Annotated in this window: 49 protein-coding genes and 1 pseudogene; 29 read left to right on the top strand and 21 right to left on the bottom strand. The window is 62.9% G+C overall.

Features of this window, described 5'->3' with window-relative positions:
- Positions 1-177: 177 nt before the first annotated feature.
- Positions 178-1338 carry a glutathione S-transferase family protein gene (locus ABL914_RS08180; RefSeq protein ID WP_391562686.1) on the bottom strand — a complete coding sequence of 387 codons (1161 nt, stop codon included), beginning with the start codon at positions 1336-1338 and terminating at the stop codon, positions 178-180.
- 5 nt (positions 1339-1343) lie between these two features.
- Positions 1344-2033 carry a DJ-1/PfpI family protein gene (locus ABL914_RS08175; protein WP_391562685.1) on the bottom strand — a complete coding sequence of 230 codons (690 nt, stop codon included), beginning with the start codon at positions 2031-2033 and terminating at the stop codon, positions 1344-1346.
- A gap of 88 nt (positions 2034-2121) precedes the next feature.
- Here ABL914_RS08175 and glpK point away from each other — a divergent pair, with 88 nt between their 5' ends.
- Together glpK and ABL914_RS08165 are read left to right on the top strand one after the other, a co-directional pair.
- Positions 2122-3603 carry a glycerol kinase GlpK gene (glpK, locus tag ABL914_RS08170; protein WP_391562684.1) on the top strand — a complete coding sequence of 494 codons (1482 nt, stop codon included), beginning with the start codon at positions 2122-2124 and terminating at the stop codon, positions 3601-3603.
- Positions 3604-3625: 22 nt separating this feature from the next.
- Positions 3626-4150 (top strand): hypothetical protein, encoded by a 525-nt coding sequence (locus tag ABL914_RS08165; protein WP_391562683.1) that lies wholly within the window; start codon positions 3626-3628, stop codon positions 4148-4150.
- Here the strand turns inward: ABL914_RS08165 and ABL914_RS08160 are convergent, their stop codons facing one another.
- Genes ABL914_RS08160 through flgB form a run of 13 tightly spaced genes read right to left on the bottom strand, consistent with a single transcriptional unit; the run spans position 4151 to position 13699 of the window.
- Positions 4151-5002, bottom strand: coding sequence for a flagellar motor protein MotB (locus ABL914_RS08160; RefSeq protein ID WP_391562682.1), 852 nt, complete (start codon positions 5000-5002; stop codon positions 4151-4153). It abuts the gene before it with no gap.
- A 3-nt stretch (positions 5003-5005) separates the two neighbouring features.
- Positions 5006-5869, bottom strand: a complete 864-nt coding sequence (gene motA / locus ABL914_RS08155) for a flagellar motor stator protein MotA (RefSeq protein ID WP_391562681.1) — start codon at positions 5867-5869, stop codon at positions 5006-5008.
- A gap of 30 nt (positions 5870-5899) precedes the next feature.
- Positions 5900-6811 carry a flagellar biosynthesis protein FlgL gene (locus ABL914_RS08150; protein WP_391562680.1) on the bottom strand — a complete coding sequence of 304 codons (912 nt, stop codon included), beginning with the start codon at positions 6809-6811 and terminating at the stop codon, positions 5900-5902.
- Positions 6812-6828: 17 nt separating this feature from the next.
- Positions 6829-8169 carry a flagellar hook-associated protein FlgK gene (flgK, locus tag ABL914_RS08145; RefSeq protein WP_391562679.1) on the bottom strand — a complete coding sequence of 447 codons (1341 nt, stop codon included), beginning with the start codon at positions 8167-8169 and terminating at the stop codon, positions 6829-6831.
- Positions 8169-8492 carry a rod-binding protein gene (locus ABL914_RS08140; RefSeq protein WP_391562678.1) on the bottom strand — a complete coding sequence of 108 codons (324 nt, stop codon included), beginning with the start codon at positions 8490-8492 and terminating at the stop codon, positions 8169-8171. Before ABL914_RS08140 ends, flgK begins: the two co-directional genes overlap by 1 nt.
- On the bottom strand, positions 8489-9586 hold the full coding sequence (locus ABL914_RS08135) for a flagellar basal body P-ring protein FlgI (RefSeq protein ID WP_391562677.1): 1098 nt from the start codon (positions 9584-9586) through the stop codon (positions 8489-8491). Before ABL914_RS08135 ends, ABL914_RS08140 begins: the two co-directional genes overlap by 4 nt.
- Before the next feature lie 13 nt (positions 9587-9599).
- Positions 9600-10259 carry a flagellar basal body L-ring protein FlgH gene (locus ABL914_RS08130; RefSeq protein ID WP_391562676.1) on the bottom strand — a complete coding sequence of 220 codons (660 nt, stop codon included), beginning with the start codon at positions 10257-10259 and terminating at the stop codon, positions 9600-9602.
- 8 nt (positions 10260-10267) lie between these two features.
- The gene (flgG, locus tag ABL914_RS08125; RefSeq protein WP_391562675.1) at positions 10268-11056 is read right to left on the bottom strand and encodes a flagellar basal-body rod protein FlgG; all 789 of its coding nucleotides are present in this window, start codon (positions 11054-11056) and stop codon (positions 10268-10270) included.
- An 18-nt stretch (positions 11057-11074) separates the two neighbouring features.
- A complete protein-coding gene (locus tag ABL914_RS08120) occupies positions 11075-11818 on the bottom strand; it encodes a flagellar basal body rod protein FlgF (RefSeq protein ID WP_391562674.1) in 744 nt (247 codons plus the stop codon).
- A 10-nt stretch (positions 11819-11828) separates the two neighbouring features.
- Positions 11829-12641, bottom strand: coding sequence for a flagellar hook-basal body protein (locus ABL914_RS08115; protein WP_391562673.1), 813 nt, complete (start codon positions 12639-12641; stop codon positions 11829-11831).
- Positions 12642-12651: 10 nt separating this feature from the next.
- The gene (locus tag ABL914_RS08110) at positions 12652-12933 is read right to left on the bottom strand and encodes a flagellar hook assembly protein FlgD (RefSeq protein ID WP_391562672.1); all 282 of its coding nucleotides are present in this window, start codon (positions 12931-12933) and stop codon (positions 12652-12654) included.
- Complete coding sequence (gene flgC / locus ABL914_RS08105) at positions 12933-13349, bottom strand: flagellar basal body rod protein FlgC (RefSeq protein ID WP_391562671.1); 417 nt, start codon at positions 13347-13349, stop codon at positions 12933-12935. Before flgC ends, ABL914_RS08110 begins: the two co-directional genes overlap by 1 nt.
- Before the next feature lie 2 nt (positions 13350-13351).
- Positions 13352-13699 carry a flagellar basal body rod protein FlgB gene (gene flgB, locus ABL914_RS08100; protein WP_391562670.1) on the bottom strand — a complete coding sequence of 116 codons (348 nt, stop codon included), beginning with the start codon at positions 13697-13699 and terminating at the stop codon, positions 13352-13354.
- 205 nt (positions 13700-13904) lie between these two features.
- Here flgB and ABL914_RS08095 point away from each other — a divergent pair, with 205 nt between their 5' ends.
- The 9 genes from ABL914_RS08095 (at position 13905) to ABL914_RS08055 (ending at position 20751) form a co-directional block, all read left to right on the top strand.
- Positions 13905-14573 carry a MotA/TolQ/ExbB proton channel family protein gene (locus tag ABL914_RS08095; RefSeq protein WP_391562669.1) on the top strand — a complete coding sequence of 223 codons (669 nt, stop codon included), beginning with the start codon at positions 13905-13907 and terminating at the stop codon, positions 14571-14573.
- Entirely contained in the window at positions 14570-15010 is a 441-nt protein-coding gene (locus tag ABL914_RS08090; RefSeq protein WP_391562668.1) for a hypothetical protein, read from the top strand. The genes ABL914_RS08095 and ABL914_RS08090 overlap by 4 nt, the downstream gene beginning before the upstream one ends.
- Positions 15007-15501: a flagella basal body P-ring formation protein FlgA gene (locus ABL914_RS08085; RefSeq protein WP_391562667.1), complete on the top strand. Its 495-nt coding sequence runs from the start codon at positions 15007-15009 to the stop codon at positions 15499-15501. Before ABL914_RS08090 ends, ABL914_RS08085 begins: the two co-directional genes overlap by 4 nt.
- Before the next feature lie 84 nt (positions 15502-15585).
- Positions 15586-15879, top strand: a complete 294-nt coding sequence (locus ABL914_RS08080) for a flagellar biosynthesis anti-sigma factor FlgM (RefSeq protein ID WP_391562666.1) — start codon at positions 15586-15588, stop codon at positions 15877-15879.
- Positions 15876-16235: a flagellar protein FlgN gene (locus ABL914_RS08075; protein ID WP_391562665.1), complete on the top strand. Its 360-nt coding sequence runs from the start codon at positions 15876-15878 to the stop codon at positions 16233-16235. Before ABL914_RS08080 ends, ABL914_RS08075 begins: the two co-directional genes overlap by 4 nt.
- Before the next feature lie 56 nt (positions 16236-16291).
- Positions 16292-17140, top strand: a complete 849-nt coding sequence (locus ABL914_RS08070) for a transglycosylase SLT domain-containing protein (RefSeq protein ID WP_391562664.1) — start codon at positions 16292-16294, stop codon at positions 17138-17140.
- Between the two features lie 38 nt (positions 17141-17178).
- Complete coding sequence (locus ABL914_RS08065; protein WP_391562689.1) at positions 17179-19272, top strand: flagellar biosynthesis protein FlhA; 2094 nt, start codon at positions 17179-17181, stop codon at positions 19270-19272.
- Positions 19269-20015: a sigma-70 family RNA polymerase sigma factor gene (locus ABL914_RS08060; RefSeq protein ID WP_391562663.1), complete on the top strand. Its 747-nt coding sequence runs from the start codon at positions 19269-19271 to the stop codon at positions 20013-20015. The genes ABL914_RS08065 and ABL914_RS08060 overlap by 4 nt, the downstream gene beginning before the upstream one ends.
- A 37-nt stretch (positions 20016-20052) precedes the next feature.
- Positions 20053-20751 (top strand): Crp/Fnr family transcriptional regulator, encoded by a 699-nt coding sequence (locus ABL914_RS08055; RefSeq protein ID WP_391562662.1) that lies wholly within the window; start codon positions 20053-20055, stop codon positions 20749-20751.
- Between the two features lie 47 nt (positions 20752-20798).
- On the opposite strand, the gene ABL914_RS08050 is transcribed toward ABL914_RS08055, so the two are convergent.
- Positions 20799-21479: an OmpW family protein gene (locus ABL914_RS08050; RefSeq protein ID WP_391562661.1), complete on the bottom strand. Its 681-nt coding sequence runs from the start codon at positions 21477-21479 to the stop codon at positions 20799-20801.
- 46 nt (positions 21480-21525) lie between these two features.
- Entirely contained in the window at positions 21526-21681 is a 156-nt protein-coding gene (locus tag ABL914_RS08045) for a hypothetical protein (RefSeq protein WP_391562660.1), read from the bottom strand.
- Positions 21682-21733: 52 nt separating this feature from the next.
- Between ABL914_RS08045 and ccoN the strand changes: the two genes are divergently transcribed.
- From ccoN to ABL914_RS07985, 12 genes are all read left to right on the top strand, one after another.
- The gene (gene ccoN / locus ABL914_RS08040; protein ID WP_391562659.1) at positions 21734-23392 is read left to right on the top strand and encodes a cytochrome-c oxidase, cbb3-type subunit I; all 1659 of its coding nucleotides are present in this window, start codon (positions 21734-21736) and stop codon (positions 23390-23392) included.
- 12 nt (positions 23393-23404) lie between these two features.
- Positions 23405-24184: a cytochrome-c oxidase, cbb3-type subunit II gene (gene ccoO, locus ABL914_RS08035; RefSeq protein WP_391562658.1), complete on the top strand. Its 780-nt coding sequence runs from the start codon at positions 23405-23407 to the stop codon at positions 24182-24184.
- Complete coding sequence (locus tag ABL914_RS08030) at positions 24181-24369, top strand: cbb3-type cytochrome c oxidase subunit 3 (protein WP_391562657.1); 189 nt, start codon at positions 24181-24183, stop codon at positions 24367-24369. The genes ccoO and ABL914_RS08030 overlap by 4 nt, the downstream gene beginning before the upstream one ends.
- Entirely contained in the window at positions 24359-25285 is a 927-nt protein-coding gene (ccoP, locus tag ABL914_RS08025) for a cytochrome-c oxidase, cbb3-type subunit III (protein ID WP_391562656.1), read from the top strand. The genes ABL914_RS08030 and ccoP overlap by 11 nt, the downstream gene beginning before the upstream one ends.
- Entirely contained in the window at positions 25272-26729 is a 1458-nt protein-coding gene (gene ccoG, locus ABL914_RS08020; RefSeq protein WP_391562655.1) for a cytochrome c oxidase accessory protein CcoG, read from the top strand. Before ccoP ends, ccoG begins: the two co-directional genes overlap by 14 nt.
- Complete coding sequence (locus ABL914_RS08015; RefSeq protein ID WP_391562654.1) at positions 26726-27190, top strand: FixH family protein; 465 nt, start codon at positions 26726-26728, stop codon at positions 27188-27190. The genes ccoG and ABL914_RS08015 overlap by 4 nt, the downstream gene beginning before the upstream one ends.
- A 62-nt stretch (positions 27191-27252) precedes the next feature.
- A complete protein-coding gene (locus tag ABL914_RS08010; RefSeq protein ID WP_391562688.1) occupies positions 27253-29310 on the top strand; it encodes a heavy metal translocating P-type ATPase in 2058 nt (685 codons plus the stop codon).
- The gene (gene ccoS / locus ABL914_RS08005; RefSeq protein ID WP_391562653.1) at positions 29307-29462 is read left to right on the top strand and encodes a cbb3-type cytochrome oxidase assembly protein CcoS; all 156 of its coding nucleotides are present in this window, start codon (positions 29307-29309) and stop codon (positions 29460-29462) included. Before ABL914_RS08010 ends, ccoS begins: the two co-directional genes overlap by 4 nt.
- The gene (locus tag ABL914_RS08000; protein ID WP_391562652.1) at positions 29459-29698 is read left to right on the top strand and encodes a hypothetical protein; all 240 of its coding nucleotides are present in this window, start codon (positions 29459-29461) and stop codon (positions 29696-29698) included. Before ccoS ends, ABL914_RS08000 begins: the two co-directional genes overlap by 4 nt.
- 32 nt (positions 29699-29730) lie before the next feature.
- Positions 29731-31044 (top strand): oxygen-independent coproporphyrinogen III oxidase, encoded by a 1314-nt coding sequence (hemN, locus tag ABL914_RS07995; RefSeq protein WP_391562687.1) that lies wholly within the window; start codon positions 29731-29733, stop codon positions 31042-31044.
- Positions 31045-31325: 281 nt separating this feature from the next.
- A complete protein-coding gene (locus ABL914_RS07990) occupies positions 31326-32069 on the top strand; it encodes an SDR family oxidoreductase (protein WP_391562651.1) in 744 nt (247 codons plus the stop codon).
- Positions 32069-33580: an acetyl-CoA acetyltransferase gene (locus ABL914_RS07985; protein WP_391562650.1), complete on the top strand. Its 1512-nt coding sequence runs from the start codon at positions 32069-32071 to the stop codon at positions 33578-33580. Before ABL914_RS07990 ends, ABL914_RS07985 begins: the two co-directional genes overlap by 1 nt.
- On the opposite strand, the gene ABL914_RS07980 is transcribed toward ABL914_RS07985, so the two are convergent.
- Positions 33558-35639 (bottom strand): protein-disulfide reductase DsbD family protein, encoded by a 2082-nt coding sequence (locus ABL914_RS07980; RefSeq protein ID WP_391562649.1) that lies wholly within the window; start codon positions 35637-35639, stop codon positions 33558-33560. The genes ABL914_RS07985 and ABL914_RS07980 overlap by 23 nt on opposite strands.
- A 101-nt stretch (positions 35640-35740) precedes the next feature.
- Here ABL914_RS07980 and ABL914_RS07975 point away from each other — a divergent pair, with 101 nt between their 5' ends.
- Positions 35741-37399, top strand: a complete 1659-nt coding sequence (locus tag ABL914_RS07975) for an alkaline phosphatase family protein (protein ID WP_391562648.1) — start codon at positions 35741-35743, stop codon at positions 37397-37399.
- Positions 37400-37408: 9 nt separating this feature from the next.
- Positions 37409-38623, top strand: a complete 1215-nt coding sequence (locus tag ABL914_RS07970; protein ID WP_391562647.1) for an FAD-dependent monooxygenase — start codon at positions 37409-37411, stop codon at positions 38621-38623.
- Positions 38624-38626: 3 nt separating this feature from the next.
- Here the strand turns inward: ABL914_RS07970 and ABL914_RS07965 are convergent, their stop codons facing one another.
- From ABL914_RS07965 to hemC, 3 genes are read right to left on the bottom strand one after another with little or no spacing between them, the layout of a single operon-like run.
- A complete protein-coding gene (locus ABL914_RS07965; RefSeq protein WP_391562646.1) occupies positions 38627-39502 on the bottom strand; it encodes a hypothetical protein in 876 nt (291 codons plus the stop codon).
- Positions 39503-39521: 19 nt separating this feature from the next.
- The gene (locus tag ABL914_RS07960) at positions 39522-40226 is read right to left on the bottom strand and encodes a uroporphyrinogen-III synthase (RefSeq protein WP_391562645.1); all 705 of its coding nucleotides are present in this window, start codon (positions 40224-40226) and stop codon (positions 39522-39524) included.
- A gap of 4 nt (positions 40227-40230) precedes the next feature.
- Positions 40231-41157 (bottom strand): hydroxymethylbilane synthase, encoded by a 927-nt coding sequence (gene hemC, locus ABL914_RS07955; RefSeq protein WP_391562644.1) that lies wholly within the window; start codon positions 41155-41157, stop codon positions 40231-40233.
- A 43-nt stretch (positions 41158-41200) separates the two neighbouring features.
- Here hemC and tsaD point away from each other — a divergent pair, with 43 nt between their 5' ends.
- The 4 genes and pseudogenes from tsaD to ABL914_RS07935 all read left to right on the top strand — a co-directional run.
- Positions 41201-42229, top strand: coding sequence for a tRNA (adenosine(37)-N6)-threonylcarbamoyltransferase complex transferase subunit TsaD (tsaD, locus tag ABL914_RS07950; protein WP_391562643.1), 1029 nt, complete (start codon positions 41201-41203; stop codon positions 42227-42229).
- Positions 42226-43221, top strand: coding sequence for an NAD(P)H-dependent glycerol-3-phosphate dehydrogenase (locus ABL914_RS07945; protein WP_391562642.1), 996 nt, complete (start codon positions 42226-42228; stop codon positions 43219-43221). The genes tsaD and ABL914_RS07945 overlap by 4 nt, the downstream gene beginning before the upstream one ends.
- Positions 43218-44693: a lipopolysaccharide biosynthesis protein gene (locus tag ABL914_RS07940; RefSeq protein WP_391562641.1), complete on the top strand. Its 1476-nt coding sequence runs from the start codon at positions 43218-43220 to the stop codon at positions 44691-44693. The genes ABL914_RS07945 and ABL914_RS07940 overlap by 4 nt, the downstream gene beginning before the upstream one ends.
- A 15-nt stretch (positions 44694-44708) precedes the next feature.
- A pseudogene (locus ABL914_RS07935) lies at positions 44709-45016 on the top strand (hypothetical protein); the annotation flags it as partial.

The following is a 45016-nucleotide window of genomic DNA, read 5'->3' as shown; positions in this document are numbered from 1 at the left end:
GGCCTGCGGCGCGGGGCTGGCCTGCGGCGCGGGGCTGGCCGGTTGGGCGCCAAGCTGTGGAGCAATCAGGCCGGCCGCGGCAAGCGCCGAAGCCAGCAGGGCTATTTTGATGAATCGCAAAGCCATAAGTGGCATGTGATGTCAGAACCGGACCGACTTGAAAAGGCGGCTGTTCGTTCAGCGCTGGCCCAGCACCAACACGTTGTTCTCGCGGATGATCGGCCGCGCGGTGCGCCTTGCCATCAGCGCGGTGCCACCGGTGGATTCAAGCAGCGCTGCAAGCCGGGCTGCGGCATCGCCCTGAAGCGTATCGGCGGCGGCCTGCGCGCGGGCCAGATGCCACAGCGAATGAACATGGCTGGCCCGGCGCATGGTCACCCCGCGCCAGTCATAGGCCACCATGCCGACATGCGGATGAACTTGCCGCGCGCCATCATGGGAAACCAGGGTGCCCGCAGCAGGATCGGTCAAGCCGGCCAGCCAGGCATCAAATTGCGCGGCGTCGGCGGTGAGCCCCGGGTTCCACAGCGCAAAGGCTAATTTCAGCACCGCAACCAGCGTTTCGGGGATCGCATCATCTGCCGGGAACGCGCCGCCTGGATCGGCATAATCATGATCTTCGATCGCAGCCACATTCATCCGCTCGGTCCAGCGCGCCACATTGGGAGCGCGGGTGCGTATCAGCATCGCTGGCACCGGATCGCGCGCCAGATGCGCATACAGCGGCGCCATCATCCCGAAATCAGCCACGCTGGGCCGCCCGCCCAGCAAATAGGGATATGCCTGGAAATGCAATTCCAGCACATCAAGCAGGTCAACATAGGCTTGCTCGATCGCCGCGAAAAATTCTGGCTGAACCCCAAGGTTGGGGAGGAACCCGGCGAATTTGTCCATCAGTTGCCCGGCAGTCTGCAATCGCTGCTCGTAAGGCAGCGAAGTGGGGATTGCGCGGGCAAATTCGGTTCGCAGGAACAGCTCCTGCTCAGCCCGAAAACTCCAGCGATAATGCATGGCGGCCGGCAGCAGATAGTTCGATCCGAATGCATCAAAAAACTGGGCGATCACTTGCTGGACCGGCCCGGCCGGGGTTAGCGCAACTTCGGCATGGCGCGCCTCAACATGATCGATGATAGCGGTGCAATCCTGGATCAGTTTTCCTTCGGGGCTTTGAACCACTGGCGCCACCCAATGGCCGACTTTGGGCACTACTTCGTTGGAAAAGTAAGGGTCGGAAACCGTCAGTTCGACAAACGCGATCTGCTTCTTGATCAGATAGCTGCGGGCCTTGCCAGTGTAGAGCGAATGCGGGGTTCCCCATAGCGTATAGTGGCCGGTCATGTTTCCTATCCTTCGCTTTGAAAGCCAAGCCGCCGGGCCGAAGCCTCAAGCCGCTCCATCCGGCCGGGCGCAAGCCGTGCGGCGCGGGCCTGATAGATGCCAACCAGATCGGCCCCGGCCTTGTCCGGACTGCCGCAATCAAACGGCGGAGCGGGATCGTATTCCAGTGCAAGTTGCACCGCGCGGGCGTGATCTTCGCCAGCAATCCGGGCCATAAGCGCCAGGGCAAAATCGATCCCGGCAGTTACCCCGCCGCCGGTTGCGCGGTTGCGATCAATCACATGGCGGGCCTTGACCGGCTCGGCGCCAAACAGCGCCAGCTTGTCATGCCAGGCCCAATGCGTGGTCGCTTTATAGCCTTCAAGCAGCCCCGCCGCGCCCAGGATCAGCGCGCCTGTGCAAACGCTGGTCACCCACTGGGCCTGGGCGCCCACCTGCCGCACCCAATCAAGCGCTGCGCTGTGATCGATCACATCGGCAATGCCCATTCCGCCCGGCACGCACAGCAGATCGGCGCGCGGCACATCGGCGAAGGTTGCGGTGGGCATGATCGCAAAGCCGGCATCGGTTGGCACCGGGGCTATTGCATTCCAGACCAGATCGACCCTGGCATCGGGCAGCCGTGAAAGAAACTGGGCCGGGCCGGTCAGATCCAGCTGGGTGACGCCGGGGAACAGCAGGAAGGCAATGTGCATAACGCGCACTCTATGCGCAAATCAGTTGAACCTACAACCTTGCCGCCGCGCCCTGGCTGAAATAGCGAGAGCGCAAGAGGGAGAGAGCATGGCACACTATATCGGCGCAATCGATCAGGGCACCACCAGCACCCGCTTCATCGTGTTCGATGCTGGCGGCAATACCGTGGCGGTGGACCAGATCGAGCATGCCCAGATCATGCCGCAACCCGGCTGGGTAGAGCACGATGCCGTTGAAATCTGGGCCAATACCCAAAAAGTGATTGCCGGCGCACTGGCCAAGGGCGGATTGGCCGCAGCCGATCTGGCGGCGGTGGGGATCACCAACCAGCGCGAAACCACATTGCTGTGGGACAAAGCCAGTGGCCAGCCGGTCCACAATGCGCTGGTCTGGATGGATACCCGCACCGCCGATCTGGTCGGGCAGTTGACGGCGACCGGCGGCCAGGACCGGCTGCGCGCCAAAACCGGGCTGCCGCTGGCAACCTATTTTTCGGGGCTGAAACTGCGCTGGCTGCTGGATAGCGTGCCCGGCGCCCAGGCCCGGGCAGAGGCCGGTGAGCTGTTGTTCGGCAATATCGATACCTGGCTGGCCTGGCAGCTGACCGGACTGCACATCACCGATGTTACCAATGCATCACGCACCCAGCTGATGAACCTTGAAACGCTCGATTGGGATCTGGAAATCCTGGCGCTGCTGAATATCCCGCGCGGCTGCTTGCCCGAAGTGCGATCTTCCAGCGAGGTTTATGGCACCTGCAGCGGGGTGCTGGATGGCGTGCCGCTGGCGGGCATTCTGGGCGATCAGCAGGCCGCGCTGTTCGGGCAGGCCTGCCTTGCCCCGGGCGAGGCCAAGAACACCTATGGCACCGGCTGCTTCATGCTGATGAATACGGGGGAGCAGCCGTTTGCCTCAAGCAACGGCTTGCTGACCACGCTGGGCTACAAGCTGGGCGATGCACCGGCTGTCTATGCACTGGAAGGATCGATCTCGATCGCGGGCGCGCTGGTTCAATGGCTGCGCGATAATCTCGGCCTGATCAACGATGCCGCTGAGATCGAGGCGCTGGCTCGCAGCGTGGAAGACAACGGCGATGTCTATATCGTTCCGGCGTTTTCCGGGCTCTATGCTCCCCACTGGGATGATAGCGCGCGCGGTGTGATCGCGGGGCTGACCCGGTTCGCCAGCAAGGGCCATTTCGCCCGCGCCGCCCTGGAAGCTGTGGCATTTCAGACCGGCGAAGTAATCAGCGCGATGACGGCGGATTCTGGCGTGGCGATTACAGAGCTTAGAACCGATGGCGGGATGGTGGTCAACGAACTGCTGATGCAGTTCCAGTCCGATATTCTGGGCGTGCCGGTGGTGCGCCCCAAAGTGATTGAAACCACCGCACTTGGCGCGGCCTATGCCGCCGGGCTGGCGGTGGGATACTGGCAAAGCACCGCCGATATCAGCGCCAACTGGGGCGTGGACAAGCGCTGGGTTCCTGCGATGCCCGAAGATCGCCGCGCCGCGCTGTTTGAAAAATGGAACAAGGCCGTGGCGATGAGCCGCGGATGGGTGGGTTAGGCCAATGGCAAAAGGCTTCTCGATGTCTGCGACCAACCGCACCCGCACAGATATTCTGATGCGGCTGGAACCTTATTGGAAGATGGAAGCCGCCAATGCGATTTTGATGCCGGTGATGATCCTCTTTTTAAGCAAGGGACAAGTCAGCTGGATCAGTCTGGTACCTATGGCAGCGATGGTCCTACTGCTGGTGATCGGTGCGCTCTATTGGCGGGGCAAGGTTCGTCAGCTCAAGGGGCAGACCAAGGGCTGGTCTTGCCTGCTGATGGCGATTGCGCGGTTGAAGTTGCCGGCATTGGTTTTGGTTTTGGCGGGTTGCATGACCGCGCTGGCAGGCTGGATCGGAGCGGATCTGCCCATTGGTACGGCAGACCGGTGGGCGGCCACCGGCAGCGCCGCGCTCGCTGTGCTGGAATACGTCAACTATTATCATCGCCAGGTTCAGCATTTTGATAACAAGGCCGATTTCAAGCGGATGATGGCTGGCAAGGGCTTTCGTCCATCGTGGATGGCGCGTGACCTGGCTGATCTGCGCCGCAAAGGCTGATCACCGCATCAGCAAAATCGAAATCCGCCGGTTCCTTGGGTCGCCGGGATTGTCGCGCACCAGAGGCTCGCGGTCGGCGACGCCTTCGATCTTGCGGAAGCGGCTTTCAGCAATGCCTTTGGCCATCAGTGCCTGACGGGTCGCTTCGGCGCGGCCAGCCGATAGGGACCAGTTGTTTGCGCCCAAACCTGCTCCATCGGGTCCGCCGTTCCACGGCAAGCTATCGGTATGGCCGCGGATAGAAAGCCCGCCCAGTTCCTGGCCCAGCATATCGCCGATCGCGCTCAGCAGATCGGCTGCTTCAGGGGTCAGCACTGTGGTGCCAAGCTGGAACATCGAGAAATCAGCGTCATCGACCAGATCGATCCTGATCCCTTCAGCGGTATCGATCATCCGCACCTGCTTGGCCAAACGGGCCAGGCGCGGATTGCCCGCAAGTTTGCTGGCCAGCCGCTGCTGCATCGATTGCATCTTCTTGATCTTGTCTGCACCTTCCTTGGGCCCGCCGGTGGTATCGCGCGGGATTGTCATCGATTTGGTCCCGGTTTGTCCGGCGCGGTTAGGATAGTTATCGACATCGGTAATCGAGCTGCCGCCCAGCATACCGTTGGATCCCGCGCTTTCCTGCCGCAGCTTGACCAGCGTGGGCGTGAAATAATCGGCAATCCCCTTGCGCTGCTTTTCGGTGGTGGCGCCCAGCAGCCACAGCAGCAGGAAGAAGGCCATCATCGCGGTGACGAAGTCTGCATAGGCCACTTTCCAGGCGCCGCCGTGGTGGCCGCCAGCGACAATGGTGATTTTCTTGACGATGACTGGGGGCAGATCAACCTTGCCCTTTTTGGCGGCGGCCATGGCTTAGCGGCCACGCAAGGCGTCGAGCAGTTCACTCAATCCCGGACGGAAGGCATGTCCTAGCCCCGAACGCGCGCCTTCGACGACCAGCGGCTGCGGCCAGCCGTGCAGACTGGCGATCACCACCTGCTTGACCGCGTGAAAGATCTGCACGTCGGCGTCGATGATCTGTTTCAGCCGCCCGGCCATCGGCGCGACTAGGCCATAGGCGAGCAACACGCCAAGAAAGGTGCCGACCAGCGCCGAGCCGATCATCCCGCCCAGCACACTCGGCGGCTTGTCGATCGAACCCATGGTCTTGACGATGCCCAGCACAGCGGCGACGATGCCAAGCGCAGGCAGGCCGTCCGCCAGCGTGGTCAGGGCGTGTTGCGGCTCGTGGAATTCGTGAAAGATCTGCTTCATCGCATTGTCCATCACCTCTTCCACGGCATGAACTTCAAGCGTGCCCGATGATACCACGATCAACGTCAGCGTATCGCAGATCAGTGCGGTCAGTGCCTTGTTGGCCAGCAGCCGCGGAAATTCTGCGAAAATTGCCGAATTCTGCGGCTCGGTCACGTGGCTTTCCAGTGCCACCGGGCCTTCGGCGCGCAGCAGCTTCATCAATTTGGTGGTCAGGATGATCGCGTCGATGTGATCCTGCTTGTTGTGTTTGGGGCCCTTGAACACTTTGACGAAGCCGCCGCCGATGGCTTTCAGCTCGTGCATCGAATTGCCGATCACGGTTGCGCCCACCGCCGCCCCGCCGATGATCAGCATTTCGTGCGGCAGCGCGTGCATAACCGGGCCCAGCGCCCCGCCGGTGATGGCAAAACCGCCAAACACCATGACGATAAGAACAACGATACCTATCGCGACGAACATTTTAACCCCCTGAAATAACTTAAACTTCTATCAACGCAGCACATCGAACAGCGAAAGCGATGCAAGCCGGGCAAAACTGGCCTGGCTGGCTTCAAGCACGGTCATGGTCTGCTGCAATTGCGATACCGCCAGTGACAGATCGGTTCCGCCGACGCTGGCTTCCTCCTCGGCGCGCAGCTGCCCGGTCTGGATCCGGCGTTCGGTGTTTAGATCGATCCAGTTGAGCCTTGCGCCCACCACGGTTTGCTGGGTGGTGATGTTTTCAAGACCGGCATCAAGCACACCAAGCGCGTCGCGTGCGGCCTGGGCCGGATCGGCAACAGCGCCTTTCAGCGCGTCGCTAAGCGATTTGACTGCCGCAAACAGATCGGTCGCGCCGGCTGGGCCGGTGAAGTTGAAAATCTCGGGCCCGGTCAGGCCGCGGGTCACGCTTTGGCCATCACCCAGCGGCAGATCACTGGCGCTTGCTGTGCCGACATAGCCCGGAACGCCAGCGGCAACGATATAGGCTGCTCCTGGTGTATCGCCGCCAAACAGCGCATGCCCGGCGCTGTCCTGGGTATTGGCCAGGCGGACCAGTTCATCGCGGATCTGATCAAGTTCGGTTGCGATCCCGGCCCGCTGGCCGGGGCTGAGCACCCCGTTGGCGGCCTGCGTTGCCAATTCCTGGACCCGGATGACCGAGCCTGCGACGAATGACAGCGCATTGTCGGTCAGCGTCAGATCGCTGCTGGCGCGGGCCGCCACCGAAGTATCGATCGCCGCCACGCTGTCTGATCGCAGCAACGTGCGCAGCCGCGATGCCGCGACCGGATCGTCAGACGACCGGGTCAGCCGCTGCCCGCTGCCGATCGAGGCCTGCAACGCATCGGCGCGGGCCCGCAAGGCAGACAGACTCTGGTTCGAACGGTCATAAAAGGCACTGGTTGAGATGCTGGTCATGGTCGTGTTCCTTGGGCTCAGCGGATCGCAAGCAGGGTGTCGAACAGATCAGAGGCAATCTGGATCGCCTTGCTGCTGGCCTGGAAGGCCTGCTGAAAGCGCACCAGATTGACGGCTTCCTCATCCAGATTGACCCCGGCCTGGCTATCGAAGGCAAGCTTTGCCGCGGCTGCGATTGTATCCAGCGCATCGCTGGTGGTGCGCCGGCCCTGGGCCGCATTGGATACGGTGAACAGCAGGCCGCTGAGCTGGCCCGAAATGTCGGCACCGGCCATCGCATTGCGGAAGACGGAAAGGTTTGCCGGATCCCGGCTGCCCGCCGGTGCACCGGCCGGGGCAGTGGCGATGCCCGCACCGGAAGCCAGCGCCAGCGCAATGCCGGCCGCGCCGCTACCCGAGAACAGCGGTTGGCCAGGCGTGCCATCAAGCGCGACGCCCGATCCCTGGGCTGCATTTGCGGTGGCGATCAGATTGTTGGCCACCGCATCCAGTCCAGCCTTGCTATCGCGTACCATGACCAGCCCTTGCGCGGCCCCGGCCAGCGATCCTGCCGCCAGTGTTACCGCGCCGCCCGCTGCCAGGGCGAATGAAACCGTGCCATCGCCGGCTGTGGTCATCGCCAGCGTATCGGCGGCCACGCCGCTGACCAGCTGCGGGCCGGTGCTGCCGCCGATCCGCACGGTCACGGTCTGATCGGCGGCAAAATCGGTATCGATATCGGCAAAGCCTGAAAGCGATTTGAGCACCCCGTCGCGGCGGTCCATCAGCGCCGCCTGATCGGCGCTACCGGGCTGCGCACGGACCAATTGGACGTTGATCTGGCCCAGTTGGCCGGCCAGCAGGTTAACCTGGCCCACCCCGGCCGCCGCATCAAAGCGCAGCCCTTCGCCCACCGTATCCAGCCCGTTAGAGGCAATCCCGAAAGTTCGGGACAAAGTCCGGCCCTGTTCAAGCACAGCCGTGCGCAGCGACGGATCAACCGGATCAGTTGCAAGCTGCTGCAGCGCATTTTCAAATGCAGTCAGCGATGGAAACGCCTGCGATTGTTCCAGCGCGGCTTCGATGTTTTCATAGGCGGCCAGTTCGATCCCGGCGCGGGTCGCATCGCTGCCGGTGCGGCGCACTTCGCTTTGGCGAAAGGCATCGGCGTTGCGGGTCAGCCCGTCGATCCGCACCCCGGACATCGAAAATTCGCCGATCCGCCCAAACCCGCCGCCCAGCGCCACTTCGCTAAGGCGAATCGTGCGGCGGATATAGCCATCGGTCGATGCGTTGGAGATGTTCTGGCTGGTCACATTCAACGCGGCGCGTGCGGCACGCACCCCGCTGGCGGCGATCTGGAGCATGTCGCTGGCCATCAGCTTGTGCTCCCTGTGCCGGCAAGACCAAGCTGGGCGGCCAGCTGGGTTTCGATCATTCTGGCCAGGCCAAACGCGCCGCGTGTCGCCGCCAGATCGGCAACATGCTCATCCTGCATCTTACGGAACGTGCCCAGCGCGCTGTCGGGATTGCCTTCGCCAAACATATCGCCGCCAAAGTGACTTTTGCGAGCTTCGGCCAGCACCTGACGCAGGAAGATCGCCTCAAACTGGCGGGCCGCATCGGCCAGGCGTTCGCGCGGGCTGCCATGGTTCTGGACCAGGCTGCCAGTTGCGAGCAAGGGGGCGGAAATCGGGGTCATATCACCTCGATCTCCGCTTTCAGCGCGCCGGCCTCTTTCAGGGCCTCAAGGATTGCGACCAGATCCGATGGGCTGACCCCAAGCATGTTGAGCGCATCGACCACTTTGGCCAGCGAGGCACCGGGCTTGAACAGCACCACGCTGCGGCCGTCTTCTTCGGCTGAAAGCTGGCTGTCTTGCTGGACCGCAGTCTGGCCGCGGCTGAACGGGGCGGGCTGCACCACTTGCGGGTTCTCATCGATCCGCACCGTCAGCTTGCCGTGACTGATTGCAGCGGGATAAAGCCGCACTGCCGAATTGATCACCACGGTGCCGGTACGCGAATTTACCACCACTTTTGCAGGCGATTCGGCCGGGTTCACTTCGATCATCTCAATCGCAGCCATTAAGCTGGCGCGATCATTGGCACCGGCCGGCAAACGCAGGGCCACGGTCATCCCATCATCAATCGTGGCCATGCCGGGCCAGCGCTGATTGATAGCATCACGGACCCGCGTGGCGGTGAGGAAATCTGATTGATAGAGGTTCCAGCGCAACATTTCGCCATTATCGAACCCGGTGGAAACGCCGCGCTCAACACTGGCGCCATCGGCGATCCGGCCCACGGTTGGAACATTGACCGTCAGCTTCGATCCGTCTGCACCCGATATGCCCAGTCCGCCCACGGCCAGGTTGCCCTGGGCCATGGCATAGACCTGGCCATCCGCCCCATACAGTGGGGTCATGATCAGGGCTCCGCCGCGCAGGCTTTTGGCTTTGCCGATCGCAGAGACGGTCACGTCGATCCGCTGGCCAGGTTTGGAAAAAGCGGGAAGATCGGCGGTAATAATCACAGCAGCGGCGTTCTTGAGCGCCGGATTGACGCCGGGCGGCAATTGCACACCAACCCGGCCAGAAACCCCGTGCATCGCCTGGGTCAGGTATTCAAGGCTGTCATCGCCAGTGCCTGAAAGGCCCACGACCACGCCATAGCCGGTCAGCTGGTTGGTGCGCACACCCTGGAACGTGCCAAGATCGCGCAGCCGTTCGGCATGGGCCGGCAGCGGGGCAATCAGCGCCGCAATCAAGGCCAGACGCAAGAAGATCCGGATCATCGCGCGAGCCCCTTCAAAACGGACTGACAGCGCTGAAGAAGCGCGAAAGCCAGCCTTCGCGGCTGGCCCGGCCAACCGCGCCGTTGCCCGAATATTCGATGTGTGCATCGGCCACGCGGCTGGAAGAAATGCGGTTATCGGCATCAATATCGGCCAGCCGGATAATCCCGGTCACTTGCACCCATTCCTCGCCCTGGCTCAGTAACAAGCGCTTTTCTCCGCGAATCAGCGCGGTGCCATTGGACCGCACTTCGACAATGGTGACCGACAGTTCGCCAGTGAGCGTGCTCGACTGATTGGCGTTGCCGTCTCCCTTGAACGACGAAGTGCCGCTGGCATTAAGGCTGCTGGGATTGATGAAGCTAAGCGGTCCGGTGGCCGGCGGGGTTATGCCAAAGCTGCCGCTGCGCCCAGTTTTGGAACCGGCGGTTTTGGTTGAACTGATATTTTCAGTCAGCGTGATCGTAACCGGATCGCCAACGGCACGGGCGCGGTGGCCGGTGTAGAGCGGGGCATAGCCGCCACCTGCATTGAAGATCGCGCCGTCGGCCAGCTTGGGTGCGGCAGGCGGCGGCGGCGGCAATGCGGCGGCAAAGCCGGGTTTGGGCTGGGGGCCAGTGCAGGCAGCAGCGGCCGCAATGGCCAGCAGCATTGGCAAGGATTTTGCTTTCATGATGTCCCTCACAGCGTTTGATTGGCGTTGCGCAGCATTTCATCGACCGCGCTGATCATCTTGGAATTGATTTCGTAGGCGCGCTGGCATTCGATCATGTCGACCAGTTCCTCGACCACGTTGACGTTGGATCCTTCCAGCATCCCTTGCCGGATCGACCCGCGCACACCGTCTCCGGCCGCGCCGATCTGGGCGGCGCCGCTGGCGCCGGTTTCGGCCAGGAAGTTATCGCCCAGCGCTTGCAGCCCCGAAGGGTTGGTGAAGCTGGCGATGGTGATCTGGCCAATTTCGGTGGGCGTGGCGCTGGCCGCGGTTGTCACCGATACGGTGCCATCATTGGCGACGGTGATTGAAGCGGCATCTTCGGGCACCTGAATTGCCGGCTGCAAGGCATAGCCCTGTGCGGTAACCAGCTGGCCATCGGCAGAACGGCTGAAATTGCCGGCGCGGGTATAGGCCAGCTTGCCGCCGGGCAGCTGGACCTGAAAATAGCCCTCGCCATCCAGCGCCAGATCAAGGCTGTTGCCGGTACTGGTCAAGGTGCCCTGGGTGGTGATCGCGGTGGTGGAAAGCACCGAAACCCCGGTGCCCAGGTTCAGTCCGGTGGCATAGGCGGTCTCGTTTGAGCTTTGCTGGCCGGCCACGCGCTCATCCTGATAGGATAGCGTGGCAAAATTGACCCGATCGCGTTTGTATCCGGTGGTGCCGATGTTCGCCAGATTGTTGGCGATCACCCGCATCCGCGCGTCTTGCGCTTCAAGCCCGGTCCGGGCGACGTGGAGTGCAGAAGTGGGCATTGGTTACTCCTTCATCGGTCAGCCCAGCCGCATCAGGCTGGCGCCGCCTTCATCAAGTTCCTTGGCGGTGGCGATAAGTTTGGTGCGCATGTCATAAAGGCGTTGCGCCTCGACCATTTCGATCAGCACTTGGGCGGGTTTGACGTTCGATCCTTCAAGGGTCCCTGATATCAACGCGGCGTTCTGGTCTTGCGGCAGAACGCCGCCGCCCACCACGCGGAACAACCCATCAAGCCCTTTGGCAATTCTGGTGCCGCGCCATGAAACCAGCTTGAGCCGATCGACCTGCTGCGGCGGGGCAGCCGGATCGCCGCCTTGCGCCTTGGCCAAAACGGTGCCTTCCGGGGTGATCGTAACCTCGCTGCCGGGCGGCACGCTGATCGGGCCGTTTTCGCCGATCATCGGATAACCCTCTCCGTTGACCAGCAGCCCGCTGGGCGAGACCGAAAGATCGCCGCGCCGGGAATAGGCCTCTTCGCCATCGGCACTCTGAACGCTCAGCAAGGCTTCACCCTGAACCGCCACGTCCAGTGCGCGCCCGGTGCCCACGAAAGTGCCGGCATCCATCTGCGCGCCATAGACGCTGGCGTCGGTCATCGAGCGAACTTCCAGGCTTTGCCCATCAAGCGTCATCGGCGTGTTGGCCATCACTTCGGCCCGGAAACCGGGAGTCTGGGTGTTGGCCATGTTGTTGGCGATCATCCGCTGGCGCGCCATCGACGCGTTCATTCCGGATACTGCGGTCCAGATCAGGCGGTCCATCTGGCTACCCTCAGGTTCTGAGGTTGATGACGGTTTGCGAAAGCTGGGTGGCGGTATCGATCGCTTTGGCATTGGCCTGGAAATAGCGCTGGGCAGTAATCAGCCCGACCATCTCTTCGGCAATATCGACGTTCGATTGCTCAAGGCTGCCAGACATGATGTTGCCAAACCGCGCTGCGCCAGGCTGGTTGTATGTGGCCGTGCCCGAAATGCCGGTTGAGGCCCAATCCTGATTGCCCAGTTGCAGCAATCCGCCCGGCGCCACGAACGCGGCCAGCGCCACCTTGCCGATCGATTGGGTGGTGCCATCGGCATATGATGCCATGATCGAACCGTCGTTGGTTACTGTCACCCCGATAAAGTCCGAACCCGCGCCATTGGTCAGCGGGGCAATCGCATCCTGCGGGGTAAGCGAAGTGACGGTGTTGGTGGCATCAACCGGCAGGATCTGCATCCGATCCCCGCTGGAATCAGTGATGAAGCCGCCGCCATCAAGGCTGAAATTGCCGTTGCGGGTATAAAAGGTCTTGCCCGAAACCGGGTTCACCTTGGTGAAGAAACCTTCGCCATCAATCGCCAGATCCAGCGCCGCGCCGGTTTGCTGAACCGGGCCAAGCGAGAAATTCTGATCGATCGATTGCACTGTCGATCCCAGGCCCTTGACCAGTTTTGGGTTGGTAGAGGCCGATGAGGAAACAATATCCGAAAAGTTGATCCGGCTCTTCTTGAACCCGGTGGTTTCGGCATTGGCTAGATTGTTGGCGATCACCGATAGTTCGGTCTGGGCATTTTTCAGGCCGTTTAACGAGGTGTAGAATGACATGGAACTTCTCCTAGGCTGAGGTCTGGGCCGGGTTCTGATCGCGCATCACCCGATCAAGCTGGGCTGAAATTGCTTTCAGCGTCGAATTGATGTTCTCGATCCCCGAGAGCGAAGAGAACTGCGCCATCTGGGCGATCATCTCCTTGTTATCGACCGGTTCGAGCGGATCCTGCATCCGCATCTGGGTGGTCATCAGCCGGATGAAATCGGCTTGGCCAAGGGTCTGTTTCTGGGCCGCGGTTGCGGCCGAAGTGGTTGCCGTCTGGGCGGCGAGATTGGCTGGAGTGATCATCATTTCATCCTCATCGTTTCAAGCATCAGCTGCTTTGCGGTGGACAGCGCCTCAACCAGGTTCTGGTACTGGCGCGAGGCATCGAGCATCTCGACCATCTCGGCATTTTCATCGACTGGAGCGGTCCAGATATCGCCATTGGCATCGGCCAGCGGATGATTGGGGCTGTGCTCCTTGACCGGCGCGGCATTGGACCGGACCACGGCCGAAACGTTGACCGTGGACAGCCCGCTGGCGGCATCGAACTGCTGGGTGAAGACCGGACGGATCGGGCGGTATGATCCAGCTTCGGTGCTGGAAACCGATCCGGCGTTGGCCAGGTTTGAGCTGGCCGCGTTCATCCGAACGAGCTGCGCCGACATGCCGCGCTGGGCAACTCCGAACAGGGTAAGCGGCTGTTGGATCGGGCGCGGCATGGCTATTCACCCTTCAGCGCGCGGGTCAGGTTTTCCACCCGGCCGCGAATGAAGCTGAGCGTCGCCTGATAGGCCACCGCGTTTTCGGCAAAGGCGGTCTGCTCGGTGGCCATTTCCACCGTGTTGCCATCCATGCTGGGCATTACGGGAACGCGAAACCGGATTGCACCGGCGGCGGCCCGATCTGTGCCTGCCCCGCGCTCGCTGGCTGAAAGCGCAGCAGAGAAATCGATGTCGCGGGCCTTGTAACCCGGGGTGCCGGCATTGGCGATGTTTGAGGTAATCAGCCCCATCCGCTGCGATCGCAGTTCTAGTGCTTTTCCGTGAATTCCAAACAGGCTCTGGCTCATGGCTTTGCTCCCGCAGTTGCGTCGCCAGGTATTCAGCAAGCGCCGTGCCAACCGGCGAAAATGGCCAATTTCGGAGAATTTGGCGGATCAGGGCGGCACGGCCTTGCCGCCAACCGGCAAACATCTGCCGCCCCTTCAAAAGCCCGCTGGCATTGCCGTTCTTGGCTTTGAGAAAAACCGGGATGGGGCCGGGAAGGGAGCGCCGATGAACCTGCTTAACCTGATTGACGGGCCGTCTGCACTGATCGTGCTGGGCGGTACATTCGTTGCCACGGTGCTGCGCGCCGGGCGCAGCGATTGCGCGGCCGTGCTGACCAAGCTGGCACAGCTGGGCGGCGATCGGTTTGATGCCAAAGGGGCGCGGGCCGAGCTTGGCCGGCAGATCCAGGAGATCCACAAGGACGGGCTGTACCGTGCCCATCCGCACCAGTTTGGCGACCGTGAATTTGATGAGGCAGCCGAGGCGCTGATCCAGCAACGCTCGATCCCGGCGCTGCTTGCCGCGCACGAAGCCCACAAGACTCGCCGCCTGGGCGAGGCTGAGCGCGCGGTGCGCACGCTGGCCCAGGCGGCAGAGCTGGCGCCGGTGTTCGGGCTGGCCGGAACACTGATCTCGCTAAGCCAGCTGCCCAGTGACGGGATTGCGCGCGGGGCATTTGCCGGGGCAATTTCGATGGCGGTGATTACCACGCTTTATGGGTTGTTGGCCGCCAACCTGCTGCTGGCCCCGCTAGCCCGCGTGGTAGAGCGCAAGGCTTTGGCGGAAGAAGCCGAACGCCAGGAGATGATCGATTGGCTGGCCCAGCAGATCGCCAAGGATATGCCGCCGGACCGGCGCACCGGATTGGCCGCAGTCTCGGCCGAAGCAGTATGATCGCGCGCGCCGGCAGCGGCTGGCAAACGGTGCTGGCCGATCTATCGCTGATCCTGTTCATGACCACGGCCGCTGCGGTAAGCGAAGCTCCGTTGCAATCCGCGCCAAGGCCAGCCGCCAACCCGCAAAGCGCCAGCTTGCCGGCATTGGCCCAGCCGGTTGCGGTCTGGACTGCCGCAGCTGGCGGACCGGAAATCGGCGTCTGGCTTTCCACTGCTGGCGGCGATCCGCGGTTGCGGCTGACGATCCTGGCACCCGCGGCTGCTTCGGCGCAGGCGCTGGCCCTGGCATCGAAGGCTGGCCGGCCAGCCCGGATCGTGCTTGATCCCGATCGCAGCGGGCCGGTGCAGGCGATGCTGGGCTATGACCAGTCTGGCTTGGCACAGACATTGCACAACACCGGGCAGACCAATCTGTCTCAGGAGTTTGCCCGATGATCCGTCCATTTGCCGCTTTGCTAAGTGTTGGCATTGCCGCCCCCGCGCTGGCCCAGGCCACCGCCGATCTGACCGCAGTGGACCGCGCCGTGGCGCAATTTACCGGCGCAGCGCAGGGCCAGCCTGGCGGCGCTGCCATGCCAGTGGACCGGCGGCTGCGATTGGCGCCGTGCCGGGCGCCGCTGGCGCTGGGCTGGCATGGGTTGCGACGCGAAAGAGTGGAAGTGATCTGCCCGATGGCAGGCGGCTGGAAGCTGTATGTCCCGATTTCCGGATCTGGTCCCGCCTTGGCCCAAGCCGATGTAATCAGCCGGGGTGATGCCGTATCGGTAATCGTGATGGGCGATGGTTTTGCGGTTAGCCAGGGCGGTGAAGCGCTGGAAAGCGGGCCGATCGGCAGCTGGATCAAGGTCCGTACCCAAACCCCCGGGTCCCCGGTTTTGCGCGCAAAAGTGCTGCGCCCGGGCGCAGTCGGCATCGATCTGCCGTGATCCGGCAGGGCTTTGCCGCTGCCCCTTAATCCCATTTTGACTCTGCCGTTCTTCAGCTTTGACAAGCAATCAAGGAGCGGCACCATGCCTCCGATCGAAATAGGACCAGGCGGACCCCACGCGCCGCGCGCCATAGGACCGGCAACTGCGCGGCCGGCAGGCGGCCGGCCCGTTGCAAACGATACAGCCCGCAGCCACGCTTCCGATCAATCGGCAGTGGTGCGCAGCCAGGCGCTTGATCCCGGCCCCCAGCCGATTGACACCGATCGCGTTGCCAAGATCCGCAAGGCGATTGAGGAAGATCGCTATCCGGTGCTGCCGATGAAAGTCAGCGATGCGATTATCGCGGCAGGATTTTTGCTGAGGAGCGGGAAATGACGGGCACCGCCGATATGCGCGAAACCTTGCGGCAGATGATTGCCGTGTTGCAGGCCGAACGGCAGGCGCTTGCCGGGCTTGATCTGGATGCGATCATGGGCTGCGCGGCAGACAAGATTGCGCTGTGCGGCACGCTGGACAGCAGCGGGCCATTTGAATCGGACTTTCCACTGGGCGAAGAATGCCGCGGGCTGCTTGATGCCGCGCGGCGGCTTAACGAGGTAAACCGCCAGGTTCGCAACCTGATTGCGGCCAATGTCGCGGCCCGGCTTGATGCCCTGACCGGCAGCCCCGCGCTGTATCGCAGCGGCCTGGCCGCCAACCCCGCCTACGCCTACGCAGCACCGCACAGCTGATTTGGCACGGCCCTTGCTGAAACCACTGCAACGACCAACCGTTGCAGGAGTTTCGCTTGAGCGAGGCCAGATCAATCGGCGCTGCGGCGCATCAGTCCAATCCTCAGGCCGAGGCCGCAATCCTGCGTGCTGCGCAGGCGACCGGGGTGGATTTTGCCTATCTGCTGGGTGAAGCACGGCTTGAATCGAGCCTGGACCCCAATGCCCGGGCCGGCACATCCAGTGCGGCCGGGCTGTTTCAATTTACCCAAGGAACCTGGCTGGCCACGCTGGATCAGCACGGCGCGCAGTATGGCTATGGCTGGGCCAATGATCCGGCCAAGCGCGGCCAGGCGCTGGAACTGCGGTTTGATCCGCAAGCATCGGCGCTTATGGCGGCAGAGCTGGCCAACGACAACCGCGACCACTTGCACGGTGTGCTGGGGCGTGATCCCGATCCGTCAGAGCTGTATCTAGCCCATTTTCTGGGCGCAGACGGTGCCGGAAAGTTTCTTTCAGCGCTGGCCGCCAACCCCGGGCAAAGCGCGGCCGCGCTGTTTCCCAAAGCGGCAGCAGCCAACCGGGCAATCTTCTTTGCCGGCAATGGTCAGCCGCGGACATTGGCCGCGGTGATGGATCTGATCCGCACCAAGATGACCCATGCGATGGACGGGGCAGCTATGCCGTTTGCGCCCAATGGGTCGCAAGGCTGGGGCGAAGCAGGCTGGCCCGAACCAGGTTGGGAAGCGGGCTTTCAGGGCACGCCGGGCGCGCCGCAGGATGGCTATGATCCAGGCCCGCCAGCCGCCGCGCCGCCGCGCCCATCGATGGCCGAAACACTGGCTTCGGCCTTTGGCGGATCGCCCGATGCCATGCCTGGCCACGTCCGCACCGCCTATGGCAAGTTGCAGGCGTTTGGATTGTGAACTTCTGGCTACCCAAATTCCGCGCCGGGGCGCTGGCCATGCCGGCCGGAATTCTCACGGTTATCTGCCTGATGATCGTGCCGACGCCGGCGGTGCTGCTCGACGTGTTCTTCGTGCTCAACATCGCGCTTTCGGTCGCTGTCCTGATGACCGCGATCAATGCCGGCAAGCCGCTTGATTTCTCATCGTTCCCATCGGTCCTGCTGTTCACCACGCTGCTGCGGCTTGCGCTTAATGTGGCATCAACCCGGGTGGTGCTGGTCAACGGGCATCAGGGCGGGGCGGCAGCCGGGCACGTGATCGAGGCGTTCGGCGCGTTCCTGGTTGCGGGCAATTTTGCGGTTGGGCTGTTTGTATTCATGATCCTGGTGATCATCAACCTAGTGGTCGTGACCAAGGGCGCGGGCCGCGTTTCCGAAGTTTCCGCGCGCTTTACGCTGGATGCCCTGCCCGGCAAACAGATGGCAATCGACGCCGATCTGGCCGCCGGTCTACTCACTGCGGACGAGGCCAAGGCGCGCCGCCGCGAAGTGGCGACCGAGGCTGATTTCTATGGATCGATGGATGGTGCCAGCAAGTTCGTGAAGGGCGATGCGATTGCGGCGCTGTTGATCCTGGGGGTCAATATCATCGCCGGTTTCGCATTGGGGATGATCAGCCACGGGCTGAGCGCCAGCGATGCGGCGCAGAAATACATTACGTTGGCGGTGGGAGATGCGCTGGTTGCGCAGGTCCCCGCGTTGCTGCTTTCGATCGCCGCTGCGGTGATCGTTACCCGCGTGGCCGATAGCCGCGAAGGGCAGGATGGCGATCTTGCCGGGCAGATTGGCGGGCAGCTTGCCAGCCCGTCCACCTGGCTGCCGGTCACCGTGATCCTTGGCGCAATCGGGATGATCCCGGCGATGCCGCAAACGATCTTTCTGCCCGCCGCCGCCCTTGCCGGATGGCTGTGGCACACTTTGGGCAAGCGCGCCGCCCGCCCGCCCGCTCCGCCGCCAGCCGAGGCGCCGGCCGATCCGGGGCGGATCCTGCTTGAGGACGTATCCGATCACACATTGGTTACGGTGGAGCTGGGCTATGGCCTGGTTCACCTGGTCGATCAGAAACGCGGTGCGCCGCTGGTTTCGCGGATCACCGGAGTGCGCAAACAGCTAAGCCAGGCATTCGGTTTCATTGTCCCGCAGTTCCGGGTCCGCGATAGCCTTGATCTGGCACCGGGCGATTACCGGATCGTGCTGGGCGGGGTGCCGCTGGGTGCGGGCATGGTCAGACCCGACCGGGTCCTGGCGATTGATGCTGGAGAGGTGCGTGACGGCGCCCGGATTGATGGCGAAGCCACAGTCGATCCCAGCTTTGGCTGCCCGGCCGTGTGGATCGCGCCAGCGCAGCGCGATCTGGCGATTGCCGAGGGCTATCTGACGGTTGACGCCTCTACCGTAATCGCAACGCAACTGAACCAGCTGATCGCCGATCGGGCGCAAGTGCTGTTTGGCCCGGATGAATTGAAGGCCATTCTTGATGCGGTGAAAGAGCAATCGGCCGGATTGGTCGAAGCGGTTTATCCCACCCCGCTGGCGCTGGGCGCGCTGACCCGGATTTTCCGCGATCTGCTGGCTGATGGCGTCTCGATTGCGCACCCGGTGCCGATCCTTGCCGCGCTGGCACAAGGCGTGCAGCAAACGCTTGATCACGAGCGGCTGGTTGAAATGATCCGGGCTGAACTGGGGCCGTTGCTGGTCGGCAGGGTCTGCCCGCCGGGTGCCCGGCTGCCGGTGGTTACGCTGGATGTCAGCCTTGAAAGCGCAATCGTCCAGGGGCTGTCCGATCCCGTCACGGGTCAGCCGGTGGTAGAGCCTGATCTGGCCCGCGCGATCGGCGAACATGTTGCCGATCTGATCGCCGAGCGCGGCGGCGATGCAGCGCCAATCGCGATGGTGGTTCAGCCGCGTGCCCGCCGGGCCCTGACCGCTTTGCTGCGGCTGCGCGCGCCTTCGTGCCTGGTACTGTCGATTGCCGAACTTCCGCTCAGTCAGCCGATCGAGGTGATCTCGATCATTGGCGGACAAGGCGCGCCCGCCGCGCTGCCCGCGCCAGACCCTACTGCCCATCAACCGGAGCCCGTCCTCGCATGATTCACGATCAAAAATCCCTCTCCGCCGCCGCGCGCAGCGCCGCAGCCGCCTATCGCGGCCAGATTGCCGATCGAATCCAGCGGTTCGTGCCGATGGTTCGGCGGCTGGCCTGGCAGGTTCATGGCGGCGGCCGGCAGGGGATCGAACTGGAAGATCTGATGCAGGCCGGAATGGTTGCCCTGACCGAGGCCGCGCAGCGCCACAACGGCCCCGGCGAAGATGGCTTTGCCGCTTATGCCAAGTTGCGGGTGCGCGGGGCGATGGTTGATCTGATCCGGCGGCATGTCCCGCTCAGCCGCGGCGGGGTGGAGCGCCGCCGCCAGATTCGTGAGGCTGAACTTGCGCTGCGCGGCGAGCTGGGCCGCGATCCGGGGCCGGGCGAACTGGCATTGGCGATGGGGATCAGCGAAAACGAGCTGCAGGCCATGCGGCTGGCCAGTGAACCGATGCGGTTTGAACCGATCGACGATGCGTATTCCGATGCCGATATGGCCTTTGCCGATGATCGGCCGGATAGCTTTGCCATGTTGGCCGATCAGGAGCTGCGCGAAACAGTGGCCGGGGCCATTGCCGAACTGCCCGAGCGATTGCAGCTGATCGTTCAGCTCTACTTCGTCGAAGAACTCAATCTTGCCGAAATTGCCGAAGCATTGCAGGTCTCGGTTCCGCGGGTCCACCAGCTCAAGGCCCAGGCGCTTGAGAAGCTGCGCACCGCGCTGGAAGGGGTTGCGGACATCATCTAACTTGCGCTTTGCCCCGCGCCGCGCCATTGCGATGGGCATGTCGGCCTGTGACACCTGCCTTGTTCGCAATCGTGCGATTTGCTCTGCGCTTGATGGTGAAGAGATCAAGGCGCTTAACATCATCGGACGTCGGCGCACACTGGAACCGGGCGAATCGCTGATGTGGGAGGGGGAAGATTCGGTCCTCGTCGCCAACGTGGTCGAAGGCGTGCTGAAGCTTTCGACCGGAACCGAGGACGGACGCGAACAGATTGTTGGCGTGGTCTATCCATCGGATTTCATCGGCCGCCCATTTGGCGCAACATCTGGCCACGGCGTTACCGCATTGACCCAGGCCCGGGTCTGCGTGTTCAGCCGCCGCGATTTCGATGCGTTTGCGCGCGAACATCCCGCGCTGGAACACAAGCTGTTGCAGCGCACTCTGGCAGAACTTGATCGCACCCGGCGCTGGATGCTGCTGTTGGGGCGCAAGTCTGCGGGCGAGCGGCTGGCCTCATTCCTGCTCGAAATGTCCGAACGACTGGTCGAACCGGGTTGTCAGGTTGCACCGGACCAGCCGCTGAACCGGTTTGCCTTGCCCTTTTCGCGCCAGCAGGTGGCCGATGTGCTGGGGCTGACGATTGAAACGGTCAGCCGCCAGTTTACCCGGCTCAAGGCTGATGGCCTGATCGATCTGCCATCGCGGCGCGAGGTGGAAATCCTCGATCGCGGGGCCTTGCTGGCCGAAGCTGGATAGCGGGCCGGTGTTGCAAGGCCAGACCCGAAAGCCTGGCCTTGCACAAATCAGAAGCGGAAATACACCCCGCCCGAAAGCACCCATGGATCCAGCTTGTGATCGGTAGAGAGCACCTCGGTGGTCCCGGCATAAAAGTGGGTCGTGGTCTTCATGAAGTACTTCTTGGCATCAAATGAGATGCCCATGCCGCTGTTGCTGACCGGCACATCAAACCCGGCCTGAACCGCAAAGCCCAGCTTGTTGTCCATCTTGAGGCTGGTTGCCCCCAGCGAAACCGGGACCGTGCCCGGCTTTTCATCGAAGTAGAAAAACATCGACGGCCCGGCCCCGACATAGGGCTTGATCGGGCCCAGATCGGCATGCAGCTTGAAAGTGACCGTGGCGGGAAGGATCAGCACGTGGTTGGCGATATTTGCCCCGGCGATTGATCCGGTGCCGGTCACGTGATGCTGGGTGAAGCAGCAGATCGTTTCGATCGAAACGGTGGGGCTCATGTAGTATTCGATCGCCAGGGTCGGCACCACATTGTCATCGGCGACTGTTCCGGGGGTTGTGCCAAGCGCGGTTGCTACCGCCGGTGCGGCAACGTTTATCCGGTCAATCTTGCCGTCTGGCAGGACGCCGGTTGCCAGCAATTTGATTTCGATCTTGCCGTCGGCGCCAGCCAGGGCAGGGGTCGCGCAGAACGTTGCAGCGACCAGTGCGGCCGCAAGGGTCAGCTTTTTCATAAATCCCTCATTTTGCGCCGCAGCGGCTACCCGATGTAGCCCAGGGTTATTGCAGCGCCGCAATGCCTGTGCGCCCATACCGCAGTTGCAAACATTGATCGCGCGCAATTTTTGGCTGTTTTTTGGGTATTTTTGTTTCAGCGCACGCAATTTGATCCGCATCAATGCCGCACTGCGGCAATGGGTTGAAATGCAGGTTCAACAGGTATATTAGTGGTATCTGATTTAAATGTGCATGAGGGGGGAACGAACTCATGGAATCCTTGGTAACACGATCCGGTCGGTGGCTGGTGCTCTTCATCCTGGCGATCTTCCTGTTCGCCAACGCGGTGGACACTGGCTATGCCGTGCACATGGCGATCTTTGCCATGGCCGCACTGGCGGCGATGATTATCAATCTGCGCAAGACGGATTACAACGCGCTTGCAACCGCGGGCGGGGCAGCCCCGCCAGATCAAAGCCGCTATGACGATGATCTGATCCGGGCGGGCGTTATTCTGACCACATTCTGGGGCGTCGTCGGGTTTCTGGTGGGGCTCTATATTGCCTTGCAGCTGGCGTTTCCGGTGCTCAATCTGGGCCTGGAATACAGCACCTTCGGGCGGCTGCGCCCGCTTCATACATCGGCGGTGATCTTCGCTTTTGGCGGCACTGCGCTGGTTACGACCAGCTTCTATATCGTTCAGCGCACCTGCCGCACGCGGCTGGCGCTGCCTGGTCTGGCCCGGTTCGTGTTCTGGGGCTATCAGCTGTTCATCGTGCTGGCGGCCACCGGCTATGTTATGGGCGTGACCCAGGGCAAGGAATATGCCGAGCCGGAATGGTATGTTGATCTGTGGCTGACCTTGGTCTGGGTGGCGTATCTGGCGGTTTTCGTCGGCACGATCATGAAGCGCAAAGAGCCGCATATCTATGTGGCGAACTGGTTCTTCCTGAGCTTCATTATTACCGTCGCCTTGCTGCACCTGGTCAACAATGCCAACATCCCGGTAAGCCCGTTTGGCTCAAGAAGCTATCCGGTCTGGGCCGGGGTGCAGGGCGCGCTGGTGCAGTGGTGGTATGGCCACAATGCGGTTGGTTTTTTCCTGACCGCAGGCTTCCTGGCGATGATGTACTACTTCGTGCCCAAACAGGCCGAACGCCCGGTATACAGCTACCGGCTGTCAATCATCCACTTCTGGTCGCTGATCTTCCTCTATATCTGGGCGGGTCCGCATCACTTGCACTACACCGCGCTGCCCGATTGGGCGCAAACGCTTGGTATGGTTTTCTCGGTCATGCTGTGGATGCCCAGCTGGGGCGGGATGATCAACGGGTTGATGACGCTGAACGGTGCCTGGGACAAGGTCCGCACCGATCCGATCATCCGCATGATGGTGTTGAGCCTGGCGTTCTATGGCATGTCGACCTTCGAAGGCCCGATGATGTCAATCAAGGCGGTCAATTCGCTTTCACACTATACCGATTGGACGATCGGCCACGTGCATTCGGGCGCGCTCGGCTGGAACGGGATGATCACGTTTTCGGCGATCTACTATCTTGCCCCGCGCCTATGGGAGCGCAGCCGGATGTATTCGCTGCGGATGATCAACTGGCACTTCTGGCTCGCCACACTGGGGATCGTTTTCTACGCCTCCTCAATGTGGGTCACAGGCATCATGGAAGGTCTGATGTGGCGCGAATACGGCTCTGACGGCTATCTGCTCTACAGCTTTGTGGAAACTGTTGCCGCCAAGCACGCGATGTACCTGATGCGCGCCTTTGGCGGGATCCTGTACCTGAGCGGCGGCATCATCATGGCCTACAACGTCTGGCAAACGGTTCGCGGCAATCTGCGGCAGGAAGAACCCCTGCGCAGTGCCCACTATGATCCCGCCGCCGACAAGCCGCTTACCGCGGTTCCGGCAGAATAAGGGGGACTTTTCATGACTACTGAAACCACCAAAGTACCCGCCGCCAAGGAACCGTGGGCCCGCCACAAGCGGCTTGAAAAGAACGTGGCGCTGCTGGGTCTGTTCGCTTTTGGCGCGGTGATTGTCGGCGGCATTGTTGAAATCGCGCCGCTGTTCTGGATCGATAACACGATCGAGAAAGTGGACGGCATGCGGCCCTATACGCCGCTGGAGCAAGCCGGGCGCGATATCTATGTGCGCGAAGGCTGCTATGTCTGCCACAGCCAAATGATCCGCCCGTTCCGCGACGAGGTTGAACGCTATGGCCACTACAGCCTGGCCGCAGAATCGATGTACGATCATCCGTTCCAGTGGGGATCAAAGCGCACTGGCCCGGATCTGGCCCGGGTTGGCCTGAAGTATTCTGATGAATGGCATGTCCAGCACTTGATTCATCCGCAATCGGTGGTGCAGGATTCGGTGATGCCGCCCTATGCCTTTCTGGCGCAGCGCGATCTTGATCCGGGCGATATGGGGGCTGCGCTGACCGCGCTGAACCGGGTCGGGGTGCCCTATACCCAGACGGATATCGACAAGGCCAATGTCGATCTGGCTGCCCAGGCCGGCGCAGGCGGCGATGCTGCTGATCTGCAAAAGCGCTATCCCAAGGCCCAGGTTCGCGATTTCGATGGCAATCCTGACAAGCTGACTGAAATGGACGCGCTGGTTGCCTACCTTCAGGTGCTGGGGACCATGGTCGATGTGGGCGGCGCCAAGGCTCAGGAAACGCTCAAGCAGGAGCAGGGCCGGTGATCCAGCATTCAACATACGAAACGCTGCGGCATTTTGCCGATAGCTGGGGGCTGGCCGCGATGGTGGTTACGTTCCTGATCCTGTGTGCCTGGCCATTCCGGCCGGGCGCCAGGCGGGATAACGAAGCGGCAGCAAACATGATCTTCAGCGAAGATCGCGATTGGGGTGACGACAATGTCCAATAAGCGCATTGACGAACCGACCGGCGTTGAAACCGTTGGTCATGAATGGGATGGGATCGAAGAGCTCAACAATCCGCTGCCGCGCTGGTGGCTGATTATTCTGGCCATGTGTGTGGTGTTTTCGATTGGCTATGTTGTGGTTTATCCGGCCATCCCGATGCTGAACAGCGGCACCAAGGGGCTTTGGGGCTGGTCAAGCCGCGGGCAACTGGCCGATGAAATGGCGCAGGCTCAGGCCGATCGCCTGCCGGTGCTGACGGCAATCGGCGGTGCCAGTTATGAAGCGATCATGGCTGATCAGAAACTGCTGAGCCAGGCCAAGGCCGGCGGCAAGGCGGCCTTCAAGCAAAACTGCGCGCAGTGCCACGGGTCTGACGGCGCCGGCTCGTTAGGCTACCCCAACCTCAAGGACAGCGACTGGCTGTGGGGCGGCGATGTTGCTTCGATCGAAACCACACTGCTGCACGGCATCCGTTCACCCGATGATGCCGCCACCCGCACCGCGCTGATGCCCAGTTTCGGCAAGGACGGGATCCTGCAAAGCGGACAGATCACCGATGTTACCGCCCATGTCCGCTCGCTGTCCGCCGCAGCCCCGGTTGATGCGGCTGCCCAGCGCGGCGCACCGCTGTTCGCGGCCAATTGCGCGGTTTGCCACGGCGCCGATGGCAAGGGCAACCGCCAGCTTGGCGCGCCCAATCTGGCCGATCAGGTATGGCTCTATGGCGGCAATCAAGGTCAGGTGGCATCAAGCGTAACCCGCGCGCATGCCGGGGTTATGCCAGCCTGGTCGAACAAGCTTGATCCGGTGACGATCAAGATGCTGACCATCTATGTGCACTCGCTGGGGGGCGGTGAAAAGTTTGCGGCACCGGCTGCGCCAGCCCCAGTCAGCGGAACCGGAAATGCCAAACCCTGAAGCCAAGCTGGTTCGGTTCGAAACGCGCAAGGCCGTCTTCCCCAAAGCGGTGGACGGCCGCTTTCGGCGCTTCAAATGGGCGGTGATGATCCTGACATTGGGGATCTACTACATCACCCCTTGGCTGCGCTGGGATCGCGGGCCCTATGCACCGGATCAGGCGGTGTTGCTGGATCTGGCGCACCGGCGGTTCTACATGTTCGGGATCGAGATCTGGCCGCAGGAATTCTATTTCGTGGCTGGCCTGCTGATCATGGCCGGGATCGGACTGTTCGTGATCACCAGCGCGGTGGGCCGGGCCTGGTGCGGCTATGCCTGCCCCCAAACGGTCTGGACCGATCTGTTCCAGCATGTTGATCGGTTCGTTGATGGCGATCGGAACGCCCAGATGAAGTTGCAGGCCGCGCCGTGGGGGCCAGCCAAGATTGCCCGGCGCGCGTTCAAGTGGTCGATCTATCTGTTCATCAGTTTCTGGACCGGCGGGGCATGGATCATGTACTTTGCCGATGCCCCCACCCTGACGGTCCAATTCTGGACCGGGCAGGCTGCCATGGTGGCCTATGCCACTGTCGCCGTGCTGACCGCCACCACGTTTGTGCTGGGCGGATTTTTCCGCGAGCAGATCTGCATCTATATGTGCCCATGGCCGCGGATCCAGACCGCAATGCTCGATGAAAAGAGCCTGATTGTTACATACAAGGACTGGCGCGGCGAACCGCGGGGCAGCGTAAAGCAGGCGGCGAAAGGGCCGGACCAGATCGGTGACTGCATTGATTGCAACGGCTGCGTCAATGTTTGCCCGACTGGATATGACATCCGAAACGGACCCGATATTCAGTGCATCACCTGCGCGCTGTGCATTGATGAATGTGACAAGGTGATGCAGCAGATCGGCCGCCCGCGCGGGCTGATCGATTATGCTACACTAGAAGACTGCAAGCTGGAGGCCGAAGGCGGCCAGCCGCGCCCGATCAGCAAGGCGCTGTTTCACACCCGCACACTGGTTTACGTTGGCGTCTGGGCTGCGATCGGCTTTGCCTTGTTGTTTGCGCTGGGTGCGCGCAAACACATCGATGTTTCCGTGCAGAAGGATCGCAACCCGCCATTTACAATCCAGCCTGATGGTGCAGTGCGCAATGATTACACGGTCAAGTTGCTTAACATGGAAGGGCGGGTTCGGCCGATGCAAATCAGCCTGAAGGGCCTGCCCGGTGCCGTGATGTGGAGCGATGATATGCCACGCGAGGCCGCTGCGCGGGTGCTTGAATTCTCAGCCCCGGCGGATCAGGTCTTGCCGGTGCGGATCTATATTGCGGCGCCGCGCGGCACGGCTGAGCAGAAGTTTGAATTCGTGCTTACCGCCACCGATGCCGAAGGCGGCGGCGATACCAACGAAGAACGGTTTGATGCCCCCGATGCGGGCGAGGAAGGGGACCAGCAATGATCCGTGCATTCACAAGCGGCCCATTTACCGGGCGGCACTTCACCATAATCATCGTCGCGTTTTTCGCGGTGGTGGTCACGGTCAACGTGATCATGGCCCGCGCTGCCAGCCGCACTTTTGGCGGGGTTGTGGTTGAAAACTCATACGTCGCCAGCCAAAAATTCAATGGCTGGCTGCGCGAAGCCGATCGCCAGAAGGCCTTGGGCTGGAGCGCGGCGTCCCACCGCCGCAGCGATGGCCGGGTGGTGATCGTGCTGGCCGGGCTGCCTCAGGGCGAAGTGATTGTTCAAGGCGATGCCCGCCATCCGCTGGGCCGGATGGCCGATCAGCCGCTGACGTTCAAACGCGGCGGCGATGGAAGCTATGTCTCGGCCCAGCCGCTGGCGGCTGGGCGCTGGTACTTGCGGCTTGCCGTGCGGGCTGGCGGGCAAGTGTGGCGGAGCGATCAGGAACTCAAGTGAGCAGCGCCCCGCTTCGATCTGCGGATGCTGCCACGGCCAGCACCGTTTTGGTGGTTCCCGCCATGCATTGCGCCGGCTGCATGGCCAAGGTTGAACGCGCACTGACAGCGGTTTGCGGCGTCACATCGGCGCGGGTCAATCTGACCGCGCGGCAGGTGCGGGTAGATCATGATGCCGGATTAGCCCAGCCGCAGCTGATCGAAGCACTAAGCCTGGCGGGATTTGCCAGCCAGCCGCGCGGCGATGATCTGGCCGCGCCGCCATCGGCGGTAAAGCCGTTGCTGGCCCCGCTGGCCGTGGCGGGCTTTGCCTGTATGAACGTGATGCTGCTGTCGGTCAGCATCTGGTCGGGCGCAGAAGGGCCCACCAAGGAATTGTTCCACTATCTTTCGGCAGCGATCGGGGTGCCGGCGATCCTCTATTCGGGCCGTCCGTTTTTCACCTCGGCCTGGGGCGCGCTAAAGCGCCGCACGACCAATATGGATGTGCCGATTTCGATCGGGGTTTCGCTGGCCACCGGGCTTTCGCTGTATGAAACAATGAACCACGGGCAGGACGCCTGGTTTGATGGCACCTTGATGCTGCTGCTGTTCTTGCTGGCCGGGCGCGCGCTGGATGCGATGATGCGTGATCGCGCGCGGGCCGGGGTGGATGGCCTGCTGCGCCAGGCCGCTGCCGGGGCGATGGTGGTGGGCCGGGAAGGCACCGTGCAATGGCTTGGCGCAGCCGATCTTGTGCCCGGCATGGTGATGCGGGTTGCCGCTGGTGAACGGCTGGCGGCAGATGGGGAAGTGATCAGCGGAGCCAGCCGCTTTGATCAATCGCTGCTGACCGGGGAAAGCAAACCGATTGCGCTGACTGCTGGCGATCCGGCGCTGGCCGGTACGCTTAACCTTGAAGCCCCGGTCGATGTCAAGGTGACAGCAACTGGCACCGGCACCGCGCTGGCCGAAATTGCCCGGCTGATGGAAGCGTCGGGCCAGGTCCGCAGCGCCTATGTGCGGATCGCGGACCGCGCCTCAAGGCTCTATGCGCCAGCTGTCCATTCGCTTGCGGCGCTGACTTTCGTGGGCTGGATGGCGGCTGGGGCCGGCATTCACCAATCGCTGGTCTATGCGATTGCTGTGCTGATCATCACTTGCCCCTGCGCGCTGGGTCTGGCGGTGCCGGTGGCACAGGTGGTGGCCTGTAGCGCATTGTTGAAGCGCGGAGTGATGGTCAAGGACGGCGCGGCGCTGGAACGGCTCGCCGCGGTGGATCGCGCGCTGCTTGACAAGACTGGCACGCTCACCCTGGGCAGGCCGCTGCCCGATCCGCTGGTGCTGGAAGCTCTGCCGCGCCACTGCGCTGAAGTGGCGCTGGGGCTGGCATCGCACAGCCGGCATCCAATTTCACGCGGGCTGGCTGAAGCGCTGATGGCGCGCGGTGTTTTGGCAGCTACGTTGAGCGATGTCAGCGAAACGCCGGGGCTGGGTGTGCGCGCACTGTGGCAAGGCAGGGCGGTATCGCTGCGCCGGCCCGATGCAGCCAGCGGCATCGCCACCACGCTTGACGTGGCAGGAGAGCCGACCTGGCTGATCCCCTTTGCCGATCGGCTACGCCCCGATGCCGTCGCCGCGCTGGCAGATTTGCGAAAACTGGGGATCGAAGCCTCGATCCTTTCGGGCGACAATCGCGCCGCGGTGGACGAAGTGGCGCGCGAACTGGGCCTTGCCGCGCAAGCCGGGCTTACCCCGCAAGAAAAACAGGCCGCCATCGCCGCGCTTCAGGCGCAGGGCCACAAGGTGTTGATGGCGGGCGATGGACTTAACGATGGCCCGGCACTGGCCGCAGCAAATGCTTCGATCGCGCCGGGCAGCGCCAGCGATGTCGGGCGGCAGGCGGCCGATCTGGTGTTTTTGGGCGATGGCCTGGCGGTGATCCCGGCCGCAGTGCGCAGCGCGCGGCGGACCATGGCGGTGGTGAAACAGAACTTCGCCCTGGCGATCGGCTACAACTTGTTGGCAGTCCCGCTGGCGATGGCCGGGTTGATTACACCGCTGCTGGCCGCTGCGGCGATGTCCACCAGCTCGCTGATCGTGATCGCCAATTCACTGCGGTTGGCAAGGGCTGCGCGGTGAACGGTCTGGCGATCCTGATTCCGGTGGCGCTGGGGCTGGGAGCATTGGGGCTGGCGGCGTTCTTCTGGTCGTTAAGGCGCGGACAGTTTGATGATCTGGATGGGGCCGCGGCGCGGATCCTGATCGATGATGACGAGGATAGACCGGCATGAGCAGATCCAGCATGCTTGGCCTGATCGCATTGCTTCCGCTGGCGCTCAACGTTTCGGCGCCTGCTGCGGGCACGATCCTGATGCCGATGTGCAGCGGCGATGGACAGGTGTTGCTGGTGCCAGTTCCCGGCGGCAGTCAGGCCCCTGCAAGCAGTGAGAACGGCTGCTGTATCAAGGGTTGCCATGCCGGTTCCAGCCGCAAAAGGTTGCTAAAGGAAATTGAGCCTGCGCAATGAATCGGTGATTGTGCCAGCTATTGAATACCACGATGTGGAACTATTACCCCGATCTGCTGGCCCGGCCGGTGCCGCGTTATACCAGCTTTCCAACTGCCGCTGAATTTCGTCCGGATCTGGGCAGCGGCGATCTTGATGCAGCGCTGCGGCGCGCAACCGGCGACGTTTCGCTTTATCTGCATATCCCGTTTTGCGAGCAGATCTGCTGGTACTGCGGCTGCAACACCGCCGCCAACAACAAGGCCCACCGGCTGTCCAGCTATCTTGATGCGCTGCACCGCGAAATAGCGCTGAGCGGCGTCCGGCTGGAACAATCGGTGGCAGTGCGCCGGGTGGCCTTTGGCGGGGGCAGTCCCAATGCGATTGCGCCCACCGATTTCGTCCGGTTGATCGATGCGTTGACGCTGCACATGCCGCTGGAAAATCCGGATTGGTCAATCGAACTCGATCCGCGCACTTTGACCGAGGAATGGGGGCAGGTGCTGGGCTGGATCGGGGTGCGTTTTGCCAGCCTTGGGGTTCAGACTTTTGACCCTGATCTGCAGGCCGCAATCGGCCGGGTTCAGCCCGATGCCGATCTGGCCAGGGCCACCGATCTGCTGCGCCGCAGCGGCATTTCATCGCTCAACTTCGATCTGATGTACGGGCTTCCGGGCCAAACGCTGGACCAGCTTGAAGCAACCCTGGCCCGCACTGTTGAACTTGGCGCAGACCGGATTGCGCTGTTCGGATATGCCCATGTGCCGCACCTGCTGCCGCGCCAGCGCCGGATCGATGGCAGTCAGCTGCCCGATCAAGCCGCGCGCTTTGCCATGGCGGCGTTTGGCTATCGCTATCTGACCGGGGCCGGATATGTCGCGGTGGGTTTTGATCACTTTGCCAAGCCGCAAGATCCGCTGGCCCAGGCGGCTTCCCAGCAGCGGCTGCGGCGCAACTTTCAGGGTTTTACCGACGATCAGGCCCAGACCCTGATCGGACTTGGCGCCTCGGCGATTGGCAATTTCCCTGATCTGCTGATCCAGAACGAGAAAAACGCCGGGCGCTACCGGATGCTGCTTTCGCAAGATCAGCTGCCTGCCGCGCATGGTATCCGCCGCAGCGCAGACGATCAACGGCGCGGCGCGGTGATCGAGGCTTTGCTGTGCCAGGGGGAGGCGAGGATTGAGGCTGACCTGCAGCACGAAGTGAGTGCAGCGCTGGCCCCCTTTGCGAAAAGCGGACTGGTAGAGCGCGATGGGGATTTGCTGCGGATAAGGCCACAAGGCCTGCCTTATGCCCGCACCATTGCCGCGCTGTTTGATCCGTATCGCCAGGATTCGGCGCGGCGGTTCAGCTCTGCCGTTTGAATTTCGGGGGCGCTGCGCGGAAAAAAAGAGCGGCTGTCCGTTAGGATCAGCCGCCCCAGGTGGGGAGAATTGGCCAAGGCGGCGCCAATCGGGGTCGCGTGATTGTCACCGTCTTGTTGCTGTTTGATCGCATAGCCCTTGCCGCACTGCCTTGACCGCGATCAAACTTGATAAAATCAGCACGAAAATTGCGGAGAGGATCGGCGCGCGCTTTATTTATGGCGCGGCGCCCGCCATGCTGGCGATCCATGGCAAGGGGCAGTGGCATAATGGCGAGACAAATGGCGGGGCGGATAGTCCTGATTACCGGTGCATCATCGGGCTTTGGAGCGCATTTCGCGCGGTTGTTTGCGGCCCACGGCGCGCGGGTGGTGATTGGTGCGCGGCGGGTGGACCGGCTTGCCGAACTGGGGACGGAATTGGGCGATGCCGCGCTGGCGGTGGCCATGGATGTGACGGATGAGGGATCGATCAAGGCGGCCTATGACGCTGCCGAAGCGAAATGGGGCACGGTCGATACCGTAATCGCCAATGCCGGTATCGCCGTGGCCGGGCGTTCGATCGATCTGGCCGTGGCTGATGTGGCCAGCGTGGTGAACACCAATTTCATCGGGCTTTATCTGACCGCGCGTGAGGGCGCCCGCCGGATGATCGCGGCGGAGTTCAAGGCGAATGGACGCGGACGGGTTGTATTAATTGGATCGATCACCGCTGAAATGACCGGGCAGGGCGATGCCGCCTATGCCGCAACCAAGGCCGGGGTTGCCCATCTGGGCCGCCAGTTTGCACGCGAATGGGTGCGCCAGGGGATCAACGTCAATACCATCCAGCCGGGCTATATCCGCACCGAAATTGGCGGTGATTGGTTCGATAGCGATGGCGGAAAGGCGCAAGTTGCTGCGTTTCACCGCAAACGGATGTGCCCGATCACCGCGCTGGATGCACCGCTGCTGCTGCTGGCTTCGGATGCTGCGGCGCATATCACTGGTGCGGTGCTGACGGTTGATGATGGGCAGGTGCTGTGATGGACGATAGAACGCCGGTTATCATCGGGGCCGGGCAGGTTTCCGAACGCGTTGGAGAGCCGGGCTATCTTGAACGATCGCCGATGGATCTGGCGGGTGATGCGCTGAAGGCTGCGATGGCCGATGCCCATGCCAAAAAGAGCCTAGCACCGGCGCTGGATACTGTCGCCGCAATCCGCCAGTTTGAAATTTCGGCCACGCGCTATACCGCGCCGTTCGGCCATTCAAACAATACACCGCGTTCAGCCGCGCGCCGGGCCGGGGCCAATCCGGATCGGGCAATCCTGGAAGTGGTTGGCGGACAGGGGCCGCAGCGGCTGGTGGGCGAGCTGGCCAGCGAGATTGCGGCCGGGCGCAGCAAGATGGCGGCGATTGTCGGATCAGAGGCGATCTCGACCATGCGGGCGCTGCTGGCCCGCGGCGAAACCCGCGATTGGTCTGAAACCCGGCGCGGCAGCCTGGAAGATCGCGGATCAGGCTATGAAGGCGTGGTGGACATGACCGCGATCCGACACGGTGTGGCGGCCCCGATCGGCGGCTATGCCCTGGCCGAAAATGTCCGGCGTGAGCGGCTGGGGCTAAGTCTGGCAGACTATCGCACCGAGATTGGCAAGCTGTTCGCCCCTTTCACTCAAGTGGCCGCACGCAACCCGCACAGCGCCGCGCCAACCGCCCGGACAGTGGCCGAGCTGGCCGAGCTGACCGAGCGTAACCGGCTGATCGCAGAACCATACGGGCGGCTGGTGGTATCGCGCGATCAGGTCAACCAAGGCGCAGCGATCATTCTGGCCAGTGTTGCTGAAGCGCGCCGGCTGGGTGTGCCCGAAGACCGCTGGGTCCATATCCACGGCGTGGCGGACTGCGCCGAACCGGCAATGCTGACCCGCGCCAGTATCGAGCAGAGTCCGGCGGCCGTTGCGGCAATATCAACTGCACTTGAGGTTTCTGGTGTGAGCTGGGAAAATATAACCGCAACAGATCTTTATTCGTGCTTTGCAATCCCCGTTTTCAACTTGCTGGATGCCTTTGGGTTGGACCGCGATGATCCGCGCGGCTGGACCTTGACTGGGGGGCTGCCGTTTTTTGGCGGGGCCGGGAACAATTATGTTGGCCATTCGATCGCTGAAGCGGTTGCGCGTTGCCGGGCCAATCCGGGCGGCATGGTGCTGGTTGGTGCCAATGGCGGGATTATGAGCAAATATGCCGCCGGGGTTTATTCGACAGCGCCTGCGGATTGGCGGACAAGCCGCTGGCAGAGCCTGGAAAAGATCAAGCCGCAATGGCGGGTGCTGGATACGCTGGATGGAGAGGCGGCGGCTGAAACGTTCACGATCCAGCCGGGCAAGGGCGGCGAGGTAGCCACGCTGGTGGCGCGGGCCGGAGATGCGCGGGTGATGGCCAACAGCAGCGATCCAGCGATCTGTGCTGCGCTGCGCGGGGGCAAGGTTGCTGGCCGTCCGGTCAGGATCGAGGATGACGAGAGCGGGGTTAATCGCTTCTGGTTTTTGTAGCCAATCCGGCCAACAGGGCCGGGGTCAACACCTGCGGCAGTTGCTGCGGTGCGCCGCCGCCAGCAGGATACCAGATATACAGCGGAACACCGGCAGCGCCGCGCGCTGTAAGATAGCGAGTGATTGCCGGATCGCGCCGGGTCCAATCGCCGCGCAACACCACAACGCCAGACTTTTCAAATGCAGCGCGGGTTTCCTCAAGCTCGATCGCGGCGGCCTCGTTAACCTTGCAGGTCAGGCACCAGTCGGCGGTGAAATAAGCGAAGACCGGCTTACCGCTGGTCCGGGCCTTGGCCAGCGAGGCTTCGCTGAAGGGCTGTGCGTTCAGCACACCGGCATTGGCCGCGCTGCCCTGGCGGACCATGCCCGGCATGCCAAATGCGAAGGCGGCGGCCAGCGCGGCCAGTCCCAGCCAGATCGGCATTCCGGCAGCCAGGCCGCTACGCTGGCGGCGTCCCACCACGATCAGCAGTGCGATCAGAATGAAAGCCAGCAGCCCACCAGCCAAAGCAAAGCCGCTGCCCGCCACCCGGCTGGCCAGCCACAGCAGGGCCAGCACGGTCAGCCCCATCGGCACCGCCATCACTTTGCGGAACCAGACCATCCAGACGCCCGGTTTGGGCAGCATGCGGCGCAGTGCCGGGGCAAAGGCCAGCAGCAGAAACGGCAACGCAAGCCCCAGCCCAAGTGCGGCAAACAGCGCCAGCGCCGGGGCCACCGGCAGCAGCAACGCCGCGCCCATCGCTGCGGCCATGAACGGCCCGGTGCAGGGCGTGGCGACGAATGCCGCCAACAGCCCGGTGGCAAATGCCCCCCAGGTTCCGGTTTGCGGCGAACCCGCATCAGCAAATCCTGGCACCGCGAATTCAAACAGCCCGGCAAGGTTGGCGGTGATCGCGGCTGCCAGCAGTAGCAACCCGGCCACCACCAGCGGTTCCTGCAGCTGGAATGCCCAGCCAACTTGTTCGCCGCCTGCGCGAAGGGCCAGCAGCAAGCCGCCCAATGCCAGGCAGGCCAGCATGACGCCTGCGGTATAGGCCAGCCCTTCGGCCCGGGCCTGCGCTTCGCTTTCACCAGCGCGCGCCAGACTTAGCGCTTTGAGGCTTAGGATCGGGAAAACGCAGGGCATCACGTTTAGCAGCAGCCCGCCCAGCAGTGCGGATAGCAACAGCCAGCCCAGCGCCGGGCCCTGGCTGAGCGGGGTTCCGCCGGCCGGGACCGGTCCAGGCTGCGCCGCAATGGTGAGGCCATCTGGCCCGCTACCCAGCCGAAGCACGGCACCAAGCGCGCCAAGCGGCGGGGCGTTGGCGGCGCGCTCCAGCTCCACAACCAGCAGATCGCCGTCGCGGGTGTACCGTTGCTGCGCAGCATATTTGATCTGGCCTTCGCTGGCCACGAACAGATGCGGCTGATCGATCACTACCGAGGCCGGCAGCGGGATCGCCACGCGCAGCTTTTGTCCGGCAACAGCATAGCTGGCCTTGCTACCCAGCGGTGCCGGCAGGGCGGCGCGCCAGGTGTCAAAGCGGGGGTCAAGCGCACCGACCTTGGTGCTGACAGCAATCCCGCCATCAAGCGAAAGCCGGGCCATTTCGGGTACGCAAATCTTGTCAGTGCAGGCCAGCCAGCGGGCGGTGATTGCCAAGGGATAGGCCCCATCCGCCTTGCGATCAGCCATCACTGGGACCAGCACGACATATTCGCCGTAATAGACGTGGTTCATCAGCCCCTGGACAATCAGCGTTTTGGGAACCGGGTATTGCAGCGGGCCAACCGAAAACGAACGTTTCAGGGCACTGGAATCGAGCGATAGCTCTATCCCCAGGCCGGCATCGCCGGGGTTCTGCCAATAACCATGCCAGCCCGTCTCGGGCGTCATCCTGATTGCCAGCAGCAGTGTGCCGCCGGGCGCAACATAGCGCGATTCGCCGATCAGCTCGGCCTTGATATGGGTGGACTGCGGGGGGGCCGGCGGCAGTTCCTGCGCAGCAGCCGGAACCGCAACAAGCAGGGCAAGCAAGTGCAGCAGGGCGGTAACAAACCGGCGATAGCGCTGCATGCCGAAGACACTCCATTTTCACTGCCAGCGCTATTGCCTATCGCGCGCGCCAAGGCCATCAGGGCTGTGCCCATATTGGCCGCAAAATTCAAGGAATGCTGATGCGTCGTCCGATTGTTCCGCTTGTTCTTGCCATCACCACTGCATTTGGCCTGGTTTCGGTGCAGGGCCTGGCCAAGCCGGCCCCGGCAATGTCGGCCCAGCCGCCCAAGCTGATTGTGGCGATTTCGGTCGATCAGTATTCGGCCGATCTGTTTGCTGAATATCGCAGCAGCTATCGCCGCGGGCTGGCCCGGCTTCAGCAAGGCGCGGTGTTTCCATCGGGCTATCAAGCCCATGCGGCAACCGAAACCTGCCCCGGCCATTCAACCTTGTTGACCGGCGTTCGCCCGGCGCGCAGCGGGATCATCGCCAACACCTGGTTTGAACCCGATGGCCCGCGCGGCAGTAAGCCAATCTACTGCGCCGAGGATGAGCGCGATCCGGCTTCCAGTCCGAAAAATCCAGTGGTTTCGGCCTACCACCTCAAGGTGCCGACCCTGGGGGAATACCTCAAAGCCGCCAACCCGGCGAGCCGCAACGTGGCAGTTTCGGCCAAGGATCGTTCGGTTGTGATGATGGGTGGGCACAAAATCGATGCTGGCTACTGGTGGAAGGGCGCCGGCTTTGCCACGTTCAAGGGCGGCACGCTTTCTCCCGCCGCGACGCGTGAAAATGCGGCTATCACCAAGCTGCTGGCCAAAGGCGCCAAACCATTTGCGCTGCCGGACAATTGCCAACCCACCAATCAGGCGATCGCTGTGGGCAAAAGCGCAGTCGGGACCGGCGCGTTCGCGCTGCCAAAGGGCAAGCCCGATCTGTTTCGCGCATCACCGCGAATGGATAGCGCCACGGTCAATCTGGCCAATGCGCTGGTCGATGAAATGGCGCTGGGCCAGGGCGCAGCCACCGATGTGCTTTCGGTCAGCCTTTCGGCAACCGACTACATCGGCCACGCCACTGGCACCGAAGGTCTGGAAATGTGCATCCAGATGGCCGAGCTGGACAAGACAATCGGGCGCCTTCTGAACCACCTTGATCAACGCGGGATCGATTATCTGGTGGTGCTTTCGGCCGATCACGGCGGCCTTGATACCCCTGAACGCGCCGATTTGCAGGCCTATCCCGGCGCGGTCAGGGTGGACGCATCGCTGGGCCCCAAGGAGCTGTCCAACGCCGTTGCAGCGCGAACCGGCCTGATCGTTACTGATGCCACGCTGGTTTTTGGCGAAGGCGGTGATTATTTTGTCAACCGCGCGCTTAGCCCGGCCGACCGGACCCGCGCAATCGACGCGCTGCTGGCAGTGGTGCGGGCCAATCCGCAGGTTGCCGCCGCCTATAGTTCAAAAGAGCTGGCCCAGACCCCGCTACCCAGCGGTAACCCCCAGGACTGGAACCTGAAGGACCGCGCCCGCGCATCGTGGGATCCGGTCCGGTCGGGCGATGTGGTGATCCTGCTGGCGCGCGGGATTACGCCGATCCCCGAACCGATGCCGGGATCCTATATTGCTACGCATGGTAGCCCGTGGGACTATGATCGGCGGGTGCCGATGCTGTTCTGGCGCAAGGGGATTGCCCGGTTTGAGCAGCCCCAGCCGGTCGAAACCATAGACATCGCCCCAACGCTGGCGGCGATCCTGGGCCTTGGGGTGACCGACGGCAGTTTTGATGGACGCTGCCTGGATATCGATGGCGGTGCGCGCAACACCTGCGCGAATTGAGGACGAGCCATGGCTGAAAAACGCGATCTGGTTATTCTTGGCGGCGGCCTGGTTGGGATGACCCTGGCACTTGCTGCGGCAAAGCAGGGGATTACCAGCCATGTGGTTGATAAGGCCAAGCCAGAAGAGTTGACAGCAGAGGGCGTCGATGGCCGCGCGTCTGCAATCTCCACCGCCAGTTGGAACCTGTTTGGCAACATCGGACTGAAAGACCGGCTTGATCCGCTTGGCTGTCCGATCGAAGCAATTGCGGTAACCGATGGGATGAAACCGGGCCGGATCGATTTCAAACCCGGCGCGGGCGATGGCACGTTGGGCCGGATGTACGCCAACCGCGATATTCGCATGGCCCTGTTTGAAGCCGCGCGCGAAGAATCGGCGATTGCCTGGGCCAGCGGAGTGGAACCGGTGGAGCGCGAGCGCGGCGATCACGGTGTTTCCGTAACCCTCAGCGATGGCCGCATGCTTGAAGGCGCGTTGCTGATCGGGGCCGAAGGACGCCAATCCCCCACCCGGCTAGAGGCCGGGCTTTCCAGCGCCAAGTGGGACTATCATCACCGCGCGATGGTTACCGCGATCACCCACGAGCAGCCGCACGGCGGGGTGGCTTGGGAAATCTTCTTTCCGGCTGGCCCGCTGGCCCTGCTGCCGCTGTTGGATCTGCCCGATGGCCGGCACCGGTCAGCCGTGGTCTGGACCGTCGATGAAAAGGACGCCAAGGGCGTGATCGCGCTTAGCGATGCGCAGTTTCTGAGTGAGATTTCCGGGCGGATGGAAGGCATTTTCGGCAAGATACAGTTGGCCGCCCCGCGCATGAGCTATCCGCTGAATTTTCACCATGCACCCCGGATCGTGGATCACCGGCTGGCGCTGGTGGGCGATGCCGCGCATGGAATGCACCCGATCGCCGGGCAGGGGCTGAACCTGGGGCTACGCGATGTGGGCTGCCTGGTTGAAGTGCTGGCCGATGGCATGCGCCTGGGGCTTGAACCCGGCGACGCGCAGCTACTAGCCAGATATGAACGCTGGCGCAGTCTGGATAGCACGACCGTGATGGCCACCACCGATGCGCTGGTGCGCGTGTTTGGCATTCCCGGCCGGATCCCCAGCGCAATCCGGCGGCTGGGCATGGGGGTGATTCAGCGCACCGGATTGCTCAAACGGCTGTTCATGGATGAAGCGCGCGGGATGTCCGGCGATTTGCCGCAGTTGCTCAGGGCATAAGGCTTAAGGCTTGGGCGTTTCCATAGCAGGCGGGGTTGAGGATGCCTCAAGCCCCGGTTGCTGGACCATTTCCCCTTCGCCGCTTTTAAGCAGCGCAGGCTCATCCAGTGCGGCCTGTTCGATCTGGGCCAGTGCGGCCTGGGCTGCGGCATAGCGCCGGGCTTTCTCGATCCAGCCGTTTGCCGCTGAACTGCCGGGCAATTGTGAAATCTGCCGGATCGCTTCTTCGATCCGGCCGCTGCGCAACAGCAGCCGGGCCTGTTCCATGCGCTGCTCGGCCGGACGTGCGGCACCATCGCTGTGCTGGACCACAAACAGGTTGGAGATGGTCCGGGCAAATTTCTGCCACGAACTTTCATCGTGCGCTTCGCCCAGCAATGCCGGGCCCAGATCGTCCAGTTGGGCAGCCAACATATCAAGCGTTACCGGGTTTTTGGCGGCGGCGATCACCACTTTGATGGCATCGGGCCGGGCCGCGCCAAACCGGGTGGTAAGCTGGCTTTCCAGATAGCCCAGCGGCTGGCCTTGCTCAATCGCGCGGCGTGTCGCCAGCGCCACCAGCAAGCTTTCGGCGCGGACCGAGCTGCCACCGAATGCGGCGGCCTGCAGATCAAGCCGGGCAAGCCGCTGTTCCAGCGTGGCAATATGCTGATCGATCGCGGCCGGTGCGGCGGTGCTGGCACTTGGTGCTGCAGCAGCGCCGGGGCCTGCGGCAACCTGCGGGGCGGTATTATTTTGCCCAAGTTGCAGATCGCCGTCCCAAACCAGATATCCGATCAGCGCCGCGCCGCCAGCAAAGGACAGCAATCCTGCCAGCATCATGGCTTTAAGCGAGGGGCCTGAGCGCACAGCGCGCGAGGTGTAATAGTCTTCTGGCATGCGTGCTTTGCAATTAACTTCAGACAGTGCGACCCGCCGGCCATGGGTCTTGGCACATTTGCCCGGCCAGCGCCAGCAGTGCCTTGTCTTCGGGATAAGACGCCACGGCCACTTCGCCCCAGCCATCGCCAGCAGCCGCTGCAATCCGCTGTGAAAGGACGGCCAGCCGCAGCCGCGCGCGTTTGATGCCGTGGGTAACGCACTGTGCCGCCAGATGCCGGGCGGCTTCTGCCGAATGCAGGGCGATAATCGCCGGCCCAGCCAGCATTTGGGCCAGTTCGGGCGGCAAAGGCGCAGCCTTGGCCTGATACACCACCCGTTCTTCGATCCGGACGTTTTTGGGTGGCTGCAGCGTGATCCGATCTTCCCCGGTCAGGCGCAGCAGGCGGCGATGGCCCGGTGCGATTGATCCTAGCAGCGCCTGCATGCTGCCTTCGCCAACCGCTGCAACCACAAAACCTGCGGCCCGCGCGGCTTCAGCAGTGGTATCGCCCACGGCATAGACTGGAACATTTTTCAGGCCGGCCAACCCGGTCCCGCCCAGCCGGAATACTTGCCCGCTGCCGATCAGCAACGCGTCGTGCTGGCCGGGGATTGCCGCTTCCCAGCTTTTCGGTATCATTTCAAACAGCGCAAACCCGTGCGCTTCCATCCGCAATCGCTGTGCCGCCGCCACCGTTGCGGCATTGCCGGGCTGGGGGCGGATGACGATCAGCGGGACCATGGCTTTACCCCTTCTGCGGTGGATCGAAGTGAGCGCGGATCGCGGGGCCGGCCTGGGCCAGCAATTGATCGGCCAGCGCGCGCGGACCGTGGCTGTCGCGGGCCGGAAAACTGATCCGGGCCTCAACCTTTTCAGCACCATCGGGGCTAAGCAAGGCGGCACGCATGGCGATTGTATTGCCGACCAGTTCGCTCAGCACGGCGATCGGGCTGTGGCAATTACCGCCCAGCGCCGCCAGCAATGCACGTTCGGCCTCAACCACATGGCGCGTGGGCTGGTGATCGATCGCGGCCAGCAGCGCGCGGGTTTGCGGATCATTGGCCCGTGCTTCGATTGCAATCGCGCCCTGGCCAGGGGCGGGCAGCCAATCGCGCGGATTAAGCGGCGTGCCCAGTTCAGCCCGGCCCAACCGATTAAGCCCGGCCAGCGCCAGCAAGGTGACATCGGCCTCTCCTGCCGCCAATTTGGCCAGGCGGGTCTGAACATTGCCGCGGATCCCCACCACCACGCAATCAGGCCGAAGGTTAAGCGCCTGTGCGGCACGGCGCGGGGCGCTGGTGCCAATCCGGGCACCGGGCGGCAAATCGGCCAGCGATGCTGCCCCCACCAGGCAATCGCGCACATCCTCACGCGGGAGGACCGCCGCGATCACGATTTGCGCCGGGCGCAGCGTTTCAACATCCTTCAGCGAATGCACCGCAAGATCGATCTCACCGGCGATCAGCCAGGAATCAAGCTCTTTGGTCCACAGCGCCTTTCCGCCGATATCGGCCAGCGGCCTATCAAGCACCTTGTCGCCGCTGGCCACCACGGGAACAAGTTCAACTTCAAGTCCGGGGTGCGCGGAAATCAGACGTTCACGGGCCTCCATCGCCTGGGCCATGGCGAGCGGGGAGTTGCGGGTACCAAGCTTTAGGAGACGTTGCGGCATGGCTGCTTGTGCTAGTGCGCAATGTCACTAAGGAAAAGTGGGAATGGGCATTGTTCTGGGCATTGAATCGTCGTGCGACGAAACGGCAGCGGCGCTGGTGGACAGTAACCGGCGGATCATCGCGCAGCGGATCGCCTCGCAGGATGAATTCCATCGTCCCTACGGCGGGGTGGTCCCCGAAATTGCCGCCCGCGCGCATGCGGATCGGCTGGCCCCGCTGATCGCAGCCACGCTGGACGATGCCGGAATGAAGCTGGCGCAGGTTGATGCAGTGGCGGCCACCGCCGGGCCGGGGTTGATCGGCGGCGTGATGGTGGGGCTGGTTACGGCCAAGGCGTTGGCCATGGCATCGGACAAGCCGCTGATCGCGATCAATCATCTTGAAGGCCATGCGCTATCGCCCCGGCTTGCCGATGCTTCGCTGCAATTTCCATATTTGTTGCTGCTGGTTTCTGGCGGGCATTGCCAGCTTCTGTTGGTCAAGGCGGTAGGGCAATATCGCCGCCTTGCGACCACGATTGACGATGCCCTGGGCGAGGCTTTTGACAAGACCGCCAAGATCCTGGGGCTGGGTTATCCCGGCGGGCCGGCAGTCGAACGGCTGGCGCGGCTGGGCGATCCGCGCAGGGTAAAGCTGCCGCGTCCGCTGCTGGGCACGGCGGAACCCCATTTCAGCTTTGCCGGCCTTAAAAGCGCGGTGCTGCGGGCAAAGGAAACCGCGCTTCATGCCGATGCCGATCTGGCGGCCTCGTTTCAGCAGGCGGCGCTCGATTGTGTGCTGGATCGTACGGCCAAGGCGCTTGGTTCGATTGATAAACCAGCCGCGCTGGTGGTGGCTGGCGGGGTTGCCGCCAACCAGACGATCCGCGCCGGATTGCAATCTCTGGCAGCGCAGCACGGCCTGCCTTTCGTGGCCCCGCCACTTTCGCTGTGCACCGATAACGCAGCGATGATCGCCTGGGCGGGGATTGAACGGCTGGGCCAAAATGACCCGCTCGATTTTCTGGCCCGCCCGCGCTGGCCGCTCGATCCCGATGCCGCGCCGGTTCGCGGTGCAGGGATAAAGGCATGAGCCGTACAATCGGAATTGTCGGGGCGGGTGCCTGGGGTACGGCCTTGGCGCAGGCGATGGCCAGCGATGGCTCCGACGTGTTGATCTGGGCCCACGAACCCGATCTGGTTGAGCAGATCAACACGCTGCATTCCAACAGCCTGTTCCTGCCCAGCGCAAGCTTGAACCCGCTGATCCGGGCCACGACCCAGCTGGGCGATCTTGCCGGGCTGTCTGCGGTGCTGGTGGTCTGCCCGGCGCAGCATCTGGCCCGCGTGCTGGGCGGTCTGCCAGCTGGGACCAGCGATCTGGTTTTGTGTGCAAAGGGGATTGAGGCCGGAACCGGGCGGCTGATGGCCGATGTTGCTGCCGCTGCGGTTCCAGGTGCGCAACTGGCTGTCCTATCGGGTCCAACCTTTGCCCACGAAGTGGCAGCCGGCCTGCCAACCGCAGTAACGCTGGCCTGCGCAGGGGGCGAAGCGCAGTGGGATCGGATCGCCCCAATACTCTCGCGACCTGCGCTTCGGCCCTACTATTCGGACGATGTCATTGGCGCAGAGATTGGCGGCGCAGTCAAAAACGTGCTGGCAATCGCATGCGGCGTGGTTGAAGGCCTTGGCCTTGGACAGAACGCCCGCGCTGCCCTGATCGCGCGCGGCTATGCCGAAATGCTGCGCTTCGGGCTGGCTCGGGGCGGCCGCGCCGAAACGCTGGCGGGGCTGTGTGGGCTGGGTGATCTGGTGCTGACCTGCTCTTCCACGGCAAGCCGGAATTTCTCGCTTGGCAAAGCGCTGGGAGAAGGATTTTCTGCGGCGCAGGCGCTTGAAGGCAAGAATTCGGTTGCCGAAGGCGCGCATACCGCGCCGGTGCTGGATGAACTGGCCCAAAAGGCCGGGATTGATATGCCAATTGTTGCGGCGGTTGCCCGGCTGCTGAGGGGTGCAGCGCCGGCCAGGCAAGTTGTTGCCGATCTGCTGTCGCGTCCGCTCAAGGCCGAAGGGACAGCTTTGTGACCGATCGGGCGCAGCAGGATATTCAGGCGCTGGCCAAAGGCGGGCGGACCAATTTCCTGGGCTTTGTGCTGCGGTTGGGCGGCACAGCGCCGCTGCTGTTCATTACCGGACAGCTATATGGGCTTGAAAAAGCAGGAATATACGCTTCGGCTCTGGTGTTTGTAGAGCTGGCCGCACAGCTTTGTGCGCTGGGCCAACGCCGCGGAATTGCCCAGCGTCTGTCCGAAGATCCGCGCGATGGTTCGCACGTGGTTGCCGATGGTCTGGTGTTGACGTTGCTGCTGTCCCTGGTGGTGGGCGGGCTGCTCTACCTGCTCCCGGTGCTGATGTTTCCCAGTGGCAAATATTCCGAACTTGGCCGGCTGATCCCGCTTGCAGTGCTGCCCAACGCGCTGACCGAGGTGGCCCTGGCGGCGCTGGCCTGCCGTTTTGATATCGGCGCCACAGTGCGCGCACGATCACTGGTTGAGCCGTGGGTGCAAACGCTGGCTGCGCTGGTTTTGCTCTATCTGGTCCCTGAAAGCGGGCTGATCCTGTCATACATTCTGGCCAAATATGCTGCCGCGCTAACGGCATTTGTGCCTTTGGTCCGCACCTTCGGCCTGCCGCGCGGCTGGCAGCCGCATCCCTTGCGGATCGGACGCATGGCGCTGAATTCCTTGCCACTTGCCGGTGCGGATCTGGTTGAATGGGGCACACGGCGGCTGGATATCGCGATCCTGGGGTTCCTGACCACGCCGGCCGCAGTAGGGGTCTATTTCGCGGCCCAGCAAGTCGCTTCGCTGCCGCAGAAACTGAAGTCCAGCTTTGAACCGATTTTGGGGCCGGTGATCACCCGCAACCTCAAGGAAGGCAATTATGCAGCGATCGCGGCGCAGGTTTGCCAGGTTGGCTTCTGGATCATCGCGATGCAGGCCGGGATCGCACTGGCGCTGGGTATTCCCGGGCCCGATGTGATGCGGCTGGTGGGTCAGGATTTCGTTGGCGGCACCGGGGCGTTGGGCTTTTTGCTGGCGGCTGAAGTGGCGGCGGCCACGGCGGTGGTTAGCGAAGCCGCGCTGGTCTATCTGGCCCGCTTGCCCAACTTGCTGATTTCATTGTTCACCATCGCTTTGCAGGGTCTGCTGACTTGGGGCGGCATCTGGTTGATGGCTGATCTGGGTTATAGCGACCGATTTCAGGCTGCGGCTGCGGCGATGGCCCTGGCGGTCTCGCTTGGGGTCGCCTCGGTGCTGAAGGCGCGGATGCTGGGACGAATTTTGGGGGCCAGGATCAACAATTGGCGCTGGCCCTTGGTCTGGGCTGCCGCTGCGGCGGTTCCGGTGGGCTGGCTGACCCAGCAAATTCACCCCTGGTGGCTATCGTTGCTGGTCGGGATCCCGCTGATCCTGTTGGCCTATGGCACCGTGATCTGGCACAAGGGTTTTGGCCCGGAAGATCGGGTGCTGTTTCGCAAGAACGTCGGTGCATAACGAAGGGGCAATGGGATGATCGACACGGTTCAGGCTAATTGGGCGGTGTTTGCCGGTGCGGTGCTGGCCGTGCTGCTGATCGGTTGGTGGCTGTTCGCCCGCGCCAGCAAGGGCGCGCGCCAACGCGAATTCAAGCCCGATGTGCTTGACGAAGGCGTAGGCCCGGCCCAGCGCAACCAGGCGCTGATCGACGCCGCCCCGGCGGCGCACGTGGTGCTGCCGCCGCTCGCGTCCAGTGCGCTGGGCGGTGTAGGCGAAATCGTAGCCGTGGCCGCGCAGGACCAGATTGAGGAACTGAAAGCCGAGGTCGCTCCGCCGCCACC

The organism is Novosphingobium sp., assembly GCF_040079535.1.
GTDB lineage: Bacteria > Pseudomonadota > Alphaproteobacteria > Sphingomonadales > Sphingomonadaceae > Novosphingobium.
Note: the sequence above shows the minus strand (reverse complement) of the source record. Positions and strands in the feature narration are given on the sequence as shown.

Coding starts and splice junctions, on each gene's coding strand:
- ABL914_RS08180 (WP_391562686.1), bottom strand. CDS start 1,338: ATGACCGGCCACTATACGCTATGGGGAACCCCGCATTCGCTCTACACT.
- ABL914_RS08175 (WP_391562685.1), bottom strand. CDS start 2,033: ATGCACATTGCCTTCCTGCTGTTCCCCGGCGTCACCCAGCTGGATCTG.
- glpK (WP_391562684.1), top strand. CDS start 2,122: ATGGCACACTATATCGGCGCAATCGATCAGGGCACCACCAGCACCCGC.
- ABL914_RS08165 (WP_391562683.1), top strand. CDS start 3,626: ATGTCTGCGACCAACCGCACCCGCACAGATATTCTGATGCGGCTGGAA.
- ABL914_RS08160 (WP_391562682.1), bottom strand. CDS start 5,002: ATGGCCGCCGCCAAAAAGGGCAAGGTTGATCTGCCCCCAGTCATCGTC.
- motA (WP_391562681.1), bottom strand. CDS start 5,869: ATGTTCGTCGCGATAGGTATCGTTGTTCTTATCGTCATGGTGTTTGGC.
- ABL914_RS08150 (WP_391562680.1), bottom strand. CDS start 6,811: ATGACCAGCATCTCAACCAGTGCCTTTTATGACCGTTCGAACCAGAGT.
- flgK (WP_391562679.1), bottom strand. CDS start 8,169: ATGGCCAGCGACATGCTCCAGATCGCCGCCAGCGGGGTGCGTGCCGCA.
- ABL914_RS08140 (WP_391562678.1), bottom strand. CDS start 8,492: ATGACCCCGATTTCCGCCCCCTTGCTCGCAACTGGCAGCCTGGTCCAG.
- ABL914_RS08135 (WP_391562677.1), bottom strand. CDS start 9,586: ATGATCCGGATCTTCTTGCGTCTGGCCTTGATTGCGGCGCTGATTGCC.
- ABL914_RS08130 (WP_391562676.1), bottom strand. CDS start 10,259: ATGAAAGCAAAATCCTTGCCAATGCTGCTGGCCATTGCGGCCGCTGCT.
- flgG (WP_391562675.1), bottom strand. CDS start 11,056: ATGCCCACTTCTGCACTCCACGTCGCCCGGACCGGGCTTGAAGCGCAA.
- ABL914_RS08120 (WP_391562674.1), bottom strand. CDS start 11,818: ATGGACCGCCTGATCTGGACCGCAGTATCCGGAATGAACGCGTCGATG.
- ABL914_RS08115 (WP_391562673.1), bottom strand. CDS start 12,641: ATGTCATTCTACACCTCGTTAAACGGCCTGAAAAATGCCCAGACCGAA.
- ABL914_RS08110 (WP_391562672.1), bottom strand. CDS start 12,933: ATGATCACTCCAGCCAATCTCGCCGCCCAGACGGCAACCACTTCGGCC.
- flgC (WP_391562671.1), bottom strand. CDS start 13,349: ATGCCGCGCCCGATCCAACAGCCGCTTACCCTGTTCGGAGTTGCCCAG.
- flgB (WP_391562670.1), bottom strand. CDS start 13,699: ATGAGCCAGAGCCTGTTTGGAATTCACGGAAAAGCACTAGAACTGCGA.
- ABL914_RS08095 (WP_391562669.1), top strand. CDS start 13,905: ATGAACCTGCTTAACCTGATTGACGGGCCGTCTGCACTGATCGTGCTG.
- ABL914_RS08090 (WP_391562668.1), top strand. CDS start 14,570: ATGATCGCGCGCGCCGGCAGCGGCTGGCAAACGGTGCTGGCCGATCTA.
- ABL914_RS08085 (WP_391562667.1), top strand. CDS start 15,007: ATGATCCGTCCATTTGCCGCTTTGCTAAGTGTTGGCATTGCCGCCCCC.
- ABL914_RS08080 (WP_391562666.1), top strand. CDS start 15,586: ATGCCTCCGATCGAAATAGGACCAGGCGGACCCCACGCGCCGCGCGCC.
- ABL914_RS08075 (WP_391562665.1), top strand. CDS start 15,876: ATGACGGGCACCGCCGATATGCGCGAAACCTTGCGGCAGATGATTGCC.
- ABL914_RS08065 (WP_391562689.1), top strand. CDS start 17,179: ATGCCGGCCGGAATTCTCACGGTTATCTGCCTGATGATCGTGCCGACG.
- ABL914_RS08060 (WP_391562663.1), top strand. CDS start 19,269: ATGATTCACGATCAAAAATCCCTCTCCGCCGCCGCGCGCAGCGCCGCA.
- ABL914_RS08055 (WP_391562662.1), top strand. CDS start 20,053: ATGTCGGCCTGTGACACCTGCCTTGTTCGCAATCGTGCGATTTGCTCT.
- ABL914_RS08050 (WP_391562661.1), bottom strand. CDS start 21,479: ATGAAAAAGCTGACCCTTGCGGCCGCACTGGTCGCTGCAACGTTCTGC.
- ccoN (WP_391562659.1), top strand. CDS start 21,734: ATGGAATCCTTGGTAACACGATCCGGTCGGTGGCTGGTGCTCTTCATC.
- ccoO (WP_391562658.1), top strand. CDS start 23,405: ATGACTACTGAAACCACCAAAGTACCCGCCGCCAAGGAACCGTGGGCC.
- ccoP (WP_391562656.1), top strand. CDS start 24,359: ATGTCCAATAAGCGCATTGACGAACCGACCGGCGTTGAAACCGTTGGT.
- ccoG (WP_391562655.1), top strand. CDS start 25,272: ATGCCAAACCCTGAAGCCAAGCTGGTTCGGTTCGAAACGCGCAAGGCC.
- ABL914_RS08015 (WP_391562654.1), top strand. CDS start 26,726: ATGATCCGTGCATTCACAAGCGGCCCATTTACCGGGCGGCACTTCACC.
- ABL914_RS08010 (WP_391562688.1), top strand. CDS start 27,253: ATGCATTGCGCCGGCTGCATGGCCAAGGTTGAACGCGCACTGACAGCG.
- ABL914_RS08000 (WP_391562652.1), top strand. CDS start 29,459: ATGAGCAGATCCAGCATGCTTGGCCTGATCGCATTGCTTCCGCTGGCG.
- hemN (WP_391562687.1), top strand. CDS start 29,731: ATGTGGAACTATTACCCCGATCTGCTGGCCCGGCCGGTGCCGCGTTAT.
- ABL914_RS07990 (WP_391562651.1), top strand. CDS start 31,326: ATGGCGGGGCGGATAGTCCTGATTACCGGTGCATCATCGGGCTTTGGA.
- ABL914_RS07985 (WP_391562650.1), top strand. CDS start 32,069: ATGGACGATAGAACGCCGGTTATCATCGGGGCCGGGCAGGTTTCCGAA.
- ABL914_RS07980 (WP_391562649.1), bottom strand. CDS start 35,639: ATGCAGCGCTATCGCCGGTTTGTTACCGCCCTGCTGCACTTGCTTGCC.
- ABL914_RS07975 (WP_391562648.1), top strand. CDS start 35,741: ATGCGTCGTCCGATTGTTCCGCTTGTTCTTGCCATCACCACTGCATTT.
- ABL914_RS07970 (WP_391562647.1), top strand. CDS start 37,409: ATGGCTGAAAAACGCGATCTGGTTATTCTTGGCGGCGGCCTGGTTGGG.
- ABL914_RS07965 (WP_391562646.1), bottom strand. CDS start 39,502: ATGCCAGAAGACTATTACACCTCGCGCGCTGTGCGCTCAGGCCCCTCG.
- ABL914_RS07960 (WP_391562645.1), bottom strand. CDS start 40,226: ATGGTCCCGCTGATCGTCATCCGCCCCCAGCCCGGCAATGCCGCAACG.
- hemC (WP_391562644.1), bottom strand. CDS start 41,157: ATGCCGCAACGTCTCCTAAAGCTTGGTACCCGCAACTCCCCGCTCGCC.
- tsaD (WP_391562643.1), top strand. CDS start 41,201: ATGGGCATTGTTCTGGGCATTGAATCGTCGTGCGACGAAACGGCAGCG.
- ABL914_RS07945 (WP_391562642.1), top strand. CDS start 42,226: ATGAGCCGTACAATCGGAATTGTCGGGGCGGGTGCCTGGGGTACGGCC.